This is a genomic window from Actinoplanes regularis, assembly GCF_900188005.1.
GTDB classification, from domain to species: Bacteria; Actinomycetota; Actinomycetes; order Mycobacteriales; family Micromonosporaceae; genus Actinoplanes; species Actinoplanes regularis.
Window position 1 is genome coordinate 168,719 of record NZ_FZNR01000014.1, and the last position, 57,671, is coordinate 226,389.

Below are 57,671 nucleotides of genomic sequence, written 5' to 3' on the forward strand. Positions count from 1 at the left end.
GCCGAGGCCGTACACGATGCGCTTGATCTCTGTCTGTCCTGCAAGGGATGCGCCTCGGACTGTCCGACCGGGATCGACATGGCCGCGTACAAGTCCGAGGTGCTGCACCAGAGCTTCAAGGGGCGGGTGCGGCCGCGGTCGCACTATTCGCTCGGCTGGCTGCCGCGCTGGTCCCGGCTGGCCTCCCGGTTCCCCCGCCTGGCGAATCTGATGACCAGCCTGCCCGGGATCCGCGGGCTCGCGCTCTACGCGGCCGGTGTCGACAAGCGCCGCTCGATCCCGACCTTCGCCGACAAGACGTTCCGGTCGACGTTCAAGGGCGGCGGGACCGGCACGCCGGTCATCCTCTTCGTGGACAGCTTCACCGACCACTTCTCGCCCGAGATCGCGCGGGCCGCGGTGGACCTGCTGGTGGACGCGGGCTACGCGCCGCAGGTGACCAGCCGGAAGGCGTGCTGCGGCCTGACCTGGATCACCACCGGCCAGCTCGACGCCGCGAAGCGCATCCTCGGTACGACCGTGAACGAGCTGCACCAGGCGGTCCGCAAGGGCATCCCGATCGTCGGGCTGGAGCCGTCCTGCACCGGGGTGCTCCGCGGCGACGCGGTCGAACTGGTCGGCGGCGACGCGGCCCGGGAGGTCGCCGCGGCGACGAAGACGGTGGCCGAACTGCTCGCCGCAACTCCCGGCTGGACTCCCCCGTCCCTCGCGGGGGTACGGGTCATCGCCCAGCCGCACTGTCACCACCACGCCGTGATGGGCTGGGAGGCCGACGCCAAACTCCTGAAGAGCGCCGGGGCGACGGTGAAGCGCCTCGGCGGGTGCTGCGGCCTGGCCGGCAACTTCGGGGTGGAGCGCGGGCACTACGAGGTGTCTGTCGCCGTCGCCGAGCAGCAGCTCCTGCCCGCCCTGGAGAAGGCCGAGGAGGGCGACATCTTCCTGGCCGACGGGTTCTCCTGCCGGACGCAGGCGGACGACCTGGCCGACGTCGAGGGCGTGCACCTGGTCCAGCTGCTCGCCGACGCGCTGCCGGCCCGCAAGCGCTGATCCGGACGCCCCGCCGGTCGCCGCCGAGTGCGCGGCGGCCGCGCGGTGGCCTGGCGCGCGCATGGTCGAATGGGGCATGCTGCTCGCCCCGATGCTCGCGGCCGCGATGGCGGCCGGGCCGGTCTGCCGGATCGACGACAAGCGTACGGACGAGCTGTCCGGGCTGGTCGCGACCGCTGACGGCTATGTGGTGGTCAACGACGGGGCCGACGAGGCCTCGCACCGGAAGATCTTCTACCTGAGGAAGGACTGCTCGGTACGGCGGACGGTGTCGTTCCCGTCACGGCCGCGGGACACCGAGGATCTGCAGCTCGGGCCGGACGGCACACTCTGGGTGGCCGACATCGGCGACAACGGCTCGAAGCGCGAGACGATCGGGTTGTGGAAGGTCGCACCGGGGTCGTCGAAGCCCCGCCTCTACCGGATGGCCTACCCCGACGGGGCGCACGACGCGGAGGCGCTGCTGATCGCGCCGGACGGGACGCCGATCGTGGTGACCAAGTCACCGGGGGCGGCCGGGCTGTACACGCCGGACGGAGCGCTGAAGTCCGGCGCGACGACACCGCTGAAGAAGGCCGGCGACGTCTCGGTGCCGATCACCACGACCGCCAATCCGTACGGATTCGCCGGGCGGCTGCTGGTCACCGGCGCGGCGAGCAGCCCGGACGGTTCGCGCGTGGTGCTACGGACCTATGCGGACGCTTTCGAGTACGACGTGACCGGCGGGAAGGTGGTCGAGGCGCTCGTCTCCGGCACGCCACGGACGATCCCGCTGCCCGACGAACCGCAGGGCGAGTCGGTGGCGTACACGACCGATGGGACGGCGCTGCTGACCGTTTCCGAGGGGTCCGAGCCGAGCCTGATCAGCTATCCGCTGCCGTCCCCGCCGGAGCCCGCACCGTCACCTTCACCGTCGCGGACCCAGCCGGTGCTGGCGCAGAAGGCGACGGTCGACGAGTCCTCCCGGCTCCCGCTCGTGCTCTTCCTGCTGGCCGGCACGGGTCTGGTCCTCGCCGCCGCGGTCGCGCTGGTGCGCCGCCGCCGGCCCGGCTCCGGTCGTACCGGAGAGTAGGGAAACCCGGCCCCCGGACGGCCCGGCGCCGGAGGGGGATTTGTGCCCCGAAGGCGGGAGATCTGCGCTGGACAGGGTGATCCTCCGGTTGGCGCGCGGAGAACAGGACCACCATCATCTACCGCATGACGGAGATCGGCCCGGCGCTGACCAGTGTGTACGACATCGACTGGCAGTCGCTGGAGTTCGGCTCCGCCGTGGCGCGGATGCTGGCGGAGCTGACCGCCGGTGATCCCGCCGCGATCCAGGGGCTGTACCGGATCGCACCGGACGGTGAGGATGTCCAGCCGTGGGTGGTGGCGGCCCTGCCGCTGCTGCTGGAACTGGTCGCCGACACCGGGCGGCCGGACCGTGGCCCGGTGCTGCGCCTGGTCGCCGATCTGGCGGGGGCGGACCGGACCTGGCAGATGTCCGGCGAGACGCTCCGGGCCAAACGGTTGCTGGCCGGGCACCCCGGGCTGGACGACCTGCTGACCGATGACGATCCACGAGTACGGGAGGCCGCGGCGTACGCGGTGCGGGCGGTCGCCCGGCTGGCACCCCGGTTGCCCGGACTCCTCTGGGAGCGGTACACCGCCGAACCGGATCCGGCGGTGCGGGTGACCCTGCTGCGGAGCGGCGTGATCGCCGGGGCGGTGGGCAGCGGGCACGAGCTGACGAAGGTGTGGCTGGCGTGGGTGGCCGACAGCGACGCTGACCTGCGGGTGCGGATCACCGCACTGACCGAGATGGTGGCGCTGGCCGACCCGCCACCGTTCGATGTGGAGACGGCGCGGGACACGGTGCTGGCGGCGTACCGGGCGGGGCTGAACCGGGAGCCGGCACCGCTCGACGAGACGGTCGCGCCGCTGCTGGCCGGGCAGCGGATGGCGGCGCGGGAGTGGACGCCCGGATATCACCAGGTGGTGAGCGCGGTGCGGGTCACCTACCGCAACGACGTGGGCGAGCATCTGGAGCTGTTGCAGCGGATGCTGCAACTGGACGCGCGGGATGCCCGGCAGGACGCCCTGCACCAGGCGCGGTCGCTGGTGCAGCGGCTGCGGGGGCCGTACCGGCCGCTCGTGCTCCGCGCCGCTGAGCTGCTGTCCCTCCCGTCCGGCGCGGACCCGTCCGCCGTGGCCACCTCCGCCGCGGACGGCGATCCGCAGGTACGGGCGGCGGCGCTGCGACTGCTGCTCGGCATCGGTGAGGTCGCCCGGCCGGCCGCCGACGCGGTGTGGGCCACCCTGCCGCGGACCGGGCAGCGGATCCGTCCGCACGCCGGTCAGGGCTGGGTCGTCCCGGGCCTGTCCGGTCCGGTGCTCGGGCCGGCCGTGCGGATCCTCGCCGGGCTGCGTGACGAGCGGATCCTGCCGATGCTGGAACGGCTGCTCGACGAGGTGCCGGACGCGAACCGGCTGTACCCCGCGATCGCCGGGTTCGGTCTGCGGGCGCGTGGGCTGAGCCGGACGCTGCGGCGCCGGCTGCGCGCGGTGGGCCCCGCCGAGGCGCACCGGGCGGGCCTGCTGCGCGCGTTGACCGCCGTCGCCCCGAACGACGCCGCCGATCATCTGCTGCGCGAGCCGATCGACCTGACCACGCTCGGCCTGCTGGCGCGCGCCGGCCGCGCGGTCGCCGGCCGGGCCCCGGACCTCCGCGCGGCGCTGACCTGCGGCGATCCCGCTCTGGAGCTGGCCGCGGCGCACACGATCTGGCACGTCACCGGCGACGTGGCGGCGGCCGCGGCCGTTTACGACCGCTACTTCGACGACCGGCGGACCCGCCCGGAGCACGCGGTCGCGGCGATCGACGGGCTCAAGGCGCTGGGCATCCGCGTCAAGACCCGGGCTCGCCGGCTGGCCGCGCTGACCGGTGCCCGGACCGACGACACGGTGGTGGCCGCCGCCGCGGACGCGCTCTGGTGGGTGGCGGGAAACCGGGACGCGGTCCAGCGGCTGGGCCGGGTGTGGGAGTCGGCGCCGCGAACGCGGGCCCGGATCGCCCGGCTCTGGATGGCGACCGGGGACGTGCGGTACGGGGCCCGATACGCGCGGGCCGAGCTGGACACGGTGCTGCGGCACAACGTGAGCAACCTCGGATTGCCGGCCGCGGAGGTCAGCGCGGACGAAAGGCTGCTGGACCTGTGCCGGAAGCTGCTCGCCTAGGACAGGCTCGCGAAGACGATCAAACAGCCGAGACGACGCCCGCCGAGGCGTACCCTCCTTGAGGGGATATTTCGCGCTTTAGGAGTATTGAGAGGATTGCGGCATGCGGGCGGCATTCGACAAGTTGATCTCGTGGACCGGATTACTGGGCGCAATTCTCCTTCTCTTCGCCGGAGGGTTGCTCACCTTTGCGAACTCCTACATCGCGAACGAGGTGAAGTCACAGCTCAGCGCGCAGGACATCAAAATGCCCGAGGGCGCCGCGTTGGAGAAGCTCTCAGCGGACGACCAGAAGGCGCTGAAGCCCTACGCCGGCAGCCCGATGGACACCGGGCCGGAGGCCAAGGCGTACGCCGATCACTACATCAAGGCCCACATGACCGCGATGTCCGGCGGGAAGACGTACTCACAGGTCAGCAGCGAATACCTGGCGCTGCCCCCGGAGCAGAAGGCCACCCCGGACGGCCAGAAGATGGGCGACCTGCGGGTCACCCTGTTCCAGGGCAACACGCTGCGCGGTCTGCTGCTCTACGGCGCCGCGTTCGCGACGATGGGCACCATCGCGGGCTGGGCGGCGGTCGCGGCCTTCGTCGGCGCGGTGGTCCTGCTGGCCCTCGGGATCCTGGGCCTGCGCCACGCGAAGCGCGAGGACAAGCCGGGGCCCGTCACCACCTGACCGGCCGCGGCGGGCCGGGAGGCGCGAAGCGCCGGTAGCCTGTCGCGCATGACCCCCGGAGAGGTGCTCGTCCTGTTCGGGGGTGGCCTGGTCGCCGGGGCGGTGAACGCGATCGCCGGCGGCGGGTCACTGATCACCTTTCCGCTCCTGGTCGGCCTCGGACTGCCGGGTGTCGCGGCCAATGTGAGCAACGCGCTCTCGGTGGCTCCGGGATACGCGGCGAGCGCCGTCGGCAGCCGTCCCGACCTCGTCGGGCAGGGCCCCCGGGTCCGGATGATCGTTCCGGTCGCCGTCCTCGGGACGTTGTGCGGTAGCGCGGTGCTGCTGTTCACCCCGCGCTCGGTGTTCGACTTCGTGGTGCCGTTCCTGCTGCTCGGCGCCGCGGCGCTGATGGCGTTGCAGAACCGGCTGCGCTTCTCCGGCGGGTCCTCACCACGTCGGGCCACGCTGCTGACGGTGTTCCTCTGCGGTTGCTACGGCGGATATTTCAACGCGGCCATGGGGGTGCTGCTGATCGCCGGCCTGGGCCTGGTGCTCGACGAGTCGCTGCAGCGGATCAGCGCGCTGAAGAACGTCTTCTCGGCGGTGGTCGGCGTGACAACGGTGCTGCTCTACAGCGTGTTCGGGCCGGTCGACTGGGCGGTGGTCGCGGTGCTGGGGCCGGCCACCATCGTCGGCGGGTTCTTCGGCGCGCGGCTCACCCGGCGGCTGCCGGCGGAGGGCCTGCGCTGGACCATCGTCGGGTTCGCGACCGTCGTCGCCGTGGTGCTGCTGCTGAGCTGAGGCGGTCGCGCGGGTCGGCGGAGGTTTTGTCGTACCTCTCGGGTATCAAGGTCTTTGTCACGAGAGACCGACGAAACGAGTTCCTGATGCCTGCCGAGCCCGAGATCGCCCCCGTCGTCGACGCCGCGCACGCCGAGTCGTTCGACACCGCCGAGGAGTACAGCGCGGCGATCGAGCGGATCCGAGCGGCCGCGACGGCGTACTACGCGGGCACCGACCTGGCCATGGACGACGCGACCTACGACGCGCTGCTGGCCCGCGTGACCGCGACCGAGCAGGCGCGGCCCGACTGGGTGGCGGCCGACTCACCGACCGCGGTGGTCGCGGCCGGCGGGGGCGTGGGCGGCGACGTCGAGCACAGCACCCCGATGCTGAGCCTGGACAACGCGTTCGACGAGGAGGAGCTTCGCGCCTGGGCCGCCCGGCTCGACCGGGTGCTCGGCCGGCCGGCCGCCGGCTACACGGTCGAGCCCAAGATCGACGGCATGGCGATCGCCGCCCGCTACGTCGACGGCAGGCTGACGCAGGTCGCGACGCGCGGCGACGGCCGCGCCGGTGAGGACGTGACCGTGCAGGCGCGGTCGGTCGCCGGCCTGCCGGCCGAGCTCACCAGGCCGGTGACGGTCGAGGTGCGCGGCGAGGTCTTCATGACCGACGACGACTTCGCCAAGGCCAACGATTTGCGTACGGGGCATGGCGGCCAGCCGTTCGCCAACCCGCGCAACGCGGCGGCCGGCACCCTGCGCGCCCAGGACCGGGCCTATCTGGCACCCCTCTCCTTCCTGGCGTACGCGGTGCACGACCTCCCCGGCGGCGAGGGGCTGACCCACAGCGCCGCGATGGCCGCGATCGCCGAGCTGGGCGTCTCCACCACCGGCGGCTCGGCGGCCGGCATGGCGGTGTGCACGACCGTGGACGAGCTGGTGGAGGCGATCGCGCGGCTGGGCGCGCAGCGTGCCACGCTCGGCTTCGACATCGACGGCGTGGTGATCAAGGCGGACGCCCCCGCCGACCGGGACGCCGCCGGCTCGTCCAGCAAGGCCCCCCGCTGGGCCATCGCGTACAAGTTCCCCGCCGACACCCGGACCAGCCGGCTGACCGCGATCGAGGTGCAGGTCGGGCGGACCGGGGTGATCACGCCGGTCGCGGTGATCGAGCCGGTGCAGGTCGGCGGCGTGGTGGTCACCTCGGCCACCCTGCACAACTTCGACGACCTGGTCCGCCGGGACGTGCGGGTCGGCGACACGGTGTTCGTGCGCCGGGCCGGCGAGGTGATCCCGGAGATCACCGGGGCGAAACTCGACGAGCGCCCGGAGGGGTCCGAGCCGTTCGCCGCACCCTCGCAGTGCCCGCGCTGCGGCGGCGAGATCGACCGGTCGCAGAAGCGCTGGCGGTGCGCGCAGGGCCGGGCCTGCGGCGCGACCGAGTCCCTGGCCTACTTCGCCGCCCGCGACTCGATGGACATCGAGGGCCTCGGCGACAAGGTGATCCGCGCGCTGGTCGCGGCCGGCATGGTCACCGACCCCGCCGACCTCTTCGACCTGGACGTGGAGGCGGTGGCTCAGCTGGAGCGGCTGGGGCGCACCTCGGCGACGAAGCTGATCGCGAACATCGAGGGCTCGAAGCGGCAGCCGCTGTCCCGGGTGCTGACCGGCCTGGGGGTCCGGATGACCGGGCGGTCCATGTCCCGCCGCCTGGCCCGGCACTTCGGCTCGATGGAGGCGTTGTGCGCGGCGACGGTCGAGCAGTTGCAGGAGGTGGAGGCGGTCGGGCCGGAGCGGGCGGCGACCATCGCGGCGGAGCTGGCCGACCTGGCCCCGGTGATCGCCAAGCTCGCCGAGCGGGGCATCAACATGATCGAGCCGGGCGTCACCCCTTACGCGGAGCGGGCCGCCGCCCCGGTCGACGGTGACCCGTCGGCGCCGGGGAAGCGGCTGCCGCTGCAGAAGGAGGACGGCTCGCCGATGACGGTCGTGGTCACCGGCTCGGTGCCGGGCCTGACCCGCAACGAGGGCAACGAGGCGGTCGAACGCCTCGGCGGCAAGTCCTCGGGCTCCGTCTCGAAGCGTACCGACCTGGTCGTGGCCGGCGACGGCGCCGGCTCGAAAGCGGCCAAGGCCGAGGAGCTCGGCGTGCGCATCCTGCCGTCGGACCGGTTCGCTGCCCTGCTGGCCGCTCACGACGCCGGTGAGGAGCCGGATCTCGACTCGTTCTGAGCGCGATCGGGCGACTCCGGGAACTTTTGCTCGCCCGCTTTAGACGTTTCGCGGGGTAACTCCGTTCTATTGGCAAAAGTGGTGGTGTTGAAGTCCGGGTACCGCCACTGAAACCAGAGTCACGGGGGGAATCGTGGACATATGGGAGCCGTTGACAAGTGCGGCGATGGGCCATCGGATCAGCTTTGTGACAGCCGGACCCGGCGGTGAGGGCGGCAACAGCGTTCTCGCACGTACCGGTGATCGGGCCTGTGGACGGCGGTCTTACCTGGATCTTCGGGCCGCCTGGCGCCGGGGCCGGGACCGAACGGGCGGGACCACGTGGTGAAGGTCGTCACCGCCGAGACGCCGGGTGACGACGGTGATCCCGAGCATCCGGCCCGCTGGGCCGCGGCTCCGGCCGCGGCCCAGCGGATCACTCCGGTCACGGCTCGACGGGCAGGGCGAGACGACCTGGTAGCGGCCGCTTCCGGGATCGGGCAGCCCGAAACGGCCACCCTCGGGACAGGACAGGCCGCACCGTCCGTCGTCGGGACGGGGCAGGCCACACCGGCCGCGCCCGGGACAGGGCCGGCCACACCGGCCGCCACGGGGATCGGGCAGACCACAACGGGCGCGGCGGACGACGGGCACGAACCGGCGGAGGACGGCTTCGCGGAGTTCTACCGGGAGGCGTACCCGAGACTGGTCGGGCGGGCGATAACCCGCGGGCTCAGCCGCCACGACGCGGCCGACGCCGCCCAGGACGCCCTGGTCGGTGTCTACAAGCGCTGGGCGATGCTGTGCCCGCAGCCACCGGAGTCCCGGCTCCGATACGCCTCGACCGCCCTGGAGAACGCGGTGCAGAACGTGCGGCGGCGCTGGGTGCGCGACGCCGACCTGTCCGAGCGGCTCAGCTCGTTCGTACGGTTCGACGAGGACGACGGCGGCGACACCGACGCGCTGGACCTGGTACGCGGTCTGCCGAAGCGGCAGCGGGCGGTCATCCTGCTGCTCGGCGAGGGCTGGTCCGCGAACGAGATCGCCACTCGGTTGAGGATCGGCGCCACATCGGTGCGCACCCACCTGCAACACGCGAGGAAGACGTTGCGACCCAAGCTCGAGGCCCGGAAGGAGAGCGACCGTGGATAGGCCGACGTTGACGCCGGACGAGCACGACCTCGTCGCCGAGAAGGAGAGCGACCGTGGATAGGCCGACGTTGACGCCGGAGGAGCAGGACCTCGTCGCCGAGGCGGAACGGCAGGCGGTGGCCGGACTGGTCTTCGACGCCGAGGCGGGACTGGCGGATCTGCGGCGGCGGGCGCGGCAGATCTCGCCGGCGCGAAGCCCGCGTTCCCATACAACGACCGCCTGCCGCCAGGCGGTCCCCAAGCCCCGGCGGGCGGAACGCGCTGTCTCCGGTGACCGGCTGAAGCCCGCGGTCCTGGCTTTCGCGGGGGTGGTGGCCGCGGGCCTGCTGGGCACCGGAATGGCCACGACCCCGGCCCGGGAGCCGGGGTCGCTGGATCCGGTGGGACCGTACCCGGCGGTCTCGGCCCACCGGCTGGCGGAGCCGGGGATCCGGCCGGGTGGCCCCGCGCCGCACGGAGTCCCGGGCGGCTCCCGGACCGCTGTCCGGGAGCCGGACGGGCGCATGGCCACCGGCCGGCTCCCGCAAGGCAGCACCGCCGGAGCCGCTGGACCGTCACCCACCGAACCGGACGGTACGGGAGTGGACGGCGCCGAGCCGGGCCGCCCGGGCACGACGGGAACTCCGCCGGACCCGGTCCCGGACGCGACCGGAGACCCGCGAGCCGGCCTCACGCCGGCCGACACGGCGGACGACGGCCGCGCGACGGGCGTGGCCTCGTCCGACTGGCTGTTCATGGGCGCGGCGCCGTACGCGGGTCCACCGCAGCCGTCCCTGATCCGGTCCACCGAGCCGGTCCCGGCGCCGACCGCCACGCCCGGGGCGGCGCCGACGGTCGTGCCCGGAGCCGCGCCTGCCATCGCGACGAGGGCGCTGCCGCCGGGCACCGTGGACTCGCCGTTCCGGGAGCTCTACCCGGCGACCGTGGTGGTCGTCCCGCTGGCGACCTCACGCTCGCGACCCATCGACCTGAGGAAGCCGCACGCCGCCGTGGCCGAGGGTGGTGGCGACATGCGGGTCTTCGAGTCGAGGTACACCGGCGGGCTGTACCTGCACGCCTTCAGAAACGTGCGGACCGCGGCGGTCGCCGACGAGGCGGCCACGTCCGGTGACTGCGCGAGGGCGATCCGGGAGCGCCCGTCCGGCTCCACCCTGGAGCTTCGGGAGAACCGGACGTACTGCCTGATGAGGTCGGGCGCGGACCCGTCGGGTCCGGCGCTGGTCCGGATCAACGTGGAATCGACAGTGGGCACCACGCCGAAGGGGGTGACCCTGACGATGGCCGCCTGGGGCACCGGCTCCTGAGCCGCCGCGCGGTCAGGCCGCGGCACGGAAGGAGGCGTAGTGGCCGAGGACGCGGCGGTGGCCGTGACCGTTCTCGGCCACGCCGCTGAGTCCCGCCGCGCGCAGGACGTCCAGGATCCGCGCCGCCGGCGCAGTCCACGCCGCGACAACTACGAGGAGTTCACGCCGGGACCGGCGTCGCCACCCTGATCGGCCGGTGGGCCGGCGTTCAGTTTCCGTTGCAGGTCATCGATGTCGCGCTGCAGCGCGGCCAGGTCGCGCCGCAGGTCGCCCAGCCCGTCCTGGACCTCGTCGAGTTCGCCGCGCACGCGCCTGCGACGCCGCCAATTCTTGATCGGGCCGACCAGATCCTCGCGGTAGACCGCGAACGTCATGCCGGCCGGGATCAGGACCATCAGCAGACTGCCGGCGGCCGGAAGGAGCAGGCGCCAGTCGTCGTCGGTCCAGGCGGTAGTGGCGTCCGGGCCGCTGATCACGGCCGGAACCTGGCCGGTCGGCGGCTCGTCGAGCAGCGGCCGGATGCGGACGTCGTTGACCCGCAGGCCGCCGCCGGTGAAGACGCCACGGCACGCCCAGCCGTGGGCCTTGCCCTCCTTGGCCCAGACGCAGTCCCGGAACGGCGCGACCTTGCCGGGCGTACCGCTGAAGTAGGCCCTGGCCTGGTCGTCACCGTCCTCGCCGACCAGGACCACGAAGGCGCCGAGGAGGAACAGGAGCCAGAGCCACCCGAGGTGGAGAGCGGGACTGGGGCCCCAGCCCCTCATGCCTCGGTGAGCACGCCGTCGGCCTCGAGGTACGAAGCGCCGGTCTCGGGGCAGACCCAGACGCCGTCGCCCTTCGGGGCCAGCGGCTTGCCGGCCCGGCCGACCCAGCCGATCCGCCGCGCCGGCACACCGACGACCAGGGCGAAGTCCGGCACGTCCTTGGTCACCACGGCACCGGCCGCGACCAGCGCCCAGCGGCCCACGGTGACCGGGGCGACGCAGACCGCCCGCGCGCCGATCGACGCGCCCTCGCCGACGGTGACGCCGACCGCGACCCAGTCGTGGCCGGTCTTGAGCACGCCTTCCGGGGTGATCGAACGCGGGTACTCGTCGTTGGTGAGCACGGCGGCCGGCCCGACGAAGACGCCGTCGCCGAGCCGGGCCGGCTCGTACACCAGGGCGTGGTTCTGCAGTTTGACGTTGTCACCGATGGTCACGCCGGGGCCGACGTAGGCCCCGCGGCCGATGTTGCAGTTGACGCCGAGCGTGGCGTCCTCACGGATCTGGGCCAGATGCCAGATCCGCGTGCCGGTGCCGATCTGAGCACGGGAGTCCACATCGGCCGTCGGAGCCACCGTCACATCGGTCATGGAAAGCCTTTCACAAGAAGTCGCGGACAGGGTAGCGGGTGCTCCCCAAGCCCGATGTCAGGAAGACGACGTCGGACTCCAATGTGACCATTGGTCTACCCTGAACGACCGAACGGGTCGGCTTCCGCCTCCGGGCGCGCGGGAATACGACAGCGATCTAGCGTCACTCCTAAAGGGATGGATAGCTTGCCTAGGGTTTGTGAGTCCGTGCTGACCCGACAAAGAACGGAAGTCTGTTGAACGCGTCCGAGCCGATCGGGATCGCCGTCATCGGGGCCGGGTACTGGGGCCCCAACCTCGTCCGAAACTTCCAGGCCAGCCAGTCGTTCCGGCTGCACTGGCTCTGTGACCTCGACGTCGAGCGGGCCCGCCGGGTCCTCGGCGGCTACTCCACCGTGCGGGTCACCGCCGATCTCGAGGAGGTGCTCGCCGACCCCGCCCTGCAGGCCGTCGCGATCGCCACCCCGGCCGGCACCCACCTGAAGGTCGCCCTGGCCGCGCTGCGGGCCGGCAAGCACGTGCTGGTCGAGAAGCCCCTCGCGGCCACCTACGAGGAGGGCCGCCAACTCGTCGAGGAGGCCGACGAGCGCGGTCTGACCCTGATGTGCGACCACACCTACTGCTACACCCCGGCGGTGCTGCGCATCCGGGAGCTGCTTCACTCCGGCGAGCTGGGTGAGCTGCACTTCCTTGATTCCGTACGGATCAATCTCGGTCTCGTCCAGCGCGACATCGACGTGCTCTGGGACCTCGCGCCGCACGATCTCTCGATTCTGGACTTCGTCCTGCCCGAGGGTGTCACGCCGGTGGCCGTGGCCGCGCACGGCGCGGACGGGATCGGCGCCGGCCGGGCCTGCGTGGCCTACCTCACGCTGCGGCTGAGCAACGGCGCGATCGCGCACATCCACGTGAACTGGCTCTCCCCCGTGAAGATCCGGACGGCCATCTTCGGTGGCTCGAAGCGGACGCTGGTGTGGGACGACCTGAACCCCAGCCAGCGGCTGGCCATCTACGACCGGGGCGTCGACGTGGCCTCCCCGGACGAACTCGGCGACGAGCAGCGCCGCGACATCCTGGTCTCGTACCGCTCCGGCGACATGGTCGCACCGGCGCTGACCGAGCGGGAGGCGCTGCGCACCATGGTCGAGGAGTACGCGCGGGCGATCACCACGAAGACGCCCGCACTCACCGACGGCCGCTCCGGACTGCGGGTGCTGGAGCTGTTGCAGGCCGCCTCCCGCAGCCTCGCCGCGGGCGGCACGATGATCGAGCTCAACGAAGGGCACATGGCGTGACGGCTGTATCGATCGAGGGCGCGCGCGCCCTCGTCACCGGCGGAGCGGGCACCATCGGCTCGCACGTGGTCGACGAACTCATCCGCGGCGGAGCCGCCGAGGTCGTCGTCCTGGACAACTTCGTCCGCGGCCGGCGCGACAATCTCGCCTGGGCGCTGGAGAGCGGCCCGGTCAAGCTGGTCGAGGGCGACATCCGCGACGTCGGCCTGGTGCGCGAGGTGACCGCCGGTCAGGACCTGGTGTTCCACCTGGCCGCGATCCGGATCACGCAGTGCGCCGAGGAGCCGCGGCTGGCCAACGAGGTCCTCGTCGACGGCACGTTCAACGTGATCGAGGCGGCCGCCGACGCGGGCGTCAAGAAGCTGATCGCGTCCTCGTCGGCGTCGGTGTACGGCCTGGCCGAGCAGTTCCCGACCACCGAGCGCCACCACCCGTACAACAACGACACGTTCTACGGCGCGGCCAAGGCGTTCAACGAGGCCACCCTGCGCAGCTTCAAGGCCATGAAGGACCTGGACTACGTGGCCCTGCGCTACTTCAACGTGTACGGCCCGCGGATGGACATCTTCGGCCTCTACACCGAGGTGCTGATCCGCTGGATGGAGCGGATCGAGTCCGGCACTCCCCCGCTGATCCTCGGCGACGGCCTGCAGACCATGGACTTCGTGCACGTCGCGGACATCGCCCGGGCCAACATCCTGGCCGCCCGCGCCGACGTCACCGACGACGTGTTCAACGTCGCCTCCGGCACCGAGACCAGCCTCAAGGACCTCGCCGCGGCGCTCTCCTCGGTGATGAAGTCGGACCTGGCCCCGGAGCACGGGCCGGCCCGCGCGGTCAACGGCGTCACCCGCCGGCTCGCCCACACCGACACCGCCTTCGAGAAGATCGGCTTCCGCGCCGAGATCGGCCTCACCGAGGGCCTGCAGGGCCTGGTCGACTGGTGGCGGTCGTCGAAGTGAGCGACGTCCGGAAGATCCCCGTCATGATCCCCATGCTCGGGGAGGAGGAGGCGCTCGCCGCGGCCGACGCGGTCCGGTCCGGCTGGGTCGCCCAGGGCCCGCGGGTCGCGCGGTTCGAGCAGGAGTTCGCCACGGCTGTCGGCGCCGCTCAGGGTGTCGCGGTCAGCTCGTGCACGACCGCGCTCCATCTGGCGCTGGTCCTTCACGGCCTGGGTCCGGGCGACGAGGTCATCGTCCCGTCCCTGTCGTTCATCGCGACCGCGAACGCCGTCCGCTACGTCGGCGCGACCCCGATCTTCGCCGACGTGGACCTGGCCACCGGGAACCTGACGGTGGAGACGATCGACGCGGTCCGCACCCCGCGCACCAGGGCGATCATCGCGGTGCACCAGGGCGGCGTCCCGTTCGACACGGCCGCGCTGCGCAAGGCCGCCGAGGACTGGGGCCTGGCACTGGTCGAGGACGCCGCCTGCGCCGCCGGCTCGACCGCCTATGGTCAGCCGGCCGGTACGGGCGCGGCGGTGGCCGCGTGGTCGTTCCACCCGCGCAAGGTGCTCACCACCGGCGAGGGCGGCATGGTCACCGTGGACGACGCCGAGCTGGCCACCCGGCTGCGACGGCTGCGCGAGCACGGGATGAACGTGTCCGCCGCGGACCGGCACGCGAGCGCGCAGCCGGTGCTCGAGGCGTACCTGGAGACCGCGTACAACTACCGGATGACCGACATCCAGGCCGCGGTCGGCCTGGTACAGCTGGGCCGGCTCGCCGGCCTGGTCGGGCAGCGGCGGGCTCTCGCGGCCGGTTACCAGTCGCTGCTGGCCGACATCGACGGCCTGGTCCCGGTCCGGGACCCCGCCTACGGCCAGAGCAACTTCCAGTCGTTCTGGGTGCTGATCAACGCGCCGTACCGGACCGGCCGGGACGAGGTCCTCGCCGAGCTGGCCCGGCGCGGTGTCTCGGCGCGGCGCGGCATCATGGCCGCGCACCTGGAGCCGGCGTACGCGGACGTGAGCCCGGCGCCGCTGCCGGTCACGGAGCGGATCACCCGGGATTCGCTGATCCTGCCCCTGCACCACAAGGTGACCGAGGACGATCAGCGGTACATCGTCGACATCCTGCGCGAACTCGCCTGAGAGCCGGCCGGCGGGAGCCCTCCCGAAGGTCTCCCGCCGGCCGTCAGCTCATGATCCACCAACCGATACCGATGCCGCCGAGGAGCGTCGCGACCAGCAATGCTCCGCAGACGACCGCGAGGCGGTTCTGCTCCCGGAAGTCGTCCCACCAGTCGTCGACGTCCAGCACCACGATGCTGCACACCAATGCGGCGCAGACGAATACGAGCGTCATCCCGGCAAGAGCGTCGACGATATGCCGAGCTGAAGCGAAGGCCAGCATCGTCAGGCCCGCATGAACCGCGGTCACCAGCGCCCAGAAGAGCGCGTTGACACCGTAGTAGGCAACCGCCGACCCCACCCGGCTCACATGATCACAACCATGCGCCCACCCAACCCAGCAGGCACGGCCCGGGCAAGAGCCAGTGCAACGCCTCACAGCGGCAGGGTGGCGAGAGCCGGGGCCGGGGAGACCCTCAACCGCGACGAAGCCAGAACTGGTCTGTCGGAGTGACCGCGCCGCTGGCCCACCAATACAGCATCACGGCGCTGTCCAGAACTGCCACGACCTCGGGGAACAGCGATGGACGAGGGCTTCCCCCGGCCGACTCGGCCAGGCGGCAGACGCTGACCAGTAGCGGCATCAGATCAACCGGCTCCCGCGCCGGGTCCCGCTGCCAGTGGAACCAGAACGACTGCACCTCACTCAGCAGGCGCAGTGCCTCGAACCAGTTCTCCTCGGCCCGCAACCTGTCGCTGATCCGCTGGATGCCGCGCGACAGGTCGGCCTCGGTGACGAGGCGCATCTCGTCGCTCAGCTGCTCCACGATCTCCTTTCCGCCGGGACCGACGCCCCCGGCCGGGGACATGACGCCGCCGAGAAAGATGTCCTTCGACCGGCGGTAATTGCCCGAGATCTTGGCGTAGGACAGGCAGTCCACGACCTGGGTGCCCAGGGAGTCCAGGGCGTCGGGATCGAAGTCGAACGCCGCCCCCGGAGTCGATTCGGCCTCGTAGCTCCACTCGGTCACGGAGCTGGCCCAGGAGCAGAACGGTACCTTCGCGGAGGAGGTCAGACCGGTCACCGGAAGGTCCGGGTGGCGCACGGCGATGCTGCTCGTCCAGTGCACCGGCCAATGCTCCGGCGCCATCGTGACGCGGAGAAAGAGATCGAACTCCGCGTTGGTGATCGGGGCGTCGACGAGGACCACCCCGGCGCCCAGGCGGCGAACCCGGCGCAGCTTGCGGACGAGCATGACCTCTCCGACCACTGCCGCCCGATCGACGTCCGCCGACTGCGCCCCGGCCGAGAGCACCTGCTCCAGCCGGTCCCGGATCAGCGGATCGAGCTCTCGAGCCACCTCGGCGCAATCCGAGGCGAGCAGAAGGGATCGCGCGCTGTCCTCCCGCAGGCACGCCTCCACGATCGTCCCGGCGTCCGTGTTCGCGCAGTACAGGAGCGTCACCTCACGCCACCACTGGTCATCGGTGCGTTCTGCGAGGAACGTGTCACGGCCCCGCTCCCGCAGTCGGACGGCGGCGAGGTACTCCTGGAAGGTCAAATGCGCGAAGGCGTACACGCCACTCTCCCGCTGGAGCAGCAGGCCGCTCTGCTGCTCGGTCTCGGTCAGGAACACCTCAGGCTGCACCCCGGGCGCCACCCGCGCCAGCTGGGCACGGATGAGCCGCGCGGCGGCCCCCTCTTCGATGTCCCGCTTCCGGGCCTTCATCATCTCCAGCGCGAGTTGCCGCAACACCGACTCGCGCTGATCCGCCGTCAGGTCGCTGGTCAGTCCCTTCGCCGCCTGTCGTCCGCCGAGGAAGACCTGGCAGATCTCGCGGTACAGCTCGGCACGCCCGCCGGGGAGCACACCGCGGTAGTTGTGGACGTGGGCGATCATCGTCAGCAACAGCGGGTTCACCGCCAGCTCGTACAGGTGCAGGTTGTCACGCAGCCGCTGCAACAGGTCGTCGGCCTGCTGCCGGGCGTCGGACAGCACCACGTCGTCCCTGCGACCCGTACGCCGGACCCCGGTCGCCGTGTACCAGCGGAGGATGAACCGTTCGATCTGGTCGTCGGTGAACGGCCGTACCTGCAACACGTCGGCGGAGGTCAGTGGATTGTTCTGGTATCCGTACGGCCGTGAGGTGATGACGAAGCCGTTGGTGTGGTGCGCCGCGATCTGGCGTTCCACCCAGGCCGAGACCAGCCGTCGCTGAACGGGATCGGCGACCTCGTCGAGGCCGTCGAACATGATCAGGCAGTTGCCGTTGCGAAGCTGCCGCTCCACCCAAGACCCGGCGCCGGCGAGCTCCTTCGGCATCGTCGCCGTCAGCGGCCGGACCAGCGGCAGGTCAGGGTTCTCCGAGATGGCCCGGGCCTGGTCCCGGATCGCCAGGAAGACCGGGATCCGGCCGCCCAGCGATCGCGTCGGCGGCCGCCCCGAGGCCAGAGCCAGCGTCAGGTGTTTGAGCAGGGTCGTCTTGCCCCCACCCGGCGGCCCGACGATCGCCAGAGTCCGTGGCGGCCACTCCGTCAGGAAACTCCAGACCTCCCGGCGTTTCATGGGCTCGTCGCTGACCTTGGCCAGTGGATCGCCGGTGGCCTGGTGGATCGGCCGCGGTACGAGACTTACGTCGACGTATACGTTCTCCACCTCCAGCGAGTACGGCCCCTGCGTACCCAGCCCGCGGATGTCCAGGTCCCGGTTGCGGGCGATGAGCCACGTGAAGTACCGATGGCGGTGCCGGGACGGCCACATCCGCGGCGCCGCCTTGTGTGCCCGTGGCCGTTGCCGCCAAGCCACCACCACGGCCATCACGGCGACCGCGAACGCTCCGACGCTGGACACCTTGTCCATCGTGTCGAGCGGATCGCCCCCGGTGAGAACCGCGACGCCGGCCACCACGCCCACCATCACCACACCGACGAGCAGCGCCCGCACGGCGGTCATGTCTGCCGGGCGGCACGCGGATCGGCGATGGCCAGCAGGTTCACCAGGAAGGCGACCGTTGCCGGGGCCGGTGCGGTGCGGCCGGCCAGGACGTCGGCGAGCCAGGCTTCGCGGACCAGGCCGGTGGTCCGCAGCGGGGCCGCCGCGTCCGGTTCGGAGCGCCAGTGGGCGACGACCAGGGCGGCCATCTCGGCGGCGCCGAGCTGGGGGCGGCCCTGGCCACGGAGCTTCTGACGGATCTTGCGGGCGGCTTTCCGGGCGGTCACCCGGGCGGCGGCGGTGCGGGCGGCCAGGCCGGGCCGGCCGAGGCGGTTCGGGATCAGGCCGGAGTCGAGCGGTACGGCGGCGAGCGCCGGGTCGAGGAGGCTGATCAGGCGGCCGGTGAGCAGACCGCCGCGCTTCTCCTCGGGCCGGACCGCGTGGGCCAGCTGGATGAAGCGGCGGTCGAACATCGGGTTGATGAAGTGCCGGTTCGCGGCGGCGAACGAGCCGTGCGCGCCCGACCACCGCTGCATCCGCTGGTAAAGGTAGAAGTGGTCGGTCGCGGCGAGCCAGTCGGACGGGTATCCGTCGAACGACGCGGTGATCACCTCCAGGGCGTCGGCGCGGGCGGAGGCCGCGAAGCCGGGCTCCAGCGCCTCGGTCTCGACGGCCTCGTTCGCGTAGAGGCGCCAGGTCGCCAGCTTCTCGATGAGCTTCGGGGCGGTGGTGGCGCCGGACGGCTGGCCGAAGTAGTAGAAGCCGCGGCACGTCTCGCCGCCCAGCCCGGAGAGCCGGTGGCCCTGGTCGAGCCGGGCCTCGGCGCGCAGCAGCGGGGCGAGGGCGAGCGGGCTGGCCATGCAGTCCAGCTCGCGGGCCGCGCGAAGGGCCAGTTCGTGGGCTTCCCCGGGGGTGACCTCGGGGCCGTCGTCGAGCCAGTGGATGTGCAGCTTCAGGCCGGTCAGGTCGGCGAGACGGGTGGCGAACCGGGAGTCGGTGCCGCCGTGCGCGTCGAGGGTCAGCGCCGGCAGGCCCCGGCGCAGGTCCGGCGGGATCGCCGCGAGCAGCACCCGGGTGTCCTGCCCACCGGTGAGCTGCAGGACCGAGCGGGGATGGTCGCGCAGGTACGCCTGATGGAATTCGGTCATGAGGGCGGCCTGCTCGGTGGCGGCCTCCTCGACCGACGGCGGCGGGCCACCAACGGCGAGGGACTCCTCGACGTAGCGGTGCAGGGTCACCGCACCGTTCTCGAGGATCGCGAGGTTGCCGGCGGGAACCTTGTCGACCCCGGCGAAGACGGTGCGCGTGCCGACCTGCCAGCCGACCAGGCTCTGGACCGCGAGGGCCGGCCGGTCGAGCTCCGCTCCGGCCAGCGCGCGCAGGGCGAGAGCGCTGGTCGAGACCGCGGCGACGCCCGGCCCCTGCCACCAGAACAGCTGGCGGAAACCGAGCCAGTCGGTGGCCACGATCACCGGTGCGTCCGGGCCGTCGCTGTGGGCCGCGGCGAACGGTGGGATCAGGGCGGCGAGCGGGGCGCCGTCGACCTTGGCGCCCTCGCGCAGCAGGATGCCGAGGGCCTGGGTCGAGACGTCACCGCCCCGGGTCCGGGCCGCTTTGCCGAGCCGAACGGTGAAGGCCCCGCTCTCCACCCGGTCGGTCGGGTCGGGGCCGTCCATCGCGACCCAACCCGTGGCGGTACGGGTGACGGTCGGCGTGCCGGTCAGGTGTGCCAGGACCGCGGGCGGGAGCTCAGCGCCGCCGGAAATCGCGAGCTGCCCGGAAACCGCAAGGAACGATCTCACCGATCAATACCAATCATGCGTTTACCCTAGTATCCACAGAGGTCACGAGAAAGCGCCGGGTGGCCAGCGAAATCCGACATTCGGCCCGCATTTCCCGTACCGCTGCTGTCATTCTTCCGACCTGTTGGAATCATGTTCATCCTGCATGGTTTACTGCTCTGATGCGGGCTCCAATCTGGACGCGGCGAACCGTCGACTCGGCCTTCTCCGCCCCGGACAACAGTTTCGGCTTTCTTCGCCTGTTGTTCGCCTTCGCCGTCCTGGTCTCCCATTCCCTGCCGCTGGGTTACGGCGAGGAGGACCCGGGTGGCGGCCTCAGCCACGGGCAGACCGTGCTCGGCGAGATCGGCATCCTCGGCTTCTTCACCATCTCCGGGTTCCTGATCACCCGCAGCGCGGGCCGCGTCCCGCTCCCCCGCTACCTCTGGCACCGCGGCCTGCGGATCCTGCCCGGCCTGTGGGTGTGCCTGATCGTCACGGCGTTCGTCTTCGCCCCGGTGGTCGCGCTGATCGAGCGCGGCAGCCTGGCCGGCGTGTTCACCGAGCCGGGCGGCCCGTTCGGCTACGTGCTGAACAATCTCGCCATCGCCGTCCGGCAGTACGGGATCTCCGGCCTGCTGCTGGACACGCCGTACGGGCGGCTCACCGGGACGTCGGTCTTCGACGGTTCGCTGTGGAGCCTGATGTACGAGGTGCTCTGCTACTTCATGGTCGCCGGTCTGGCCGTGATCGGCGTGCTCAAGCGGGCCCGCTGGGTGGTCGCCGTGCTGGCCGCGTGCCTCTTCGCGGTGATCGTCCGGGACTTCCTGGCCGCGCCGCGGATCCCCGGCCCGCAGGGCGACCACGGCCCGTTCCTCGGCATCGGCGCCCTGGACACGTACTCGCTGGTCTACCTCACCTACGTGTTCCTGCTCGGCGCCCTCTTCGAGGTGTACCGGCGACGCATCGTGCTCAACGACGCCGGCGCGATCATCGCCGCCGTGGTGCTGGCCGCGTCGTTGCGATTCGGTGGCTTCGACGTCGTCGGTTACCCCGCGTTCGCCTACCTGGTGCTGTGGCTGGCGGTTCGGCTGCCCCGGCCGTTCCAGCGCGTCGGGCGGCACCACGACTATTCGTACGGCTTCTACATCTACGCCTTCCCGGTGCAGCAACTGCTCGCCCTGCTCGGCGCCCCCGGCCTCGGCCTGCTCCCGTACGTGCTGCTCACGACGGCCGGCACGTTCGCCCTCGCGATCCCGTCCTGGCACCTGATCGAACGCCCGGCGATGTCGCTGAAGCACTGGAAGCCGCGTCAGCGGACCACCGCGGGCGACCAGGCGTCCGCGACGAACAGTCGCGGCGAGCCGGTCCCGTCGGCCGGAACCACCCACACGTCACTGGCCGAGGGCCCGCTGCCGGAGCGCGGCAGGCCGTAGAGGACCTGCTCGTCGTCGAGCCACTCGATCTGGTCGTCCACGCTGTGCTTCTCCGCCAGCAGCGTGACCGCCCCGGACGCGAGGTCGTGGACGGCGATGGTCCACTGCCCCTCGGCCTGCCCGTTGCGGGTCTTGAACGCGACCCGGGTGCCGTCCGGCGACAGCGACGGGCACTCGGCGTCCGCACGCAACGCGGTCAGCTCGCGGGTCTTCAGACTGCCCCGCACCAGCCAGGTCTTGTCGCCGGACGCGGCGGTCGCGTAGAAGTGGTCGCCGTCGCCGGTGAACGTGACGCCCCACAGGTTGCGGTTGCGGGCGGTGTTGCGCCTGCCACCGACGTACAACTTGAAGTCGGTCTCCAGGTTGAGGCTCTTGCCACCGCCGGCGCCGAGCGGTGTCACCAGGGTCTCGGTGGAGAAGGCTCCGGGTGTGGAGTACGCATGGCCGGAGACGAACGTGGTGGTGGCCGCCCAGGCGCCGTCCGGGGAGAGCCGGGTGCGGCTGGGCACCCCGGCCAGCGGCAGCGACCGCCGCACCGCCCAGTCCGCGCCGAGCACCTCGGCCTGGTACGTGGTGACCAGGCCGGGCTTCGAGTACAGGCAGACCGCCTCGTCCCGGTGCGCGTAGACGCGATCGCAGCTGGCCCCGGTGAACGCCCGCGGGCCGGACGGGTCACCGAGCGGGACCGCGGCGACCCGGCCGTAGTCGTCACCGATCGCCGTGCTGCGGAAGATCAGGTGCGGCTGCCGGGTCACCGTCGCCAGGTCGGTGACCGCGACCGGGGGCGCCGCCGCGGCCGCCCGCTCCCGCTCCCGGCGCACCTGCAGGACGAAGAGGATCGTGCCGGCCACGACGAGCACGAGGACGGCGGCGAACGCCACCAATCTGGAGCGAAGGGTCACGCGTCGATACCTTTCAGCAGCCAGGCGGCTGCTCCGATGCCGACCACCAGGAGACCGGCGGCCAGATAGAGCGCGGACTGCGGCCCGATGCCCTCCCACAGCGCGGCGAACGCCAGCGAGACCGCGAACCGGGCCAGCACCACCACGGTCTGCGCGGCCGCGATCCCGCTGCCCCGGGCGGCGGCCGGGACCCGCTTGCTGATCAGCGCGGGCAGCACGCCGTCGGTGGCGGCGTAGTAGGCGCCGAGCAGCGCGAGCGCGACCAGGGTGGCGATCAGGCCGCCGCCCGAACCGCCGGCGACCAGGTAGGTGAGCAGCAGCGCCAGGTGGCCGCCGACGAAGACCCTCGCCCGCCCGACCCGGTCGGAGAGCCGGCCCAGTGGGATGGCCAGCGACAGGTAGACGAGGTTGGTGCCGACGTACAGCAGCGGGAACCAACTCGCCGCGAACCCGCCGCTGTGCTGCAGCGACAGGTAGAGGAAGCCGTCGCTGACGGTGAGCAGGCCGAGCAGTCCGGCGGCCAGCAGCGGCCGGCGCAGCCGAGGACTGAGCAGCTCGGCGAAGAGCCGGCGGGCCGGCAGGCCGCCGCCGGCGGTCCGCCGGTCCGGCACGAACAGCACCAGCACTGCGACGCCGAGCAGTCCGAACCCGAACGACGCCACGAAGACCGAGGTGTAGCCGCTGGGCACGAGCAGCAGCAGCCCGAACGCGGCGAGCGGCCCGAGCGCGGCGCCGATCGTGTCCAGGGTGCGGTGCACCCCGAACGCGCGGCCCAGCACGGCCGGATCCGAGGCGTCCGCGATCAGCGCGTCGCGCGGCGCGGTGCGGAAGCCCTTGCCGAGGCGGTCGGCGGTGACCACGCCGGTGATCGCGGCGAACCCGTGCGCGGGGATCAGGGCGATCCGGCTGAGCGCGGAGATGCCGTACCCGAACACGGCGACCCACTTGGGCCGGTTGGTGCGGTCGTTCAGGTAGCCGCCGAAGATCCGGACCAGGGCGCTGACGCCCTGATACAGACCGTCGACGACGCCGTACGCGAGCAGGCTGAGCCCGAGCTCGGCGGTCATGTAGAGCGGCAGGACGGCGGTCACCATCTCCGACGAGACGTCGGTGAGCAGGCTGACCACGCCGAGCAGGACGACCGTGGTGGCGACCCGGGCCTTGGGGCCGGCCGCCCGGTTCTCGGCGGGCCGGTCCCGGATGGTGATGTACACGCGGTTGTTCAGTCCTTAAGCGCGGCGACGAGCGCCCGCACGGTCGCTTCCTGCTGGTCGACGGTGATCTGCGGGTAGAGCGGCAGCGAGAGGATCTCACCGGCCGCCCGCTCGGCGAGCGGGAAGTTGCCGGCCGGGAACGCGGGGTCGGCGAACGCGGGGGTCAGGTGCAGAGGGTACGGGTAGTGGATGCCTGCGCCGACACCCGACTCGTGCAGGCGCGACAGCACGGTGTCGCGGCGCTCGGGGCCGCCCGGGACACGGATCACGTAGAGGTGCCAGACGTGCTCGTTGCCGTCCAGGGTGGCCGGAAGGACGACGTCCACGTCGGCCAGCAGCTCGTGGTATCGGGCGGCGGCGGCGCGGCGGGCCGTGTTCCAGGCGCCGAGGCGGGCCAGCTTGGCGCGCAGGACCACGGCCTGCAGCGCGTCGAGACGGCTGTTCACGCCGACGATGTCGTGGACGTACTTCTTGAGGCCGCCGTGGCTGCCCAAGGTCCGTACCGTAATCGCTTGATCTTGATCTGGGGTCAGGACCGCGCCGGCGTCGCCGTAGGCGCCCAGGTTCTTGCCCGGGTAGAAGCTGGTGGCGGCGATGCCGTCGGCGCCCGCGCCGCGACCGTGCCGCAGCGCGCCCTGGCTCTGCGCCGCGTCCTCGACCACCGCGACGCCGCTGCCCTCGAGCGCGGCACGCAGCCGCGGGGCGTCGGCGAGCTGACCGTAGAGGTGGACCGGGACGACCGCCCTGGTCTTCGGCCCGACCGCGGCGAGCATCCGGTCGACGTCGACGAGGTAGGTGTCCGGGTCGATGTCGGCGAGCACGACGCGGGCGCCGATCCGGACGACCGGCTCGGCGCTGCCGACGAACGTGTTGGCGGGCACGACGACCTCGTCACCCGGGCCCACCCCGGCCGCGCGCAGGGCCAGCTCGACCGCGTCGGTGCCGTTGGCGACGCCGACGCAGTGGGCCGCGCCGGAGAACTCGGCGAACTCACGCTCGAACGCCGCGACCTCGGGACCGCCGACGAACCCGGTGGTGGCGAGCACCCGTTTGAACCCCGCGTCCACCTCCTCGGCGACCTCGGCGTGCGCGGCTTGCAGATCGACGAGCGGAATCATGTCTTATGCGCTCCCGGAAGAGGGGTCTGGAGTGGACGGACACTATCGCCGCAAAGATCGCTCCGGCAGCCCATTGACGGTTATCCGGCACGCGGTCTTCGTCACGGTGCGTCGTGAACGGCTCGTCTACTGTAGTCAGCGCCGCGAGCACGCCGGTGCCACCCGTTGGGTGGGGCGGGCCGTCCGTTCGGCTCGTATTCGACGATCCCCGGCGCTTCCACGATGACTGAAGGTGTCTGCATAGGACATCGACGCGTCGGTAGGGTTCGCCTGGGATCAACCGCCCTCCGGGGCGGCCAGGGGGAGGCACATTTTGATGTCGACGGCGCTCGCGCCGGCGCGGACCGGGAGCGACGAGCGGCTCACCGGATTCGCCGGCGAACCACTCGACCAGCGGAGATACCGGCGCATGCGGTTCATCCGGCGGTTCGAGGAGACGCTGCTCCAGCTCTTCGAAGAGGGTGCGCTCAACGGGACCACGCACGCTTGCATCGGGCAGGAGGCCGACGCGGTCGCCGTCATCGAGCACCTGGCCGAGGGGGACCACATCTTCAGCAACCACCGGTGCCACGGCCACTACCTGGCCCACTCCGGTGACGCGCTGGGGCTGCTGGCGGAGATCATGGGCAAGGAGGCCGGGGTCTGCCGCGGCATGGGCGGCAGCCAGCACATCTGCGCGCCCGGCTTCAAGTCCAACGGCGTACAGGGCGGCATCGTGCCGAACGCCGCCGGGATCGCGCTGGCCAACCAGCTCTCCGGCAACGACGCGGTGAGCGTGGTGTTCATCGGCGACGGCACCCTCGGCGAGGGCGTGGTCTACGAGACCCTGAACATGGCCGCGCTGTGGAAGTTGCCGCTGCTGGTGGTCTGCGAAGACAACCGGTGGGCGCAGAGCACACCGATCGCGGCGAACCTGGCCGGTGACATGGCCGCTCGGTTCGCGGCCTTCGGGGTGCCGGTCCGCGAGGTGGACAGCACCGACGTCGAGGAGCTGAGCGCGATCGCCGGCGAGGAGGTCGGCCTGGTGCGCGCCGGTGCCGGTCCACGGGTGCTGCTGATCCACACGTACCGGCTGTGTCACCACTCGAAGAGCGACGACGAGCGGCCGGAGCGGGAGATCGCCGACCGCTGGCTGGTCGAGCCGCTGCTGGTGCACGGCCAGCGCCTCGACGAGGCGGACCGGCGCCGGATCGACGACGAGGTGGAGACCGCTCTGGGCGAGGTCGTGGCGACGGCGAGGGCCCTGCCGTGATCTTCGCGAAGGAGCTCGGGGACACGCTGCGCGGCGCGCTGACGGACGACCCACGGGTGGTGCTGCTCGGTGAGGACATCGCCGATCCGTACGGCGGCGCGTTCAAGGTGACCCGCGGCCTGTCGACGGCGTTCCCGCAGCGGGTGCGCACCACCCCGATCAGCGAGGGCGCGATCGCCGGCGTCTCCGCCGGCCTGGCCCTGGCCGGTTACCGCCCGATCGCCGAGGTGATGTTCGGCGACTTCCTGACCCTGATGTTCGACCAGGTGGTCAACCACATAGCGAAATACCAGGCGATGTACGCGGGCCAGGCGACCTGCCCGGTGGTGGTGCGCGCCGCGACCGGCGGCCATCGCGGGTACGGCCCGACCCACAGTCAGAGCCTGGAGAAGCACTTCCTCGGCGTCCCGCACCTGCGGGTCGTCGCGGCCTCGCTCTTTCACGACCCGCGCGAGGTGTTCTCCGACTTCCTCGGCCGGGACGAACCGGTGCTCTACGTCGAACACAAACTGCTCTATCCGCAGCACCTGACGCTGCCCGTCAACGGCCGGATCGGTGACCTGCTGGCGACGAGCGAGGGCGGCCCGCTGCCCACCGTCCGCCTCTCCGCGGTGCCGGTCGAGGACTGCACGGTGAGCGTTCTCGCGTACGGCTATCAGGCGATGCTCGCCGCGAAGGTGATCGAGCGCCTCGCCATGGAGGAGGAGATCTTCGCCGAGCTGCTCGTGCCGGCGCAGATCGCCCCGATGGACTGGGCACCGGTCGAACGCTCGGTCGCGGTCACCGGCCGGCTCGTGACCGTCGAGGAGGGCGCCGACGGCTGGTCCTGGGGCACCGAGGCCGCGTCGGTCATCTCCCGCAGGCTGTTCGGCAGGCTTCGCCGGCCGGTGGACGTGGTGGCCAGTGAGGCCACCGTCATCCCGTCGTCGAAGACCAAGGAAGCGTCGATCCTGGTCGGCAGTGCTCAGATCGAAGCGGCCATCCGCGCCGCCGCCCGCTAAGGAGACTCTGGTGAATCCCGTCCTGGTGCCCACCAACGACGTCAACAGCGAACACGGCATCCTGGTGATGTGGTTCGCCGACGACGGCGCCGAGGTGGAGAAGGATGAGCTGCTCGCCGAGGTGGAGACGAGCAAGGCGGTCCTCGAGGTGCTCGCTCCGGTCGGCGGGGTGCTGCTGCACACGGCCGCCAAGGGGACCGAGGTGCCGCTCTCGCAGCCGATCGCGCACCTCTTCGAGGATGCCGCGGCCCGCTCCTCGTTCATCGAGCAGCAGGCCGCCGCCGCGGCGGCCGCGCCCTCCCCGGACGGCCCGCGGGCGACGGTGAAGGCTGTGCAGCGCGCCGCCGAGCTGGGCGTCGACCTGTCCACGCTGAAGCTCGACCGGCTGATCACGGTCAAGGACGTCGAGGCCGCTGTCGCTCCGGCGGTCCCGGACACGCTCCCCGAGCCGCTGGTGGGCGCGCCCGGGCGGCAGCGGATCCTGATCATCGGGGCGGCGCTCGGCGCGACCCAGGTGCTCGACATCCTGGCCGGCAGCAGGACCCAGCAGGCGGTGGCGATCGTCGACGACGACACCTCCCGGTGGGGTGCCGAGGTGCACGGGGTGCCGGTGGTCGGCGGCAGTGGCCGGCTGTCCGAGCTGTTCGCGACGGGCGTCTTCGACGCGGCGATCATCGCGATCGGGAAGTCGCCGGCCGTCCGCGCCCGCTTCCGGGAGGCGTGCTCGGCGGCCGGCGTCCCGCTGGCCAACGCGATCGACCCGACCGCGAAGATCGCCACCGATGTGGAGCTCGGGCAGGGCAACATCATCTGCGCGTTCTGCCACGTCGCCACGGGGGTGCGGATGGGCGACAACAACTTCTTCTCGGCGTACAACTCGTTCGATCACCACAGCGTGATCGGCTCCGACAACGCGAGCGGGCCGTCCTGCTACACCTCCGGCAAGGTCACCATCGGCTCCCGCATCCGCTTCGGCACCGGCATCGTGATCGAGCCGGACGTGGTCATCGGCGACGACGCCGCGATCGCGTCGGGAGCGGTGATCGTCAGCTCGGTCCCGGCCGAGCACGCGGTCAAGACCAAGATCGTGACAACGACGGTGGTGCCGCTGCGGCGCTGAGATCGGCGTTCGACCGCCGGCTCCACGTTCGGATACGGCTGGAGCCGGCGCGCTCCTGTCCGCGCCGGCTCTCAGGACTCCGGCTCGGCGGCCGCGCGTATCGCGGCGGCGGTCTGCCGGGCGTCGTAGCCGGGGGCGACGCCTTCGGCGAGGATGATGTCGCCGGCGATGTGGGCGGTCCGCAACGGCAGGATCTTCCGGTACGCCGGGGACGCGTACCAGTCATGGGCCGAGTCCAGGTCCGGGAAGGCGAGCAGGACCAGCGTTCCCGGCCACTCCCCCTCCACGACCTCGACCTCCGGGCCGTGTACGAGGAAGCGGCCGCCGTACGGGTCCATGGTCTCCTGGATCAGTTCGATGTAGGTGATCACGTCGTCGTGGCTGGACGTGGTACGCAGGTGGGCGACGGCGTATGCGGTCATCTCGGTCCTCCCGGTGCGATCGTGCTCCCGATCGTGCCGCCCACGCACCGCGGCGGGCAATTACCCGCGAGGTAAAGGTGCGTCGTTCCGCTGTCCCCTACCGCACGCCCCAGCGGTTCTCGTGACGGCGGCTGCTCCCCGGTCGCCGCGGACGAGGATGACGTGTCCGGCGACCTACCCGACGGCCGGACATGGCAGCCGTCCCCGCGTCGCCCAGCCATCGACCGTGCGCGCGTCAACTCACTGATCGAAATCGGCCGCGTCGGCCCCTGCGCATGTGGCGGCCGTCGATACCATGGCCGCCATGGAGGGCAGGGTTCGGCATCATCGCCGCGGACCGGGCCTGATGACGTCGATCGTCATCTGCGTCGTGTTCGTCGCGATGTGCCTGCTGTATGCCACGATGCGGGCGGTTCTCCAAGTCGGAATGGCTGATCTTGCGAGCCGTTACGAGTGGATGCGGGGATGGCGACCGCCGACGGTCCTCGCTGGGCTGTTTCTGATGATTGCTGTCCCACGGAACTTCCTGCAGAAACGCCGGCTTGCACGCGTTCGCAGGGATTTCGAACGATGGGAGGCCGCCTCCGGCTGGATCCGTGGCCGCGTAGACCGCGTCTGGCCGTGGACCAATCGCATCCTGGCGCCCGACATGGTGACCGTGACGTCCGCGTTCGACCGCGAACTCGCCGGCCTCCCGGTCACCATCGGTGAGCTTTCCTGGATCGACGACGGACTCAGTGACGCCACGGACCGCTGGAAGGGCCGCGGCATCTTCGCCGTCGTGCGACTTCCCGGGTCACCGCCGGACTTCGCCGTCCGAAGTTACCGAACGGTCTATCGGCAGCGTGCCGGCGAGGACGAGTTCCGGCGACGGTTCCGAACGATTTTCAACGACACGGTGGACGCCCGGCGCCTCGACCACGACTTACCAAGAGAGGCCCATGTGAACGGCGAAATACCGCCGTGGACCCTTCTGGACGGCGAGTTGTTCACCATCGTATCGATCGAGAAAGTGGTAACGCCGGAGGCGATGGAGTCAGCCGCCTCCGCCACCCTACGGGTCGTCGAACTCACCGGCCTGCGATCGAATTGGGCGCCGATTCCGCCACCTGTGCAGAAGTCCGGGTCCGTCGACTCGGAAACGAACTGACGCACCCGAAGGCGGCATGGAAGCACGACGACCCTCGCTGCACGTCGAGCGCGGAGCGGTGGAGTCACGCCCTCGATGGGAGCGCGCGACTGAAAGGCAGAATGTCGGGGTGGATGCCATGTCTCTGCATTGCGCGACGCGCCGGTACCTGATCGATCGGTACGACGTGCTCACCCGGCGGTATACCGAGCGGGTTCACGGCGACACCAATCCGGAGGCGAAACGCATCTATCCGCGCTACAACCTCGTGGCGGACATCCTGGACCAGGTTGAGCGGCTTGATCCGGACAACCTTCCGGGTATGGAGTCGCTCACCGGAGTATTGCTGCGGGCCGCAGAGGTGGAACAACCCTCGGATTCGTCGGCGGCCGACGACATCGAGGGCCGAGCCGTCCAGGACGAACGGGAACGGTACCGATCGATCGTGCGGGCCTTGCCCTCATGTCCGGACTCCCGGACTTCTCCGCTCGGCTACCGTCGTGTGCTCACCACTGAGGAGTCCTCGGCTTGGCGCCTCCCGTTGCGACGCCGGTGGGGCGTCGAGGATGGCATCTGGCATCCGATGCTGGCCGGCCCGGTACCAACGGGTGTTCTGGTACTGACGGATGCCGCGGTGATGCACACCGAGGGTGCCGAGGTGGTCCGCCGAGCATTGCGTGGGATGGGGCGGCAGCGGGTGGTCGAGCTGCGTGAGTACGGTGCCGACTACCTGCTGGACGTCGAAATGTTCAGCCCGCGATACACCGGTGCTGAAGGGCTCTGGACCGATGCCCACGAGGACTGGCTCGCATACGCCTCGCACGAGGGCACCGTGGCGTTCGGCGGTGCCCTCGCCGACGCGATCGAAGCGCACTGGCCCGATCTGGATAGATGGCGTTGGCACGGCTGGGGCCATCTCGGCACAGTCGCGCACTGATCCTCGCAAGCAGCGCGACGGCGAGTGACCTTAAGGTAGGTCGTGGCTTTGAGCGGGCGGCCCCGAACGGCCGAGCAGTGGCGAGACTACCTCGCAGGGTACAGCGCGGATTTCCTCCGGGTCGCCGACGCCGATCGGCTCAGCGAGCTGGGGGACGAACGGCGGGCCTCCGGGTGGCTCGGGTTCGCCGGCGCGGAACAGGACGCGCTCGCCGCCGTCGAGGAGCGCCTCGGGGTCGCGCTTCCCCCGGGGTACCGGGCCTTCCTGGAAGCCTCGGACGGGTGGCTCGAGATGGGGCCGTTCGTGTGGACGATGCGGACCACGGCCGACGTCGGATGGCTGCGGGACATCGAGCCCGAGATGTGCGAAATGGGGTACGAGGACGACGAGTTGATGGCCCGGGCGCTACTGGTGTCCGCCGACGCGGACGCATGCCACTGGCTGCTCGATCCCGCGGATGTCAGCGACGACGGCGAGTGGGCGGCGTACGTCTGGGCGTCGTGGTATCCGGGTCTCGGCGACCGCTTCGATTCGTTCGCCGATCTGGTCGCCGCCGAACGGGAATCGTTCGAGGATCTCAATGCCCGCGACGGGCGGGCGGTCGAGCCGGCCGGGGCGGCTGAGCTGGTCGCCGAGGGACGGCGGATGGCCCTGCGAGGCGATGCTGAGGGGGCCGCTGAGCGGTTCGAGTCGGCAGCCCGTAAGGGCTCGGGAGCGGGGCAGTACCTTGCCGTCGTCGTGGCGGCGTTCCTGCAGCCTGACGTGCAGCACAGGATCCGAAACGATGTCCTCGGGCATCCGCACGTGATCGAAGCGGTCGGTGCCGGGCGAGTGCGCGCCGAACTCGTGCCGCTGTTCTTGCAGCGCGAGTCCGGCGCGTGGGCCCGGCAATTGGTGAAGGAGACGCTCGGTGAGATCGGCGATGCGCCGGCGCCGCCAGAGCCGCCCGAGTTCACCGCAGCACTGGAACAGGCCCGCGAGCTCGCCCGCCAGGGCGACACCGAGGCAGCCTGGTCGGTCTTGGCCGCAGCGGTGCCACGGTGGCACAGCGACGACCCACTGTGCATCGCGCCGTTGACGCTGCTCACCGATCCGGTGTTGAGCCCGCTGATCACCCCGCAGCGGGCCACCTTGATCGCCGCCACTCCGAGAGTCGACAATCACTGACCAGTCCGGCACGGCGCCCAGCTCTTCGTCGATGGCTCCGCCGTGCACAGAGCGCAACGCAATCCACTGCTCAGCAGCCCTTTCCAACATCTCGCGATCTGCATGACCGAGGCCGTGGCCCTCTACGAAGAGCGGCAGATTCGGCCAAGGTGACCCATGGTGGTGCAATGACATACACGCATTGCGGCAGATCAGTACATCTGGATAGGTCGCTGGGATTCGATAGCTGCGGCTTCGGCGTTCAGCCTCGATCCGCCGAAACATGCTGCTGCTAGCGTCGCGCCATGGTCGATCAGGGTCACCGGCTCGCCGCTCGGGTGATGCTCGGCGGCGTGCTGCTGTTCGCCGCCTACCATCTCGTTCGTGACGTTGCGACGACCTTTTTCGGCATTCACATCGGCGTCATTGATGTGGCGCACAGACCACACGCTTGGTGCCGCCCGATCTGTGACTACGTCACCATGCCACTGGAGCTGTTCAACATCATAACCGTCGCGTTCCTGCTCTGCCGGGACCGACTGGGAACGCTGGCATGGATCAACATGGCGACGGTTCCACTCTGGTTACTCTTCTGGCTGCTGCCGTAGGTCGGGTCCGGCCGAAAGGTAGCGCCTGCCCTGACCGTCGGGATGACCGGCAAGAGCGGCTCGGGCTGGTCCCGGCGGTGGCATCGGTGCCACCACCACCAGGACCAGCCCGAGCCGTCTCGGCGAACCGGCTACGGAAGCAGGGGCAGGATCAAGCAGTTCGAGTGTGCCGCATTGCCGGCGAGCCGGTCACCGAGCCACTCGATGGCAGCGCCCTGATCGGCCAGCAACGGTCCGGCGTGGTTCAGCAACGGGCTGATCGTCGGCAGCAGCATGACCGGGGCATAGACCACCTTGCCACCGAGGTCGCACCAGTCGGCGGCCATCGTGCGTGCCTGGCCGTGCGGCACCAGGTTGTCGCTGACGCCGGTGGCGACGCGGACCACGCCGGCCGGCTTGCGAGTGCCGATGAGCTGGTCGCCGATGAACGATTTCAGGCGGGGTTCGACCTTGACGATATCGATCACGGACTTGCCGCTCGTGGTCCACTCCGTGCTGCGCTTCCCGGCGAAGGCGAGGAGTGCGTCGCCGGCGCACATCGTGGACAGCCGCCTCAGTGCGGTGCGGCCGCTGTCGGTGAGGTACTTGTCGACCACCGGCTGAAGGCTCGGGTCCGACTGCATGAACCCGTTGACCGACCAGCCCAGCGCACCGGTGAGCTCACTGCCGTCGATGGCCGCCGTGACGTCGGCCAGGTTGGCCGGTGGCGCGCCCGCGTAGGTGGCCGTGACCCGCACGTCGGGGGCGTACGACGACTGCAACTCCGCCGCTGAGGCGACCGCGCCACCACCCTGGCTGTAGCCGTAGAGGCCGATGAGCGAATTCGTGGTGATCGAGGTGTTCGGCAGCGCGCGCGCCGCCCGGGCGGCGTCCAGCACGGCGTGGCCCTCGTCCACCCGGTTGACATATGTGTGCAGCCGGTCCGTCGAGCCTAGCCCCACGTAGTCGGTCTGCACGACGGCGATGCCCTTGAGCAGCATCCGGTACATCGCGAGAACCTCGTACCCGATGGAGACTGTCAGCTGGTCCTCTTCGGTCCCCACGATCAGGCCGCGCTGCAGGGCCAGGGAGGTGGAGCACTGGTCGCCCTGGCCCATGGTGCCGGGCGCGAGGACGACCAGCGGCCGCGCCCCCGGGCCGGACCAGGGCACGGCCGGCTCGACATACGCGCCGGTCACGGCGACCGGCTGGCCGGCCGAGTCGGTGGATTTGTACATGATCCGGGTCGCGGTGCCGGGCAGGCGCCCGGTGATGCCGGGCAGGGACAGCGCGAGCGGGAGCGGCTCGGTGCGGATCAGCGTGCCGTCGGCCGCCGGCAGCGTCGCGGGCGGCGTGTAGAAGCTGGGGATCGTGACGGTGGCCTCCGCCGCCGCGGGGGAGGCGACGGCGACGCCGGTGCTCACGAGAACGGCGGTGAGCAGCGCGGCGGGAACGCGGGTACGCAGGAACATCCGGTCTCCTCGGCTGAGCCCACGCAGCCACCCGGTCGGTGGGCCGGGCAGCCGTGGTTACCGGAAGGTAACCAGCGGAACCGAGACATTCCAGATGGCCGATTTATCACTCCCGTTGTGCGCCGGAAACATCGACGACTCAATCTCTCCCCGGCGAAGCCGGAGAGCAGCGACAACGCGCTGGTCAGATGCCGCGGCGGCGCCAGGACTGCCACCAGAGCCACTCACGGCCCTTGGACGCGACGGCCGACAAGACCAGAGGCTGCAGGTACGGCATGGTCTTGGCACCGATCCGCCTACGCATCGCCAGGGCCCGATACTCGGGAAGCTTCCTGTACTCCGGCCAGACCTCGGCGGCGAATCCGACCAGTTCGTCCTCCGGCACCACCGCCGTGCGGCCCCGGTCGTACGCGCGAAACGCCCGTCGCAGCGCGAACCGGGCCAGCCGCTGATGGACCATCGCGTCCAGCCGATCCCTCTCCGGCAGCAGATCGCCGCACTTGGCCAGCACCGACTCGTACGCGATCTTGCGCTCCCGCAGGTCGTCGACCGCCCCCGCGTCGACGTGCATGTTCTGCCCGTGCAGCCGGTAGTACGCCTGGTCCGCCTTCACGTAGCCGACGTCGGCGTGCGACGCCAGCCGCATCCACATCTCGATGTCGGCGGCGTGCGGCAGCTGCGGATCGTACCCACCGACCTTGCGCTGCAGGTCGGTCCGGACCACCACCTCGGGCGAGGTGATGCACCCGGTGCCCTCCCGGAAGCGCCGCTCCAGCCACCAGTGCCCCGGGTAGACCGTGGTTGCACCGGTGCCGGTGTTCGCGGCCGGCGGCGGCCCCGGATGCTGGAAGTGGACCGGGTGGCCGTAGGCGAACCCGACGTTCGGGTTCGCGTCGAGCAACGCCACCGCCCGGGTGAGCGCCCCGGGGGTGAGCATGTCGTCGGCCGACAACAGCGCGACGTAGTGGCCGTCCGCCCACTCCAGCAGGCCCTCGTTGTACGTCGCGATGTGCCGCTTGTTCTCCTTGTGCACCCGGACCTCGACGCGCGGGTCGCTGGCGGCGATCGCCTGCGCCTTGGCGGCCGAATCGTCCGGCGAGGCGTCATCGATGATCAGCACCCGGACGTCGACGCCCGGGTTGTCGAGCACGCTGTCGACACACGCCCGCAGGTAATCGCCGTACTTGTAGCACGGGATCACGACGCTGACCGAACTCACCTTCTGCTCCCCCAGTGAAGTCCAAGTTGAGAGGGCCCGGCGCCACCCCGGCGCCGGGCCCCGATGATTCACAGCGCGGTGGTGAAGACCGCGTCGACCCAGTAGTTGCTCGCGTTCCAGCTGGACGTCGGGAACGCCTTGGAGGCGCTCGCCGTGAACAGCCCGTTGTGCCCGGTCGCCGAGTCGGCGACGGCGGTCAGCGGGTACGAGCTGTGGGCCGAGGAGAAGTAGGCCCCGCTGTACGAGTAGAAGCCCTCGTTGGTGTGGTACGACACGACGTACGGCGTGTTCGCCGTGATCGCCACCGGGGTGGCGAACAGCAGCGTCTGCCAGCCGCTCGACGTCTCGTTGGTGAACGTACCGGTGGCGAGCTCCTGCCCGGTGTCGCTCCACAACGTGCCGGTGTGCGTCCCGGTGTTGCGGTCACCCTTGTAGAACTTCACCCCGGTCACATAGCCGTCGACCGCCGAGATGAACCGCATGCCCAGTTCCAGCGCGGCCGCCTCGCTCGCGCTCTCCACGTCCGGGGTGGACGCCGGGCTGAACACCGTGCACGGGCACGACACCCCGATGCCGGTGGTGAACTGCCAGGTCACCGGCGCGGTCATGGCGTTGCCCCACAGGTCGGAAGCCTGCACCGAAGCGGTGTACTCGGTGTTGGCGGCCAGGGCGCTGTCCGGCGTCAGGGTCGCCTTGCGGGTGGTGTCGTCGTAGGCGACCTTGGCCGCGACGTTCGTGCTCCCGGCCTTCAGCGTGAAGGCGACGGTCGCCGGGTCCAGGTCGTGGTCGAAGGTGGCCGACACCTTGGTGTTGCGGGCGACGCTGGCGTCCCCGGCCGCCGGCGACTTCACCGTGACCGTCGGCGGCGTGGTCGAGGCCGAGCTGGTCTCCACCACCGCGTCCACCCAGTAGTTGGTGTCGCCCCAGCTCAGGTTCGGGAAACCACCACCGGCGCCGTACTTGTAGACGCCGTTCGCGCCGGCCACCCCGGACTGCAGCTGCTTCACGATGCCGTCACCGGCGCCCTTGGTGCTGAAGTAGCCGCTGGAGTACGAGTAGTGCCCGGTCGGCGTGTAGTACGACACGACGTACGGGGTGTTCGCCGCGATCGCGACCGGGTTGCTGAACGTCATCTTCTGCCAGCCGCTGGCCGTCTCCCCGGTGAAAGTGCCCGAGGCGAGCAGTCTGCCGCTGGTCGTCCAGAGCTTGCCGACGTGCGTGCCGGTGTTCGTGGTCGCCTTGTAGAACTTCACACCGGTGACCGTCGCCGGGACCGCCACCTGGAACTTCGCGCCCAGTTCGTTCGGGTTGCCGTCGAACGAGTCGACGTTGGCCGGAGCGTCGGTGGGCTTGTACGTGGTGCACGGGCACTGCTGCGGGCCGACAGTCAGGTTGACCGTCTTCGTCGTCCCGAAGTTCACGCTGTCGTCGACGCCCCGCACCTTGATCGTGGCCGCGCCCTCGGTGACCGGCGTCCAGGTGTAGGTCCAGTTCGCCAGGCCGGTGGTCGCGTTCCAGGTGGTGCCGCCGTCGGTGGAGACCTCGACCCGGCCGAGCTGGCCGCCCGTGTCGCCGGCGGTGCCGGTGACGGTGATCGGCGACAGCTTCGGCACGGTGGTGCCGGCGGCCGGCGCCGTGACGTTCACCGTCGGTCCGGTCGTGTCGGTCGGCAGGGTCGGCGTGACCAGGTTCGACTGCAGCGTCTTGGGCATCGCGCCCATGTCGGCCAGCACGTTCGCGGTGGCCTGCTGCATCCGCTTGTCCTCGGCGGTGGCCGGGCCGGTGTGCAGGGCGCTCAGGCCCCACGACCACTGGACCGTGCCGGAGCCGAAGACCAGCGCGCCGGAGCTCGCGTCCCGGTACATCATGATGTTGTGGGTGGCGACCCCGTTGCCGTAGTTGTTGCCCTCGTCGAGCAGCATCGTGCCATCGGTGATCTGCAGGGTGGTCGAGGAGAACTGGATCGCGCCCGGCGGCCGGGCCGCGTTCTCCACGTCGGAGTCCCACTCGTAACCGAGCGTGCCCACCGGGAACGTGGCCACCTCACCGTCGTTGAGGTTGCGGATCGTGGTGTCCCGCCACAGGCGCATGTTCTTGAACTTCGAGGAGACCGTGATCGCGTCGTTGCGGTAGCCGTTGACCGAGAAGAGCGTGCTGGTGATCTCGTTCTGCGGCTTGTTCCCGCCGGTCCCGGCGCCGGCCGGGTCTCCCCAGGTGCCGGTCCACTGCCCGCTCGGGTCGGCGACGCCGTTCGGCGGGTTCTGCTTCATCTTGGTCATCTTGTAGCTGACCAGGGTGCGGTTCGCGCCGCCGTCGGTGGCGATGGACGACTCCCAGCGGGTCCGCCAGAACGCCTCGTTGCCGCTGAAGAACGCCAGGTTCACGCCGGCCGCGCGGGCCGCCTTGACGTTGTCCCAGATGCCCTGGTCCCAGTACTCGTCGTGACCCGAGGAGAGGTAGACCTTGTGCTTGGGCAGCAGCGCCGGCTTGGTGGAGACGTCGAGGTTCGACGCGTAGCTCACGTCGTAGCCGTTGCGCTCCAGCCACTGGATCATCGGGTACTCGCTGGCCAGGATCGCGTTGTCGCCGGCGATCCGCATCGGCCGGTTGTAGCTGACCTTGTACGCGCGGCCGTCCGGAGCCGGGCCGCCACCCTCGTAGAGGTTCTGGCCACCCCACGAGTTGTACGCCTGCCAGGTCTCATCGGACGTCTGCACCAGGATCTTCGAGGTGCTGTTGTCGTTGGCGACCACGAACGGGTACGGCATGTAGCCGACACCGTCGCCCTGGTCGAGCACCGCCAGGTAGACACCGGACACCGCGTCGGACGGCACGGTCCAGGTGACGTTCGCGGTCCAGTTGCCGCAGTCGACCAGACCGGTCGCCGTGTCGTGCAGGCAGGCCGACTGGACCTTGGCCGGGAACGTGGTGGTGGGCGACGACGGAACCTTCCGCGCGCCGTCACCGCCGTAGTAGCCCAGCCGGTAGAAGGTGACCGTGAACGTCGTCGGCGAGTTCACCTTCATCTTCAGCGTCTCACCGGGCTGGACGCTCACCTTCGTGGTGAAGCCCTCGATGTCACCCCACGAGCTGTCGCCGTACCAGTCCTCGAGCGGGGTGCCCTCCTTCGAGTTCTCGCACACCACCGGGTTGGAGTTGACGCCACATGGATCGTCGGCCGCGAGCACCGCCGCGGGCAGCAGGACGACGGCGCCGGCGACCAGTGCCGACAACGCTCCTGAAACGAGCCTGTTTATCACATCTTGCTCTTTTCCTGGCAAAAGAATGGATATCACTTAGGCTGTGGAACCTTTTTCTTCGTGGGCACCCCGTCGATCGTTCCCACCACGTTGTTCGACCATTCGCCATAGGTCGCCGAACAGTTCGAGTCGCAACCGCCCGCGGCATCCCAATGGGTAGGCCCGAAGACGTTGTCGGTAACTCGCAGGTCGGCGCCGGTTTGGGCATAGAGGCCATAGGCGCCGAGCGAGATAAAACTATTTCGTACGGAATAATTGCGCAGCACCGAGCCGTCGACGCTCTGCGTGAAGAGAACGGCCGTGATGGCCTTCCAATAGTTCTTGACCTCTTTGCCGCTGTGCGCGTCGATCCCCGGTTCCAGGCGGCTGTTCTCGATCGTGACCGGGCCGGTTCCGCCGTACGGGAAGACCCCGCCGGTGTGCGCCTGGGCCGGATCGGTCAGATTGGCGATGAAGTTGTCGTGCAGCCAGCTGTGGCGGATCGTCGTCCGGGCGCCGCAGAGACACATGCCGCCGGTGTTCGCGACGTCCACCCGGTTCAGCGTGATCGTGCACGTCTGGCAGTCGTTGATGGCGTGGTCGTTGAGCGGCGTGCTCTTCTCGCCGAGCCCGACCGGCTCCGGCCGGATCGTGACGTTGGTGAGGTTCAGCTTCAGCGACGCGGACCCGTCGGAGTTCACCAGGATCGCGCGGTTCTGGGAACCGGCCGGCGGCGCGATGATCGAGTTGGTGATGTTGACCGTGCCGTGGCAGCTGGTGCCGACGTAGATGAACGCCTTGAAGTACATGTGGTCGAGGTTCTTGGTGCCCTTGCAGTCGTACAGGTCCCACTCTTTGCTGTCCTTGTTGCTGGGGTTGACGACCTTGTACCCCTTGGGGACCGGCAGGGACTTGTCGGACTGCTTGTAGGGCTTCACGCCGGGCGCGCCGACCGAGAAGCGGGCCGGGTACCGGCCGCCACCGGTCGCGTTGACCGGCAGCGCCCTGGGCTTCGAGGGCGCCGCGGTCGGCTCCTTGGCCGGGGTCGACGCCGAGGGCCCGCTCACCGCGCCGGACGGCGGCGTCCGGCCGACCGTCACCCCGGACGTCGCGCCCGCCTGGGCGGCCGGATCAGCCGCCTTCCCGCTGTCCCGCATCAGGGCCACGACCACGGCCGCGACGCCCAGCAGCACCGCCAGCGCGCCGGCGAGGAGAAGATTGCGCCGTCGGGCAGTCATGCGAGCTCCCAGGGGGTCCAGTAGCTGTCCGGGTTGATGGTGTAGTTCACGGTCGGCTCCGGGATGTGCTCGACGCGGTGCCGGCGGCTGAACCGGTAGACCAGCTCCCAGTCCTCCTTCGGCGCGACCGACGTGGTGCGCCGCAGGCGGCTGAAGCGGGTGCTGGGCAGGCGCCGCAGCACGAGCGGGTTGTTGTCGAGGTAGCACCGCTCCCAGGCGAGCTTGCGGTCGAAGGGCACGGACAGCACGTCGCGTACCGTCCCGTCCGGCATCAACCGCCGCATGGCGGTGTAGACGGCGTCCGGACGATTCTCGTGCTCGAGACCGTCCAGCCGCTCGAGCGCGGTCTCCAGGTGGTGCGGATCCCAGGTGTTGTCATCGTCGAGGAACGCCACGAACCGCGAGTCGGTCAGGCCGATCCCGACGTTGCGGCCGACGCCCGGGACATTGATGTTGTGGCGCAGGCCCACCACGTGCAGCCGCGGGTCGGCCGGCAGGTCGGGCAGCCCACCGCCGGCGTCGTCGACCACCACGAGGACCAGGTCCTTCATGGTCTGGGCGAGCACCGACTCGACGGCCCGCAGCAGGCCGTCGGGGCGCTTGTAGGTGAGCACGACGACGGCCGCCCGGGCGCGGGGACGCACCCCGCCGGGCATGGTGCGCAGCAGCCGGCGTACCTCGGACCGCTCGAAGCGGCCCATCCCGACCGCGGTGTGCCCGAGCAGGACCTTGTTGCGCAACTCCTCGAGGGGCAACCACCCGTAGCGGTCACGCAGTCGCTGCTTCAGCGAACGCATCTGTCCTTCTCCTAGGAGGGATCGGTGGCGGTGGCCGTGGCCGCGAGCGTGGGCTCGTCGGCGGTCGCCGGCTCGGTGCCGGGCTCGCCGGACCGGAGGCGGGCGACGATCGGCAGCGCGAACGGGAGGTAGGCGGCGAGGGCGGCGACCCCCGCCACGGCGAGGCCGACGAACCCGCCGCCCAGCCAGTGGTGCGCGAGCCAGGCGGCCACGCCCATGGCCACGCCGCCGAGCACCGGGCGGACGCAGACGGCGAGGATCCGCCCGGCCGGGATACCGAGCCGGCCGAGCACCACCACGAAGACCGGGGCGACAAGCAGGCCGGCCACCACCACGTGCCCGGCGGCGACACCCGGCACGCCCCACAGGTGGGCGCCGAGCAGCAGGATCGGGAGCAGCGAGAACAGCCACCAGGCCTGCATCAGCATCAGCGTCTTGCGGACCCGGGTGGCCAGGCAGTCGTACGCCAGCTCGACGGCCGTGCGCAGCAGCCCGAGAGCGACCAGGAACTGCAGCGGCAGCGCGGCGGCGGCCCACTGGTCGCCGTAGACGAACGTGATGATCGGCTCGGCGAGCACGCCGAGGACCACACAGATCGGCACCGCCGCCGCGATGACCAGGGTGAACGCCCGGATGAAGCCGGAGGCGAACTCCGCCGGCGAGGAGTCGGCGAGCCGGGAGAAGCCGGCGAACGACACCCGCCGCGCGGTCTCCGACACCATCCGGACCGGCCAGCTCGACATGTTGAACGCCATCGCGTAGATGCCGAGCGCGGCCGGTCCGAGCACCGAGCCGACCACGACCGAGTCCACGTTGACGATGCCGAGCGTCAGCAGGCTGGCCGAGGCCAGCGGCAGGCCGTACCGCAGCAGTTGCCGGGCCTGCTCCGGGTTCCAGCCGAAGCGCAGCATGCCGGGCGCGCAGAGGCTGAAGCCCACCAGCGCGACCAGGTTGCCGATCAGCGAGCCGTAGGCGAAGCTCATCGCGCCGAGGCCGGCCGCGGCGAACGCGATCGTGGCGACGGTGTTGACGGCGAAGTTGAGGATGTCGACCACGGTGCGGCCGAACTGCCGGAACTCCCGGTTGAGCTGGCCGAGCGGGACGCACGCGATGCCGTCGATGATCACGCTGATGCAGAGCACGCGCAGCATCGTGGTGGCGTCGGGTGAGCCGAGCAGCCGGGCCAGGGTGGGTGCGGAGAAGTACAGCACCACGTAGAACGCGGTGCTGCTGAGCGTCGAGATGGTCAGCACGGTCGGCGCGAAGCGCCGGATGTCGCCCTCCCAGCGCACCAGGGCCAGGCTGACGCCCATCTCGTTGAGCGACAGCAGCATCGCCAGGACCAGCAGGCCGACCGCGTAGAGACCCCACTCGTACGGGCCGAAGAAGAGGCGGGCCAGCACGACACCGGAGGCGAAGGTGCCGACCCGGCGAACGATGGTGTTGACCATGCTCCAGCGGGCGGCCGTAGCCACCCGTCGGTTCAAATCCGTCACTGTGCAGAGTCTCCGATTCCGGCCGCTTCGCGACGGGCGATGCTCAGGTACGCACCTGACAGCCCCAACATCAGAAAAGTGGATCCGGCCACGATCGGGAAGCTCAGAGTGTCGAATGTGGCCGTTACGACGAGCATCACGAACCCGACGGCCACAAAGGCCTGACCGGTCTCCCGGCGTGCCGGATCGGTGAATCGGCGGCGCCCGGCACCGCCACAGTGGATCGTCGTGACGTACAGGCCCACAATGGCGGCCAGACCGACAACGCCGACCTCCAAAAGGCCGAGCAGGTACTGATTGTCGGTGAAGCGGTACAGGTCCGGCAGGAACGTCCCGGGGCCGCGCCCGAACCAGAGATGGCCGTCGAGGAACTCGCTGACGCCGGCGCTGGTCGCGGTGCGTGACTGGGTGCTGTCGTCACCGCCGTCGAGCATCGCGGTGAAGAGGCCGATCAGGGTGCCGACCAGGCCGGGCACCAGAACCCGGGTGGCGGCCAGCGCCGGGATCATCACCATCAGGCTCCGGACCACCCGTTCGGCCGGCCAGGCGAGCAGCAGCACGATCAGGACGATCGCCAGGCCGACGACCGACGTACGGGACACGGTCATCACCGAGGCGAGCGCGATCAGGAAGACCGGCGCCCAGCGCTTCCAGGTCTTCCGGTCGGTGTCGTAGAGGGCCTGCTGGATGGCGAACGGCAGGGCGATCACCAGGGTCGCGGCCAGTTCCAGGGTGTTCGACGCGGTGGCCGTGGGCCGGACGAAGTCGCCGCGGGCGACCAGCTCCGACGCCGCGTTGGAGGAGAGGCCCGGGATCACGATCCAGGCGGTCAGGCTCTGCTTGAGCACGAACTCCGCCATCGCCAGCGCCGCCACCCAGGTGCACAGCTTGACGAAGAGCCGCAGCAGCCGGTCGATCTGCCGGTACTCGGTCAGCGAGGTGGTGAGCAGGATGACCGGCAGCCAGATGAGCAGTTGCAGCAGGGCCCGGTCGGCGGCGCTGTACTCCGACGCGTCGGCGTCGCGGCGGCCGACCGCGACGTACGCCAGCAGGATCGCCACCATGTAGAAGAGCAGCGCCACCCGGGGCGCCCGGGTGTACGGCGTGGTCTGCACCCGGCGCATCAGCCAGCTGATCGCATACCAGAGCAGCGCGGCGAGCAGGAAGAGATTGGCCACCGTGCCGGTCGCGCCGATGCTCGCGACAACCAGCCGGGCCGGGACGACCAGCAGCAGGACGATGTAGATCGCGAGCAGCGAATCCGGCCCGAGCGTGCGCAGGCGCTGCTGTGAGCGGTAGAGACGGCCATGGCGGGGAGCGGTGGTGACGCTGACGTCCCGCACGGCCGAGCGGCGAGCCTCAGCTGCCGTTGACCCGGTTGGCATTCTGGCCCCCACGGTCCCCGTTCGACTGGTAGGTCGTGGAGAGGCCAGGCCGGCGCGGCTGGGTCTCCTTCTGCACGGTGGCGGCCGGACGCGGCGGCATCTGGATCCGCTGGGTCTTCTCCGCGTCCGATCCCGGTCCCGGTATGGATGTCGGCGGGAGCGGGCGCTGGGCCGGGGCCGTCGGCGGGAGTTGAAGGACCACCGTGCCCTCGATGTCCGGCGTGGCGGTGGCCGCGGCGGAGACGCTCGGCGCCTCGATCTCCTCCGCCTGGGCGAGGGCCGCCCTGCGACGCCGGGCCCGGCTGAGACTCTCCACGACGAAGGTCAGGATGAACGCGAACGCCAGGGTGCCACCGGCGGCCACGATCACCAGCTTGAGCTTCGCCTTCATCTCCATCTCGGGCTTCTGCGGCGGGATGACCTGGGTCAGCTTGATCCGGTTCTTCTCGGCGACGTTGTTCTGCCGCTGGATGTCGTCGAGGGCCACGCCGGCGTACCTGGCCAGCTCGTTCGCGGAGGCGATCAGGTGGTCCTGGTCCTCGCCCTTCAGGGTGATCGTCAGGAACGGGCCCTGCGCGTTCTCGGCGAGGGCGACCTCGTACTCCTCGGTGATGCCGGCGTTCTTGAGCTGAAGGACGGTGTCGGTCGACTGCAGCCGGCGGCCGAGGAAGTCGGCGGTGGCGATCAGCGACGCGTCGAAGCTCAGGAACGGGTTTTCGTTACCCTGTGTGGCGGCCTTGGTGGCCTCCGGCGCGTTCAGCAGGCTGACCATGGTGAAGGTCGAGTAGGTCGGCGGCACGACGATGTAGGTGCCGACGCCCAGCCCGATCGCGAGGACCAGCATGGGCACGACGATGTACCAGCGGTTGCGCAGCACGCGCAGGATCTCGCCGAGGTCCACGGACGCCTCTCTAAATTTCCGCCAGGACGTCTTTCGTCGCCACGGAGCTCTACATCGGAACGCCGCCCCGGCGGCCCCCCCGACACACCAGCGCCAAGCTATACGACTAACGCGACAGTGGCTATTGGACACCCGATCCTAATCGAACTTGACGAGATCCGTATCTACAGGCTAGGGAGTGTCTCAGCAGGTCAAGCCCAGGGAGCAGATTAGTCATGTTTCTGTCCGATATGGCCGGAGTGCTCGAGCGGCGCTGGTATCTGATCATCGCGGGGGCGCTCATCACCGCGGCCGCCGCCAACCCGACCGTCCGCACCGACGACCGCTTCCTCGCCTCCGAGGTGCTGATGATCCAGCCCCCGGTCTCGCCGTACGCGCCCAACCCGGTGACCGGGCTGTACCCGTCGATCGCGGTGACCGCGGCCGCCATCGCCAACCGGCTGAACACGGCGGACTCGCAGGAGACGTTCCGGGCGAAGGGGGTCACCGGGACCTACCGGTTCGAGCCGCGCAACACCGGGACCAGGCAGGAGCCACGCTATGTGATCGGCTCGATGTCGATCACCAACATCAGCACGGACGAGGAGGACGGCCTGCGCTCGCTGCGCATCCTGAGCAGCACGTACGAGCAGGAGCTCAAGGAGATGCAGGACGAGTGGCGGGTGCGCAAGGATCTGCGGATCACGGTGGCCACGCTCGTCCCCGCCACCTCCACGCTGCTGACGCACGCGCCGCTGCGGTCGCTGATCGGCGTGGCGCTGCTCGGCACGCTCGGCACGTCCGCTGTCACATTGTGGACAGACGCGGCACTCAGCAGGCGCCGCAGGAGGGCGACGGCACGGCTGTCCACTGCGGATTCACCGAATTGGACGGAACCGCTGGCCCGTTCAGCCCATTAACTGTGGGCGAGGCGACATCGCTACGCGAGGACGATTCTGGAATGTTGTTCGCGTCAGCAGGTGCCGAACAGGGGGACGCGTTGTGAAGCGACCGAGCGTCACGATTCTGGTGGCGAATCTGCCCGCCGAGAAGGATCGCCGGGTGATCCGCGAGTGCCTCAGTCTCGAGGCGGCCGGCTTCGACGTGACGGTGGTCGCACCGCGCGGCGACCGTACTCTCAAGATCCTTCCGGGTAGCGAGCGCACCCGCCTGCGGCCGTACCCGATCGTCGTCTACGGCAGCGGTGTGCTCTCCTTCGCGCTGGAGTTCCTCTGGTCGTTCGTGTGGATCACCATCCGGCTCCTCGGTGAGCTGTTCCGCGGGCGGGCCCAGGCCGTGCAGGTGTGCAACCCGCCGGACATCTACTTCCCGCTGGCGCTGCTGGTGCGGGCCCTCGGGCGGCCGTGGGTCTTCGACCACCACGACCTCTCCCCCGAGGTCTACATCTCCCGCGGCGGTGAGCCGAACCCGCTGGTCTCCCGGGTGCTGGTGCTCTTCGAGAAGCTGACCCTCCGTACGGCGACGGCGGTCTTCGCGACCAACGAGTCGTTCAAGGCGAACGCCGTGAGTCGTGGCGTCGATCCGTCCAAGGTCACCGTGGTCCGCAACGGGCCGGCCTTCGCCGAGATCGCCCCGGCGCCGAGCGAACGCGCCGAAGGGCCCTACCGGGTCGTCTACCTGGGCGTCTTCGGCCCACAGGACAACGTCGAAGGCGCCGTCCTGGCCGCCCAGGAACTCATCGAACTCCGCGGCCGCACCGGCTGGCGGATGATCCTCGCCGGGGACGGCGAGACCGCCACCGAGCTGCGGGAACTCACCGAGGAACGCGGGCTCACCGACGTCGTCGAGTTCACCGGCTGGCTCAACGGCCCCGAGGTGGACGCGCTGCTGCGGGACGCCGACGTCGCCCTTCAGCCCGACCTGCCGAACCGGATGAACCAGCTCTCCACGCTGGCGAAGACGGTCGAATACCTCGGGCGTGGTGTCCCGGTCGTGGCCGCCGACCTGATCGAGACCCACGCGACCGTCGGCGAGGCCGGCCTCTACGTGCCCAACGGCACCCCGGCCGAGTTCGCCCAGGCGATCAACGCCCTGCTCGACGATCCCGACCTGCGCGAACGGATGCGCAAAATCGGTCAGGAACGGTTCCGCGACTTCCTGTCCTGGGAGCATCAGTCAGCCGAGTACGTCGCGGTCTGGCGCCGCCTGCTGCGCTTCGACAACACCGCCCGGATCCCCGCCCAGCGCCGTCCCTCCCCCACACCGTCGCCCACCCCGACGGACGCGCCGTGACCAGCGTCGTCATCGCCGCGCACAACGAGGCCGCGGTGATCGGCCGCTGCCTGGACAGCCTGCTGGCCGACGCGGCACCCGGCGAGTTCGACGTGACCGTCGCCGCGAACGGCTGCACCGACGACACGGTGCGGGTGGCGGCCGCGCGCGGCGTACGCGTGATCGATCTCCCCGACCCCGGCAAACCCGGCGCCCTCAACGCCGGCGACCTCGCCGCCGCCGGCTTTCCCCGCGTCTACCTGGACGCGGACGTCATCCTGACCACCGACGGCCTGCGCGCCCTCGCCGCCGCCTGCGCCACCCACCCGGCCGCCACCGCCCGCCGCGAACTGGACCTGACCGGGCGCCCGCTGCTGGTCCGGGCATACTTCAGCGTCCACCGGCACCTGCCCGCGCTGCGCACCGGCCTCTTCGGGCGCGGCGTGATCGCCCTCTCGGCCGACGGGCGATCCCGGTTCACCACCTTCCCCGACCTGGTCGCGGACGACCTGTTCGTGGACTCCCTGTTCACCGCCGACGAAAAACAGCAGGTCTCCTCGGTGCCGTCGGTGGTGGCCACCCCGAGGAAGACCCGGGACCTGGTCCGCCGCCTGATCCGGGTCCGCGCCGGGAACACCGCGATGCGCGCGGCCGCCGCCCGGGGCGAGATCAAGGCGGACGTACGACCGTCCGGGCGCTCCTCCTGGCTCAAGGACGTGGTGCTGCGCCGCCCCTGGCTCGCCCCCGCCGCGATCTGCTACGTCGGCATCACCGTGTACGCGGCACTCCAGGCCCGCCGTCACCCGGCCACCGACTGGGGCCGGGACGAATCCACCCGTCAAGAGGAAGCCCATGCCTGAGCGGATCAACATCCTGTTCCACGGCATCGGTTCGCCGCAGCGGGATCTGGAGCTGGGCGAGGACAAGTACTGGATCACCGAGGACGCGTTCCTCGCCATCCTCGACGAGGTCGCCACCTGGCCCTCGGTCGGCCTCAGCTTCGACGACAGCAACTCGTCGGACGTCGAGATCGCCCTGCCGGCCCTGCTGGAGCGCGGCCTGACCGCGGAGTTCTTCGTCCTGGCCGGCCGCCTCGACCGCCCCGGCAGCCTCGGCGAGGAGGACCTGCGCAGCCTGATCAAAAACGGTATGCCGGTCGGAAACCACGGCATGTGGCACCACCCGTGGCGGGCGATGTCGCCGGCGGCGGCCGACGAGGAGCTGGCCGAGGCCCGGGACCGCATCGCGGCGGTGACCGGGCGGCCGGTGACCCGGGCGGCCTGTCCGCTGGGCCGCTACGACCGGGCCACGCTGGGTGCCCTGCGCCGGCTCGGTTACACGACGGTCCTCACCAGCGACCGACGCCCGGCCCGACCCGGGGCGTGGCTGCAGCCGCGCTTCAGCGTCTACCACGACGACACCCCGGAGACGGTACGCGCGGCGGTCCAGCGCTCTCGCCGGCTTCCGGTCCGCGCCCGCAACGCGGCCGCCGGCGCGGTCAAACGCTGGCGCTGACACCACGGGCCGCCCGGCCTCCCGCGCCACCCGCTCCGCGAACCGGCGGCTGGCGCTGACACCACACGTCGCCGGCGAGCCGCACCGCTCCCTTCGCAACCCAGCGGGCCGACACCGACACCACAACGTCGCCAGCAAGCCGCACCGCACCCTTCACAAACCAGCAGGCCGACACCGACACCACAACGTCGCCAGCAAGCCGCACCGCACCCTTCACAAACCAGCAGGCCGACACCGACACCACAACGTCGCCAGCAAGCCGCACCGCACCCTTCACAAACCAGCAGGCCGACACCGACACCACAACGTCGCCAGCAAGCCGCACCGCTCCCTTCGCGAGTCGGCGGTGGCAGTCCCGCGATGCGTTCTCGAGACGTCGCCCCGGTGAACCCTGTGAATCGCTTGGGGACAGAATGATCCGGCTCGCGGGGCGCGGGGTGTGCCTACCCACATCTCCCGCATCCGACGTACAGGCAGGATGGTTCTCATATGGCGGGTCGAATCTCGGCACGCGCTTTGGACACGGCTGTCGTGGGCACAGCGGTTCTGGCCGCACTCACCCTCCTCGCCGCAGCTTGGCTGGCTGTGCCCGCTCTACCGCCGCTGCCGTTGGGCGTGGCGGTGCTCGGGGCCTTCGCAGCCGGCGCGGCGGCCATCGCGAACGGCCGGGTGGCGCGACGGCTGGCGAAGCATGGTTTCGCCGGGCGTCCGTTCGTGGCCGGACACTGGCGCCTCTTCCGAATCATTACGGCGGCGCTCTTCGTCGCGGTGCTCGCCGTCGTGGTCACGACCATCGTCACCCAGCCCGATCCCTGGCCCGCCGGGCAGCCGGGCATCGTCGACGGCCACTTCTACCTGAACAACCACGGAGCACTCGCTCCGATCACCGAGTCCGAATATCGCCAGGCCCTCAAGTCCAACGGGCTGTTGTTCCTGTGTTTCGCCTTGCTCTTCGATTGCGTGGCGCTACTGACTCTGGTGTGGAACGGCAGGAAGTGAAGATCTGACGAACTCCTTCACATCTCCCCATCGAATGACCCACGCTTGCGCCAGCTCGGCGGCGCTCCATGCGGAGGTCAGCCACCACCGCAGATGACGTTCGGCTGGCCCGGTGACCCTGTCCGCGTCGGTGCGAATGTTTCCGCGTTCGCGGTAACGGCGGCTCGCGCCGGGACCCGGCTGGTCGCCAAAGCAGAGCGCGGCGCGCGGCAGAAGCGCGGCGCACGGCAGAAGCGCGGCGCGGGCCTCGCGCGAGATCGGCACGGCCACTCGGCCGCGAGGCCTGCCCACAGAGCTCCATCGGTCGTACCGAAATGTGGGTCTTGATTTTGGCTCCCGGGTCATTCGGCGTGGAAGAAGTCCCGGATGTCCTCGGCGAGCAGGTCCGGCACCTCCATCGCGGCGAAGTGGCCGCCGCGCTCGAACTCCGACCAGTGCCGGATGTCGTACAGCCGCTCGGCCAGCGGCCGCACCGACTGCGTGATGTCGTACGGGAGCACCGCCACACCGACCGGCACCGGGCACGGCGCGGACGGCCCCCGCGGAGTGTCGTGGTGCAGCCGCGCCGAGGAGGCCGCGGTGGCGGTCAGCCAGTACAGCGAGATGTCGGTGAGCATCCGGTCGTCGCTGATCGGCGAGCGCGGATCCGTCCACTGCGCGAACCGCTCGGCGATCCAGGCCAGCTGGCCGACCGGCGAGTCGGTCAGCGCGTAGCCGATGGTCTGCGGGGTGGCGGCCAGCAGGGCCTGGTACGGCGGACGGTTCGCCATCAGCTGCCGGATCCGGTCCAGCCGGGCCTCGTCCGTCTCGGACAGTTCGATGCCGGCGTCGGGGACCGGCCGGGTCGGCAGGTAGTTGACGTGTACGCCGACGACCTGCTCGGGCGCCACCGCGCCGAGCGCGAGTGAGATGCCCGCGCCGAAGTCGCCGCCCTGTGCTCCGTAGCGCTCGTATCCGAGGCGGCGCATCAGCTCGGCCCAGGCTCGCGCGATCCGGACGATGTCCCAGCCGCGTTCGTGGGTCGGCCCGGAGAAACCGTAGCCCGGGATGGACGGGATGACCAGGTGGAAGTCGCGCGACAGCGGCTCGATCACGTCGAGGAACTCCAGGAACGAGCCGGGCCAGCCGTGGGTGAGGATCACCGCGAGCGCGTCCGGTTTCGCCGACCGGACGTGCACGAAGTGGATGTTCTGCCCGTCGATCTCGGTGGTGAAGTGTGGCAGCCGGTTGAGCCTGGCCTCGTGCTCGCGCCAGTCGTATCCGGTTCGCCAGTGTTCGGCCAGTTCCTTGAGTCGCGCCAGCGGGAAGCCGTAGTCCCATCCGGCGTCGGCGACCTCGTTGGGCCACCGGGTGCGGGCGAGCCGGTCGGTCAGGTCGTCGAGGTCGGCCTGGGGGATGTCGATGTGGAACGGCTTGATCATCACACTGACTCCAGAATTCGTTCGGGCGACTAACGTTTGTCAGCCAAACGATACCGGAATCGTTAGTGCGACCAACGATTAGTTAGACTCCTCACATGGAGAACCCGTCCGAGCAGTCGCCCGCGAGGTGGGCCAGCCTGCCCAGCTGGCTGCTCACCCGAACCGCCGACCACGCGCACCGTCTGGTCGGCGACGGGTTCTCGGCCGTCGGCGCCCGCGGCTACCACTACCGTCTACTGGCGACCCTGGAAGAACTCGGCCCGGCCAGTCAGGCCGCGCTGGGCCGCCGTAGCGGCATCCATCTCAGCGACATGGTGGCGACGATCAACGAACTCGCGGACGGCGGACTCGTCGAGCGCGCCCCGGATCCCGCCGACCGGCGGCGCAACATCATCTCGTTGACCGCCGCCGGCGAGCGGCAACTGCGGCAGCTCGAGGAACGGCTGACCGAAACCCAGGAAGAACTGCTCGCTCCGCTCTCACCCGAGGAGCGGCAGCGGTTGACCGAACTGCTGTCCAGGCTGTTGGACCACCACAACGGGCGAACCTGATCAGGTCGTCGTCAGCGGCCGCTGAAACCCGGATCTGACATGCGGAGGTACGGCAGGCCGGCTCAGCGTCGATCGGGGGCGTGCAGCCCGATCAGGAGCCCGGCCGGGTCGAGAACGTAGCAACCGCGGCCGACACCGGCCAGCTCGAACGGCGGAACGACGACCGTACCGCCGTGCGCGCCGACCGCGGCGGTCGCCGCGTCCAGGTCCGGGACCTGGATGACCGGCACCGCCCGGGGTTGCCCGTCGCGGGAGGCCAGCAGCGCGGTGTCGACGCCGGGGCCGGCACCGTGCGGGGCCACCAGGTATTCCGGGGTGGCGAACGGTTGGGGTTCCCAGCCGAACACGGCGCTGAAGAACGCGGCAGACGCCGGCAGGTCGGGCGAGTTCAGCTCGACATAGGTCACGGGCTGGGTCACGGCTTGTCCCCTTGCGGAATGCGGCGGTTCGTTGCGGTGCCCCGGCACGGTCGTTCAGCGTCGGGGCGGCAGCCCTCATGTCGGCCAGGCCACGGACCCACTGTTCCACCAGGTGGAGCGCCGCGCTGCCGCCCTACTGAAACCGGCTCCCTCACCAGAACAGCGACCCCACTACGGCCGGCTAGATCCCTGGCTTCGAGCGGACGACGCTGGCCGGGCCGGGGACCTCACGCAGCCGTGACGGGGTGAGCAGATCGCGGGTGGCGGCTCGGCTCGGGCGCTTGCCCAGGGCGGCACGGCTCGACTCGCGCAGCACCAGCGCCACCCAGTAGGCCGACGTGCGCACGCGGCCGTGCCTGCGCCGGAACAGGCGGACCCGGTTCAGGGTGAGCAGCGCCCACAGACCCGGCGAGACCCGGGAATCGCCCTCCAGGTGGACGGCGTGGGCGTCCGGGATGTAGCGCGTCCGCAGCCCCGCGTCCCGCGCGCGCAAGGCGAAGTCGGTCTCCTCCGAGTACAGGAAGAACGACTCGTCCCACGGGGCGATCCGCGACCAGCACTCCGCGCTGATCAGCTGGGTCGAGCCCTCGGCCCAGTCGGTGAACGTCTCCACGTCGTACGCCCGCGGGTCTGTGACGACCTCTCCCAGCAACCGGAAGCGGCCCGCCCGCCTGGCGCCCAGGAAGGCGTCTCCCAGCGTCCGCAGGACGCTCGGCTCGCGGCGCTGCGTGTGGATCAGCGTGCCGGAGCCGTCGACCAGATGCGGGACCGCGATCCCGGTCCCGGGCGTCCGCAGCGCGGCGAGCAGGCGCGGCACACAGCCCGGGGTCAAGCGGACGTCGGGATTCAGAACCAGGATCGCGTCGTACGCCGGGGACGCGGCCACCGCGGCGTTGATGCCCGCCGCGTAGCCGGCGTTGCGGCCCATCTCGACGACCGTCGCCTCCGGCGCGAGGGAGCGCACCAGCGCGACGCTCCCGTCGGCGGAGGCGTTGTCGGCGACCGTGAGGTGCCACTTCATGCCGTCGAGGCCGGACCGCAGCCCGGCGATCAGGTCGGCGAGCAGCCGCTCGCTGTTGTAGGTGACCACCGCAACCAGGATCGTCATCGCGCGGCCAGCCTCGCCTTCAGTCCGCGGAGCACCCTGCCGGTACGGCCGCTCTTGAGCTTCTCCCCCAGCGCGCCCTGGCGCAGGGTGCGCGACAGCGCGGTCTGGGTCCGGCGCGCGGTGGCGACCGTCCAGGAACGGCCGGCCCGGCCGGCGGCGACCGGGGTCTCGGCGTTCTTCAGCCGGGTCTTGTAGAGCGCCTCGGACTTGCCGAGGTCGATCTGCTGGATGCCGTCGGTGGCGCCGGCCTCGGCCATTCGCAGGCAGAGCAGGATGCCGGCGGAGTACTTCGCCAGGTCCTGGTCGTAGGAGGGGAACCAGTAGGCGAGCACGGACTGGCTGCGCAGCCCCAGGTGCGCGGCGACCGGGCGGTCCCCGGCGTAGATCGTGGAGACGAACGCGCGGCACCCGTCGGACGTGGACGCGCGCAACTCCTCCAGAACGCCCGCGATCCACGGGGTCGTGAAGCGGTCGAACTGCTGGGTACGCCGGTACTGCGCGCCCTTCCACTCGCGCAGCGCGGCGAGTGCCGCCGGGTCGCGGTCGTCCCAGACGAAGCGTTCGTCACCGGCTTCGCGGACCATCTTCCGCTGTTTGCGCAGCGTCTGCTTGACGACGTCACCAACGGAATTGCGATTTTCGACGTACGCGGCATAGCCGTCCCCGATGTTCATCAGAGGCGAGCCGAGGACCGACGTATGGAACCGGCCGAACTGACCGGCCATCAGGTGGTCGTACTCCAGGACCGGCAGCTTGCACGCCTTGAGCAGTGCCATCTCGTCCCAGTTCGCGCCGTCCCGCGCGATCAGGCCCTGGCAGTCGCTGATGCCGAAGCCGATCGGCACCCCGATCACCCGGTTACGCACCTCGAACGGGAAGAAGCCGGTGATCCCGTCGGACTCCTCGAGCACCGCGACCCGGGCGGCCGGGCGCTGCCGGGCGACGGCGAGGGTGAACTCCGGGGCGAGGAACGGGTTCTGCAGACCGGGCTGGTCCTTCTGGAACTGCCGCCAGGCGCCGAGCTCGGCGGGACCGAGCTCGTCCGGGCGTATTACGGAGATCTTCACGCGTGACCCGTTCCGTGCAGAGAGGGACGGCCGAGCGCGCGGTACTCCCAGCCGGCGGCGCGCCAGTGTGCCGGGACGAGCGCGTGCCGCCCGTCGACGATCTTCGCGCGGCGGACCACGGCGGCCATCGCGGCCGGCTCGATGTCCCGGAACTCGTTCCACTCGGTCAGCAGCACGACGACGTCCGCGTCGCGGGCCGCGTCCAGGGCGCTTGTGGCGTACGCCAGCTCGGGGTGCACCCGCCGCGCGTTCTCCATCGCGGCCGGGTCGAAGACGACCACGTCCGCGCCCATCCGGTGCAGGGTCGCCGCGACGTCCAGCGCGGGCGCGTCCCGGATGTCGTCGGAGTTCGGCTTGAACGCGGCGCCCAGCGCGGCGATCCGCTTGCCGGCGACGTCACCGTCGCAGAGTTCGACGACGAGATCGACGGTACGGGCGCGGCGGCGCCGGTTGATCCCGTCGATCTCGCGCAGGAAGCCGACGGCCTGGCCGACCCCGAGCTCCTCGGCCCGGTGCGCGAACGCGCGGATGTCCTTCGGCAGGCAGCCCCCGCCGAACCCCAGCCCGGGGCGCAGGAACCTGCCACCGATCCGTTCGTCGTACGCGAGCGCCTCGGCGAGGTCGTGGACGTCGGCGCCGGTCGCCTCGCAGACCTCGGCCATCGCGTTGATGTAGGAGATCTTCGTGGCCAGGAACGAGTTGGCCGCGACCTTGACCAGCTCCGCGGTCTGCAGGTCGGTGACCTTGACCGGCACGTCCTGGGCCAGCACCGGCTGGAACGCCGCCCGCAGCCGCTGCTCGGCCCACTCGCTGGTGACGCCGAAGACCAGCCGGTCGGGTCGCATGGTGTCGTCCACCGCGAAGCCCTCGCGCAGGAACTCCGGGTTCCACGCGAGCTCGACCTCGTCGCCGGCCGGGGCGAGCGACCGCAGCAGGGCGGCGAGCCGGGCGGCGGTGCCGACCGGCACGGTGGACTTGCCGACCACCAGGGTGCGGCGATCCAGGTGCGGTGCGAGGCTGGTGACGGCCGCGTCGACATACGTCAGGTCGGCCGCCTCGGAGTCCGCCCGCTGCGGCGTCCCCACGCAGACGAAGTGCACGTCGCCGAAGGCGCCGGCCTCGGCGAAGCTGGTGGTGAACCGCAGCCGGCCGGACTCCAGTGCCTTGGTGAGCAGCTCGGGCAGGCCGGGCTCGAAGAACGGCACCTCACCGGAGCTCAGCTTCTCGATCTTGTCGGTGTCGACGTCGACGCCGAGCACCTCGAAACCCAGGACGGCCATGCAGATCGCGTGCGTGGCGCCGAGGTATCCGGTGCCGATGACGGTGAGACGGGGACTTGCGGGCATCAATAGGCTCCCGAGCTGCGCACCACGGCGCTGACGGTACGGAACAGGATGGCGAGGTCCATGGCGAGCGACCAGTTCTCCACGTAGCTGAGGTCGAGCCGGATCGACTCCTCCCAGGACAGGTCGGAGCGGCCGGACACCTGCCACAGGCCGGTCAGGCCGGGCTTGACGACGAGCCGGCGCAGCATGTCGGAGGGGTAACCGGCCACCTCCCGGGCCAGCGGCGGCCGCGGTCCGACCAGTGACATGTCGCCCTTGACCACGTTGAGCAGCTGCGGCAGCTCGTCGACGGAGAACCGGCGCAGCCACTGGCCGATCGGGGTGATCCGGGGGTCCGCACGGATCTTGAAGAGTTCGCCGTCGTGCTCGTTGAGCTCTTTCAGCTCGGCGAGCCGCGCCTCGGCGTCGACCACCATGGTGCGGAACTTGTAGAGCATGAACGTGCGGCCGTCCTTGCCGACCCGCTCCTGTTTGAAGATCGCGGGACCGCGGCCGTTCCTGCCGAACATCACCAGGCCGGCGACCACGAGCAGCAGGGGCGAGAGCAGGACGAGCAGGGTCAGGGCGCCGACCCGGTCGAAGGTCGCCTTGAAGAAACGGGCGCTGCCCTTGAGCTTGGGGTGCTCGACGTGCAGCATCGGCAGGCCGTCCACCGGGCGGATGGTGGTGCGGTCGCCGGCGACGTCGACCAGGGTGCTGGCCACTATCAGGTCGATGTCGTCGCGTTCCAGCTGCCAGGCGAGCCGGCGCAGGGCGGGCCCGTCGATCTCCGGGCAGGCCAGGACGATCACGGTGTCGGCGTCGGCGCGGGTGACCGCCGAGTCGACCGAGTCGAAGGTGCCGTAGACCGGGGGCATCCCGGCGGCGAACGTCTTCGGACTGGGGGTGACCGGCAGCACGGCGCCGATCACGCCGAGGCCGTGGTAGCGCTCGCGCCGCAACCGGCGGGTCATGTCGGAGACGGCCTTCTCGTGGCCGACCAGCAGGACCCGGTGCAGGCGGTCGCCGCGGCCCCAGGATCGGTGCAGCCGCTGCCGGTAGAGATAGCGCGCACCGAGGTCCACCGCGATGGCCAGCGGCAGGGCGATGCTCACGTAGCCGCGGGCCAGGCGCAGGTCGAAGGCGAAGGAGGCGATGGCCAGGACGGCGGTCAGCCCCACGCCGGAGCGGAACACCCGGGCGTACTCGTCGGTGCCGACGAACAGGTGGCGCGGCTCGTAGGCCCGGTTCGCCGAGAGACAGACGACCCAGGCGATCGGCAGCAGGGCCGTCAGCAGGACGTAGCCCTTCATGTTCGGTTCGTCGCCGTCCGGGCCGAACCGCAGGACCAGCGCCCAGCAGGCGGCGCCGAACCCCACGACGTAGTCGATGAGGTACAGCATCCGGGCGTACCGGTTCTGCCAGCCCGCCCGCGTCTCGCCGGCGCGTTTCCCCCGCCGCGCCTGTGACGCCCTGTCGCTCAGGTCGACGGTGGACAGCGATTCGATTGTCTGCACGCCTCTGCCCCCATTGGCTGCGGTCAATCCATTTCAGAAGTTAAACGGCAAACCGGACAAGCCGGATGCGATAGCCGCCGAGACGCTCGTCGCGCTCGACGGTGAGCGGTCGGTCACACACTGGAGACCCACCGGACACATGAGACAGACTTCCGAACCGTACCCGGTCCGCGCTACATCTTTCCGTCCGGCACGAATGGCGGTTCGGGTGAGAGAAATGGCGAACGTCCAGTTCGGAGCAGCCCGCTCTCGACAGGCGCATACTACGCAGATCCGCGTAGGTCAATCACCCTCGCCGAATGATTGACTGTCGTCAACACGACGTATTGTTTCCACGAAGTCACGGCACGTGTCGAACCGCGGAAGCAGGCCGGCCCCGAGCGCCTCGGAGAGCGACGGCGCCCCGGAATCCTTGGGCGACAGCAGCGGCACGTCGACCGGCCAGGTGATCCCGAGCTCCGGGTCCAGCGGGTCGATCCCGTGCTCGTGGCCCGGGCGGTAGGTGGCCGAGCAGAGGTACGCCACGACGGCCCCCTCGGTCAGCGAGCAGAACGCGTGCCCCAGCCCCTCGGCGAGGTAGACCGCGCGCCGCTCGGTGTCGTCGAGCGTGACCGCCTCCCACTGCCCGAAGGTGGGCGAGCCGACCCGGAGGTCCACCACCACGTCCAGGACCGCCCCGGACACACAGGTGACATATTTGGCCTGACCGGGCGGCACGTCGGCGAAGTGGACGCCGCGCACCACGCCCTTGGCCGAGGTGGAGAGGTTGGCCTGGGCCAGGTCGAGCGGGTGGCCGACGGCGGCGGCCAGGTGATCGAAGCGGTACCACTCCAGGAACGTGCCGCGATCGTCGCCGTGCAGCACCGGGGTGATCTCCCAGGCGCCCTCGATGGTCAGCGGACGGATCTTCACCGGGCACCCCCGAACGGGCCGCTCTCCAGCAGGCGCTCCAGATAGTCACCATAACCGCTCTTCAACAGCGGCTGGGCCAGCTCCCGCAGGTGCCCGTCGGAGATGAAACCGAGCCGCCAGGCGGCCTCCTCGACACAGCCGATCTTGAGGCCCTGGCGCTCCTCGATCACCCGCACGTACTCCGACGCCTGCACCATCGACTGAAACGTGCCGGTGTCCAGCCACACCGTGCCCCGGTCCAGCACGGTCACGTCGAGCCGGCCGCGGCGCAGGTACTCCTCGTTGACCGCGGTGATCTCCAGCTCGCCCCGCGCGCTGGGCTCCAGCTCCGCCGCGATCTCCACCACGTCGGCGTCGTAGAAGTAGAGGCCCGGTACGACGTACGTCGACTTGGGCTTGTCGGGCTTCTCCTCGATGGACAGCACCTTGCCGGACTCGTCGAACTCGACGACGCCATAGCGGTGCGGGTCGGCCACCGGGTACGCGAAGATCCGCCCGCCGGCCGGATCGGTGAACCGGGCGAGCTGCCGCCCGAGCCCGACGCCGTGGAAGATGTTGTCGCCGAGGATCAGCGCGACCGGCTCGTTCCCGATGAAATCCGCGCCGATCCGGAACGCCTGGGCGATCCCGTCCGGTTTCGGTTGCTCCGCATAAGAAAGGGACAGACCGAAACGGCTTCCGTCGCCGAGCAGTCGCTCGAAATGTGGCTGATCCTCGGGCGTCGTGATGACCAGGATCTCTCGAATTCCGGCGGAGACCAGGGTGGTCAACGGGTAGTACACCATCGGTTTGTCAAAAATTGGCA

Annotated in this window: 51 protein-coding genes (2 of these 51 running past the window's edge); 26 read left to right on the top strand and 25 right to left on the bottom strand. The window is 70.5% G+C overall.

The window, feature by feature from the left end:
* The 9 genes from CHC09_RS30475 to CHC09_RS46660 form a co-directional block, all read left to right on the top strand.
* A protein-coding gene (locus tag CHC09_RS30475) for an FAD-binding and (Fe-S)-binding domain-containing protein (RefSeq protein WP_089296684.1) crosses the window boundary here: on the top strand, positions 1-1,047 show its final stretch. 1,773 nt of this gene lie to the left of the window's left edge; the window shows 1,047 of its 2,820 coding nt (coding positions 1,774-2,820); the start codon falls outside the window, past its left edge; the stop codon is at positions 1,045-1,047.
* 61 nt (positions 1,048-1,108) lie between these two features.
* Entirely contained in the window at positions 1,109-2,119 is a 1,011-nt protein-coding gene (locus tag CHC09_RS30480) for a hypothetical protein (protein WP_089296685.1), read from the top strand.
* Positions 2,120-2,244: 125 nt separating this feature from the next.
* The gene (locus CHC09_RS30485) at positions 2,245-4,263 is read left to right on the top strand and encodes a hypothetical protein (protein WP_089296686.1); all 2,019 of its coding nucleotides are present in this window, start codon (positions 2,245-2,247) and stop codon (positions 4,261-4,263) included.
* 103 nt (positions 4,264-4,366) lie between these two features.
* Positions 4,367-4,939, top strand: a complete 573-nt coding sequence (locus CHC09_RS30490) for a hypothetical protein (RefSeq protein WP_089296687.1) — start codon at positions 4,367-4,369, stop codon at positions 4,937-4,939.
* A 48-nt stretch (positions 4,940-4,987) separates the two neighbouring features.
* Positions 4,988-5,722 carry a sulfite exporter TauE/SafE family protein gene (locus CHC09_RS30495; protein WP_089296688.1) on the top strand — a complete coding sequence of 245 codons (735 nt, stop codon included), beginning with the start codon at positions 4,988-4,990 and terminating at the stop codon, positions 5,720-5,722.
* Between the two features lie 86 nt (positions 5,723-5,808).
* Complete coding sequence (ligA, locus tag CHC09_RS30500; protein WP_089296689.1) at positions 5,809-7,938, top strand: NAD-dependent DNA ligase LigA; 2,130 nt, start codon at positions 5,809-5,811, stop codon at positions 7,936-7,938.
* Between the two features lie 324 nt (positions 7,939-8,262).
* Positions 8,263-9,069 (top strand): sigma factor-like helix-turn-helix DNA-binding protein, encoded by an 807-nt coding sequence (locus CHC09_RS30505; protein WP_143232669.1) that lies wholly within the window; start codon positions 8,263-8,265, stop codon positions 9,067-9,069.
* A 53-nt stretch (positions 9,070-9,122) separates the two neighbouring features.
* A complete protein-coding gene (locus tag CHC09_RS30510; protein ID WP_143232671.1) occupies positions 9,123-10,373 on the top strand; it encodes a hypothetical protein in 1,251 nt (416 codons plus the stop codon).
* Between the two features lie 39 nt (positions 10,374-10,412).
* Positions 10,413-10,562 carry a hypothetical protein gene (locus tag CHC09_RS46660; protein WP_179277349.1) on the top strand — a complete coding sequence of 50 codons (150 nt, stop codon included), beginning with the start codon at positions 10,413-10,415 and terminating at the stop codon, positions 10,560-10,562.
* Here CHC09_RS46660 and CHC09_RS30515 read toward each other — a convergent pair.
* Together CHC09_RS30515 and CHC09_RS30520 are read right to left on the bottom strand one after the other, a co-directional pair.
* On the bottom strand, positions 10,523-11,137 hold the full coding sequence (locus CHC09_RS30515; protein WP_089296692.1) for a hypothetical protein: 615 nt from the start codon (positions 11,135-11,137) through the stop codon (positions 10,523-10,525). The two genes, CHC09_RS46660 and CHC09_RS30515, sit on opposite strands and share 40 nt — an antisense overlap.
* Positions 11,134-11,727 carry an acyltransferase gene (locus CHC09_RS30520; RefSeq protein ID WP_089296693.1) on the bottom strand — a complete coding sequence of 198 codons (594 nt, stop codon included), beginning with the start codon at positions 11,725-11,727 and terminating at the stop codon, positions 11,134-11,136. The genes CHC09_RS30515 and CHC09_RS30520 overlap by 4 nt, the downstream gene beginning before the upstream one ends.
* 236 nt (positions 11,728-11,963) lie before the next feature.
* On the opposite strand from CHC09_RS30520, the gene CHC09_RS30525 reads away from it, so the two are divergent.
* Genes CHC09_RS30525 through CHC09_RS30535 form a run of 3 tightly spaced genes read left to right on the top strand, consistent with a single transcriptional unit; the run spans position 11,964 to position 15,117 of the window.
* Positions 11,964-13,022 carry a Gfo/Idh/MocA family protein gene (locus tag CHC09_RS30525; protein WP_089296694.1) on the top strand — a complete coding sequence of 353 codons (1,059 nt, stop codon included), beginning with the start codon at positions 11,964-11,966 and terminating at the stop codon, positions 13,020-13,022.
* Complete coding sequence (locus CHC09_RS30530; RefSeq protein ID WP_203833249.1) at positions 13,019-13,984, top strand: NAD-dependent epimerase/dehydratase family protein; 966 nt, start codon at positions 13,019-13,021, stop codon at positions 13,982-13,984. Before CHC09_RS30525 ends, CHC09_RS30530 begins: the two co-directional genes overlap by 4 nt.
* Before the next feature lie 23 nt (positions 13,985-14,007).
* The gene (locus CHC09_RS30535; RefSeq protein WP_089296744.1) at positions 14,008-15,117 is read left to right on the top strand and encodes a DegT/DnrJ/EryC1/StrS family aminotransferase; all 1,110 of its coding nucleotides are present in this window, start codon (positions 14,008-14,010) and stop codon (positions 15,115-15,117) included.
* 43 nt (positions 15,118-15,160) lie between these two features.
* Here the strand turns inward: CHC09_RS30535 and CHC09_RS30540 are convergent, their stop codons facing one another.
* The 3 genes from CHC09_RS30540 to CHC09_RS30550 all read right to left on the bottom strand — a co-directional run bounded on the left by CHC09_RS30540 (position 15,161) and on the right by CHC09_RS30550 (position 19,831).
* Entirely contained in the window at positions 15,161-15,466 is a 306-nt protein-coding gene (locus CHC09_RS30540; protein WP_089296695.1) for a hypothetical protein, read from the bottom strand.
* 106 nt (positions 15,467-15,572) lie between these two features.
* A complete protein-coding gene (locus CHC09_RS30545) occupies positions 15,573-18,050 on the bottom strand; it encodes an NACHT domain-containing protein (protein WP_089296696.1) in 2,478 nt (825 codons plus the stop codon).
* The gene (locus CHC09_RS30550; protein WP_089296697.1) at positions 18,047-19,831 is read right to left on the bottom strand and encodes an asparagine synthase-related protein; all 1,785 of its coding nucleotides are present in this window, start codon (positions 19,829-19,831) and stop codon (positions 18,047-18,049) included. Before CHC09_RS30550 ends, CHC09_RS30545 begins: the two co-directional genes overlap by 4 nt.
* 161 nt (positions 19,832-19,992) lie before the next feature.
* On the opposite strand from CHC09_RS30550, the gene CHC09_RS47195 reads away from it, so the two are divergent.
* Positions 19,993-21,246, top strand: a complete 1,254-nt coding sequence (locus CHC09_RS47195) for an acyltransferase family protein (RefSeq protein WP_203833248.1) — start codon at positions 19,993-19,995, stop codon at positions 21,244-21,246.
* 898 nt (positions 21,247-22,144) lie between these two features.
* On the opposite strand, the gene CHC09_RS30560 is transcribed toward CHC09_RS47195, so the two are convergent.
* Together CHC09_RS30560 and CHC09_RS30565 are read right to left on the bottom strand one after the other, a co-directional pair.
* Positions 22,145-23,362: an MFS transporter gene (locus tag CHC09_RS30560; protein ID WP_089296698.1), complete on the bottom strand. Its 1,218-nt coding sequence runs from the start codon at positions 23,360-23,362 to the stop codon at positions 22,145-22,147.
* Positions 23,363-23,370: 8 nt separating this feature from the next.
* Positions 23,371-24,480: a DegT/DnrJ/EryC1/StrS family aminotransferase gene (locus tag CHC09_RS30565; protein ID WP_089296699.1), complete on the bottom strand. Its 1,110-nt coding sequence runs from the start codon at positions 24,478-24,480 to the stop codon at positions 23,371-23,373.
* Positions 24,481-24,796: 316 nt separating this feature from the next.
* On the opposite strand from CHC09_RS30565, the gene CHC09_RS30570 reads away from it, so the two are divergent.
* The 3 genes from CHC09_RS30570 to CHC09_RS30580 are packed head-to-tail and all read left to right on the top strand — an operon-like array spanning position 24,797 to position 27,853.
* Positions 24,797-25,732 (top strand): thiamine pyrophosphate-dependent dehydrogenase E1 component subunit alpha, encoded by a 936-nt coding sequence (locus tag CHC09_RS30570; protein WP_089296700.1) that lies wholly within the window; start codon positions 24,797-24,799, stop codon positions 25,730-25,732.
* Entirely contained in the window at positions 25,729-26,733 is a 1,005-nt protein-coding gene (locus tag CHC09_RS30575; protein ID WP_089296701.1) for an alpha-ketoacid dehydrogenase subunit beta, read from the top strand. The genes CHC09_RS30570 and CHC09_RS30575 overlap by 4 nt, the downstream gene beginning before the upstream one ends.
* A gap of 10 nt (positions 26,734-26,743) precedes the next feature.
* Positions 26,744-27,853, top strand: a complete 1,110-nt coding sequence (locus tag CHC09_RS30580; protein WP_089296702.1) for a biotin/lipoyl-containing protein — start codon at positions 26,744-26,746, stop codon at positions 27,851-27,853.
* Positions 27,854-27,924: 71 nt separating this feature from the next.
* On the opposite strand, the gene CHC09_RS30585 is transcribed toward CHC09_RS30580, so the two are convergent.
* Positions 27,925-28,275, bottom strand: coding sequence for a DUF1330 domain-containing protein (locus tag CHC09_RS30585; protein WP_089296703.1), 351 nt, complete (start codon positions 28,273-28,275; stop codon positions 27,925-27,927).
* A gap of 304 nt (positions 28,276-28,579) precedes the next feature.
* Between CHC09_RS30585 and CHC09_RS30590 the strand changes: the two genes are divergently transcribed.
* The 4 genes from CHC09_RS30590 to CHC09_RS30605 all read left to right on the top strand — a co-directional run bounded on the left by CHC09_RS30590 (position 28,580) and on the right by CHC09_RS30605 (position 32,095).
* Positions 28,580-29,425 (top strand): hypothetical protein, encoded by an 846-nt coding sequence (locus CHC09_RS30590; RefSeq protein ID WP_143232673.1) that lies wholly within the window; start codon positions 28,580-28,582, stop codon positions 29,423-29,425.
* Positions 29,426-29,543: 118 nt separating this feature from the next.
* Positions 29,544-30,341, top strand: a complete 798-nt coding sequence (locus CHC09_RS30595; RefSeq protein ID WP_089296705.1) for a hypothetical protein — start codon at positions 29,544-29,546, stop codon at positions 30,339-30,341.
* Positions 30,342-30,383: 42 nt separating this feature from the next.
* On the top strand, positions 30,384-31,508 hold the full coding sequence (locus CHC09_RS30600; RefSeq protein ID WP_143232675.1) for an SMI1/KNR4 family protein: 1,125 nt from the start codon (positions 30,384-30,386) through the stop codon (positions 31,506-31,508).
* Positions 31,509-31,792: 284 nt separating this feature from the next.
* Positions 31,793-32,095, top strand: a complete 303-nt coding sequence (locus CHC09_RS30605) for a hypothetical protein (protein ID WP_089296707.1) — start codon at positions 31,793-31,795, stop codon at positions 32,093-32,095.
* A 131-nt stretch (positions 32,096-32,226) separates the two neighbouring features.
* Here CHC09_RS30605 and CHC09_RS30610 read toward each other — a convergent pair whose 3' ends face one another.
* The 8 genes from CHC09_RS30610 to CHC09_RS30645 all read right to left on the bottom strand — a co-directional run bounded on the left by CHC09_RS30610 (position 32,227) and on the right by CHC09_RS30645 (position 43,821).
* Positions 32,227-33,546: a lipase family protein gene (locus CHC09_RS30610; protein WP_089296708.1), complete on the bottom strand. Its 1,320-nt coding sequence runs from the start codon at positions 33,544-33,546 to the stop codon at positions 32,227-32,229.
* Positions 33,547-33,730: 184 nt separating this feature from the next.
* Positions 33,731-34,765, bottom strand: a complete 1,035-nt coding sequence (locus CHC09_RS30615; RefSeq protein ID WP_239138577.1) for a glycosyltransferase family 2 protein — start codon at positions 34,763-34,765, stop codon at positions 33,731-33,733.
* Positions 34,766-34,833: 68 nt separating this feature from the next.
* Positions 34,834-37,998 carry a DUF4082 domain-containing protein gene (locus CHC09_RS30620; RefSeq protein ID WP_239138576.1) on the bottom strand — a complete coding sequence of 1,055 codons (3,165 nt, stop codon included), beginning with the start codon at positions 37,996-37,998 and terminating at the stop codon, positions 34,834-34,836.
* Positions 37,999-38,057: 59 nt separating this feature from the next.
* Positions 38,058-39,242 (bottom strand): hypothetical protein, encoded by a 1,185-nt coding sequence (locus tag CHC09_RS30625; RefSeq protein ID WP_089296709.1) that lies wholly within the window; start codon positions 39,240-39,242, stop codon positions 38,058-38,060.
* A complete protein-coding gene (locus tag CHC09_RS30630) occupies positions 39,239-40,039 on the bottom strand; it encodes a glycosyltransferase family 2 protein (protein ID WP_089296710.1) in 801 nt (266 codons plus the stop codon). The genes CHC09_RS30625 and CHC09_RS30630 overlap by 4 nt, the downstream gene beginning before the upstream one ends.
* 11 nt (positions 40,040-40,050) lie before the next feature.
* Positions 40,051-41,535, bottom strand: a complete 1,485-nt coding sequence (locus CHC09_RS30635) for an oligosaccharide flippase family protein (protein ID WP_239138575.1) — start codon at positions 41,533-41,535, stop codon at positions 40,051-40,053.
* Positions 41,532-42,878: an O-antigen ligase family protein gene (locus CHC09_RS30640; protein ID WP_089296711.1), complete on the bottom strand. Its 1,347-nt coding sequence runs from the start codon at positions 42,876-42,878 to the stop codon at positions 41,532-41,534. Before CHC09_RS30640 ends, CHC09_RS30635 begins: the two co-directional genes overlap by 4 nt.
* Positions 42,879-42,894: 16 nt before the next feature.
* The gene (locus CHC09_RS30645; protein WP_179277350.1) at positions 42,895-43,821 is read right to left on the bottom strand and encodes a Wzz/FepE/Etk N-terminal domain-containing protein; all 927 of its coding nucleotides are present in this window, start codon (positions 43,819-43,821) and stop codon (positions 42,895-42,897) included.
* 215 nt (positions 43,822-44,036) lie between these two features.
* On the opposite strand from CHC09_RS30645, the gene CHC09_RS30650 reads away from it, so the two are divergent.
* The 4 genes from CHC09_RS30650 to CHC09_RS30665 all read left to right on the top strand — a co-directional run bounded on the left by CHC09_RS30650 (position 44,037) and on the right by CHC09_RS30665 (position 47,547).
* Positions 44,037-44,720, top strand: coding sequence for a hypothetical protein (locus CHC09_RS30650; protein ID WP_143232679.1), 684 nt, complete (start codon positions 44,037-44,039; stop codon positions 44,718-44,720).
* Positions 44,721-44,802: 82 nt separating this feature from the next.
* Complete coding sequence (locus CHC09_RS30655; RefSeq protein ID WP_239138574.1) at positions 44,803-46,053, top strand: glycosyltransferase family 4 protein; 1,251 nt, start codon at positions 44,803-44,805, stop codon at positions 46,051-46,053.
* On the top strand, positions 46,050-46,892 hold the full coding sequence (locus CHC09_RS30660; protein ID WP_089296715.1) for a glycosyltransferase family 2 protein: 843 nt from the start codon (positions 46,050-46,052) through the stop codon (positions 46,890-46,892). The genes CHC09_RS30655 and CHC09_RS30660 overlap by 4 nt, the downstream gene beginning before the upstream one ends.
* A complete protein-coding gene (locus CHC09_RS30665; protein ID WP_089296716.1) occupies positions 46,885-47,547 on the top strand; it encodes a polysaccharide deacetylase family protein in 663 nt (220 codons plus the stop codon). The genes CHC09_RS30660 and CHC09_RS30665 overlap by 8 nt, the downstream gene beginning before the upstream one ends.
* Here CHC09_RS30665 and CHC09_RS45530 read toward each other — a convergent pair.
* A complete protein-coding gene (locus CHC09_RS45530; RefSeq protein WP_143232681.1) occupies positions 47,531-47,872 on the bottom strand; it encodes a hypothetical protein in 342 nt (113 codons plus the stop codon). The genes CHC09_RS30665 and CHC09_RS45530 overlap by 17 nt on opposite strands.
* Before the next feature lie 164 nt (positions 47,873-48,036).
* Here CHC09_RS45530 and CHC09_RS30670 point away from each other — a divergent pair, with 164 nt between their 5' ends.
* Positions 48,037-48,546: a hypothetical protein gene (locus tag CHC09_RS30670; protein WP_143232683.1), complete on the top strand. Its 510-nt coding sequence runs from the start codon at positions 48,037-48,039 to the stop codon at positions 48,544-48,546.
* 341 nt (positions 48,547-48,887) lie between these two features.
* On the opposite strand, the gene CHC09_RS30675 is transcribed toward CHC09_RS30670, so the two are convergent.
* Complete coding sequence (locus CHC09_RS30675; RefSeq protein ID WP_089296718.1) at positions 48,888-49,967, bottom strand: epoxide hydrolase family protein; 1,080 nt, start codon at positions 49,965-49,967, stop codon at positions 48,888-48,890.
* Between the two features lie 95 nt (positions 49,968-50,062).
* Here CHC09_RS30675 and CHC09_RS30680 point away from each other — a divergent pair, with 95 nt between their 5' ends.
* Positions 50,063-50,518 carry a MarR family winged helix-turn-helix transcriptional regulator gene (locus tag CHC09_RS30680; protein WP_089296719.1) on the top strand — a complete coding sequence of 152 codons (456 nt, stop codon included), beginning with the start codon at positions 50,063-50,065 and terminating at the stop codon, positions 50,516-50,518.
* A 62-nt stretch (positions 50,519-50,580) separates the two neighbouring features.
* Here the strand turns inward: CHC09_RS30680 and CHC09_RS30685 are convergent, their stop codons facing one another.
* From CHC09_RS30685 to rfbA, 7 genes are all read right to left on the bottom strand, one after another.
* The gene (locus CHC09_RS30685) at positions 50,581-50,937 is read right to left on the bottom strand and encodes a VOC family protein (RefSeq protein ID WP_089296720.1); all 357 of its coding nucleotides are present in this window, start codon (positions 50,935-50,937) and stop codon (positions 50,581-50,583) included.
* Positions 50,938-51,118: 181 nt separating this feature from the next.
* Entirely contained in the window at positions 51,119-52,045 is a 927-nt protein-coding gene (locus CHC09_RS30690; protein WP_089296721.1) for a glycosyltransferase family 2 protein, read from the bottom strand.
* The gene (locus CHC09_RS30695) at positions 52,042-53,112 is read right to left on the bottom strand and encodes a GNAT family N-acetyltransferase (RefSeq protein ID WP_089296722.1); all 1,071 of its coding nucleotides are present in this window, start codon (positions 53,110-53,112) and stop codon (positions 52,042-52,044) included. Before CHC09_RS30695 ends, CHC09_RS30690 begins: the two co-directional genes overlap by 4 nt.
* Positions 53,109-54,458, bottom strand: coding sequence for a UDP-glucose dehydrogenase family protein (locus CHC09_RS30700; RefSeq protein ID WP_089296723.1), 1,350 nt, complete (start codon positions 54,456-54,458; stop codon positions 53,109-53,111). Before CHC09_RS30700 ends, CHC09_RS30695 begins: the two co-directional genes overlap by 4 nt.
* The gene (locus tag CHC09_RS30705) at positions 54,458-55,954 is read right to left on the bottom strand and encodes a sugar transferase (RefSeq protein ID WP_089296724.1); all 1,497 of its coding nucleotides are present in this window, start codon (positions 55,952-55,954) and stop codon (positions 54,458-54,460) included. The genes CHC09_RS30700 and CHC09_RS30705 overlap by 1 nt, the downstream gene beginning before the upstream one ends.
* Positions 55,955-56,236: 282 nt before the next feature.
* Positions 56,237-56,866 (bottom strand): dTDP-4-dehydrorhamnose 3,5-epimerase family protein, encoded by a 630-nt coding sequence (locus CHC09_RS30710; RefSeq protein WP_089296725.1) that lies wholly within the window; start codon positions 56,864-56,866, stop codon positions 56,237-56,239.
* On the bottom strand, positions 56,863-57,671 hold the 3' portion of the coding sequence (gene rfbA / locus CHC09_RS30715) for a glucose-1-phosphate thymidylyltransferase RfbA (protein WP_089296726.1). The gene runs 76 nt beyond the window's last position; 809 of the gene's 885 nt are visible here — the last part of the coding sequence; its start codon lies beyond the right edge, outside the window — the gene reads right to left on this strand; its stop codon occupies positions 56,863-56,865. The genes CHC09_RS30710 and rfbA overlap by 4 nt, the downstream gene beginning before the upstream one ends.

Bases quoted from the DNA above. Each gene is read 5' to 3' on its own strand.
- ligA (WP_089296689.1), top strand. From the start codon at position 5,809: ATGCCTGCCGAGCCCGAGATCGCCCCCGTCGTCGACGCCGCGCACGCC.
- CHC09_RS30605 (WP_089296707.1), top strand. From the start codon at position 31,793: ATGGTCGATCAGGGTCACCGGCTCGCCGCTCGGGTGATGCTCGGCGGC.
- CHC09_RS30610 (WP_089296708.1), bottom strand. From the start codon at position 33,546: ATGTTCCTGCGTACCCGCGTTCCCGCCGCGCTGCTCACCGCCGTTCTC.
- CHC09_RS30570 (WP_089296700.1), top strand. From the start codon at position 24,797: ATGTCGACGGCGCTCGCGCCGGCGCGGACCGGGAGCGACGAGCGGCTC.
- CHC09_RS30535 (WP_089296744.1), top strand. From the start codon at position 14,008: ATGATCCCCATGCTCGGGGAGGAGGAGGCGCTCGCCGCGGCCGACGCG.
- CHC09_RS30630 (WP_089296710.1), bottom strand. From the start codon at position 40,039: ATGCGTTCGCTGAAGCAGCGACTGCGTGACCGCTACGGGTGGTTGCCC.
- CHC09_RS30545 (WP_089296696.1), bottom strand. From the start codon at position 18,050: ATGACCGCCGTGCGGGCGCTGCTCGTCGGTGTGGTGATGGTGGGCGTG.
- CHC09_RS30590 (WP_143232673.1), top strand. From the start codon at position 28,580: ATGGAGGGCAGGGTTCGGCATCATCGCCGCGGACCGGGCCTGATGACG.
- CHC09_RS30495 (WP_089296688.1), top strand. From the start codon at position 4,988: ATGACCCCCGGAGAGGTGCTCGTCCTGTTCGGGGGTGGCCTGGTCGCC.
- CHC09_RS30490 (WP_089296687.1), top strand. From the start codon at position 4,367: ATGCGGGCGGCATTCGACAAGTTGATCTCGTGGACCGGATTACTGGGC.
- CHC09_RS30665 (WP_089296716.1), top strand. From the start codon at position 46,885: ATGCCTGAGCGGATCAACATCCTGTTCCACGGCATCGGTTCGCCGCAG.
- CHC09_RS30675 (WP_089296718.1), bottom strand. From the start codon at position 49,967: ATGATCAAGCCGTTCCACATCGACATCCCCCAGGCCGACCTCGACGAC.
- CHC09_RS30700 (WP_089296723.1), bottom strand. From the start codon at position 54,458: ATGCCCGCAAGTCCCCGTCTCACCGTCATCGGCACCGGATACCTCGGC.
- CHC09_RS30565 (WP_089296699.1), bottom strand. From the start codon at position 24,480: ATGATTCCGCTCGTCGATCTGCAAGCCGCGCACGCCGAGGTCGCCGAG.
- CHC09_RS30625 (WP_089296709.1), bottom strand. From the start codon at position 39,242: ATGACTGCCCGACGGCGCAATCTTCTCCTCGCCGGCGCGCTGGCGGTG.
- CHC09_RS30670 (WP_143232683.1), top strand. From the start codon at position 48,037: ATGGCGGGTCGAATCTCGGCACGCGCTTTGGACACGGCTGTCGTGGGC.
- CHC09_RS30480 (WP_089296685.1), top strand. From the start codon at position 1,109: ATGGTCGAATGGGGCATGCTGCTCGCCCCGATGCTCGCGGCCGCGATG.
- CHC09_RS30485 (WP_089296686.1), top strand. From the start codon at position 2,245: ATGACGGAGATCGGCCCGGCGCTGACCAGTGTGTACGACATCGACTGG.
- CHC09_RS30650 (WP_143232679.1), top strand. From the start codon at position 44,037: ATGTTTCTGTCCGATATGGCCGGAGTGCTCGAGCGGCGCTGGTATCTG.
- CHC09_RS30520 (WP_089296693.1), bottom strand. From the start codon at position 11,727: ATGACCGATGTGACGGTGGCTCCGACGGCCGATGTGGACTCCCGTGCT.
- CHC09_RS30515 (WP_089296692.1), bottom strand. From the start codon at position 11,137: ATGAGGGGCTGGGGCCCCAGTCCCGCTCTCCACCTCGGGTGGCTCTGG.
- CHC09_RS30690 (WP_089296721.1), bottom strand. From the start codon at position 52,045: ATGACGATCCTGGTTGCGGTGGTCACCTACAACAGCGAGCGGCTGCTC.
- CHC09_RS30585 (WP_089296703.1), bottom strand. From the start codon at position 28,275: ATGACCGCATACGCCGTCGCCCACCTGCGTACCACGTCCAGCCACGAC.
- CHC09_RS47195 (WP_203833248.1), top strand. From the start codon at position 19,993: ATGCGGGCTCCAATCTGGACGCGGCGAACCGTCGACTCGGCCTTCTCC.
- CHC09_RS30680 (WP_089296719.1), top strand. From the start codon at position 50,063: ATGGAGAACCCGTCCGAGCAGTCGCCCGCGAGGTGGGCCAGCCTGCCC.
- CHC09_RS30595 (WP_089296705.1), top strand. From the start codon at position 29,544: ATGTCTCTGCATTGCGCGACGCGCCGGTACCTGATCGATCGGTACGAC.